Origin of the sequence: Curtobacterium sp. MCPF17_031 (assembly GCF_003234035.1) — a bacterium.
In the GTDB taxonomy this organism is placed as follows: Bacteria; Actinomycetota; Actinomycetes; order Actinomycetales; family Microbacteriaceae; genus Curtobacterium.
Map to the genome: position 1 here is coordinate 55,586 of NZ_QKSG01000011.1, position 54,749 is coordinate 110,334.

General features: G+C 72.2%; 60 protein-coding genes (2 of these 60 running past the window's edge). 25 read left to right on the forward strand and 35 right to left on the reverse strand.

The window, feature by feature from the left end; genetic code table 11:
* Window positions 1-168 carry the 3' end of a xylulokinase gene (xylB, locus tag DEJ31_RS14660; RefSeq protein WP_111122216.1) on the forward strand. Its footprint begins 1,341 nt before the window's first position, so the window shows 168 of its 1,509 coding nt (coding positions 1,342-1,509); its start codon lies off the left edge, out of view; the stop codon is at window positions 166-168.
* Between the two features lie 99 nt (window positions 169-267).
* On the opposite strand, the gene DEJ31_RS14665 is transcribed toward xylB, so the two are convergent.
* Window positions 268-885, reverse strand: coding sequence for a helix-turn-helix domain-containing protein (locus DEJ31_RS14665; protein ID WP_111122217.1), 618 nt, complete (start codon window positions 883-885; stop codon window positions 268-270).
* Window positions 886-952: 67 nt separating this feature from the next.
* On the opposite strand from DEJ31_RS14665, the gene DEJ31_RS14670 reads away from it, so the two are divergent.
* Window positions 953-1,936 (forward strand): NAD(P)/FAD-dependent oxidoreductase, encoded by a 984-nt coding sequence (locus DEJ31_RS14670; RefSeq protein ID WP_111122218.1) that lies wholly within the window; start codon window positions 953-955, stop codon window positions 1,934-1,936.
* Window positions 1,937-1,939: 3 nt separating this feature from the next.
* Here the strand turns inward: DEJ31_RS14670 and DEJ31_RS14675 are convergent, their stop codons facing one another.
* Genes DEJ31_RS14675 through DEJ31_RS14685 form a run of 3 tightly spaced genes read right to left on the reverse strand, consistent with a single transcriptional unit; the run spans window position 1,940 to window position 3,560 of the window.
* A complete protein-coding gene (locus DEJ31_RS14675) occupies window positions 1,940-2,371 on the reverse strand; it encodes a DUF6314 family protein (RefSeq protein ID WP_111122219.1) in 432 nt (143 codons plus the stop codon).
* The gene (locus DEJ31_RS14680; protein WP_111122220.1) at window positions 2,368-3,033 is read right to left on the reverse strand and encodes a pentapeptide repeat-containing protein; all 666 of its coding nucleotides are present in this window, start codon (window positions 3,031-3,033) and stop codon (window positions 2,368-2,370) included. Before DEJ31_RS14680 ends, DEJ31_RS14675 begins: the two co-directional genes overlap by 4 nt.
* Window positions 3,034-3,077: 44 nt before the next feature.
* Complete coding sequence (locus DEJ31_RS14685) at window positions 3,078-3,560, reverse strand: MarR family winged helix-turn-helix transcriptional regulator (protein WP_258366325.1); 483 nt, start codon at window positions 3,558-3,560, stop codon at window positions 3,078-3,080.
* Window positions 3,561-3,675: 115 nt separating this feature from the next.
* Here DEJ31_RS14685 and DEJ31_RS14690 point away from each other — a divergent pair, with 115 nt between their 5' ends.
* Both DEJ31_RS14690 and DEJ31_RS14695 read left to right on the forward strand, forming a co-directional pair.
* Window positions 3,676-4,278, forward strand: coding sequence for a hypothetical protein (locus tag DEJ31_RS14690; RefSeq protein WP_110904799.1), 603 nt, complete (start codon window positions 3,676-3,678; stop codon window positions 4,276-4,278).
* A gap of 41 nt (window positions 4,279-4,319) precedes the next feature.
* Window positions 4,320-5,354 carry a signal peptidase I gene (locus DEJ31_RS14695; protein WP_111122221.1) on the forward strand — a complete coding sequence of 345 codons (1,035 nt, stop codon included), beginning with the start codon at window positions 4,320-4,322 and terminating at the stop codon, window positions 5,352-5,354.
* A 239-nt stretch (window positions 5,355-5,593) separates the two neighbouring features.
* Here DEJ31_RS14695 and DEJ31_RS14700 read toward each other — a convergent pair whose 3' ends face one another.
* From DEJ31_RS14700 to DEJ31_RS14710, 3 genes are all read right to left on the reverse strand, one after another.
* Window positions 5,594-6,445 carry a LamG domain-containing protein gene (locus DEJ31_RS14700; RefSeq protein ID WP_110903831.1) on the reverse strand — a complete coding sequence of 284 codons (852 nt, stop codon included), beginning with the start codon at window positions 6,443-6,445 and terminating at the stop codon, window positions 5,594-5,596.
* Window positions 6,442-7,326 (reverse strand): S26 family signal peptidase, encoded by an 885-nt coding sequence (locus tag DEJ31_RS14705; protein ID WP_110903832.1) that lies wholly within the window; start codon window positions 7,324-7,326, stop codon window positions 6,442-6,444. Before DEJ31_RS14705 ends, DEJ31_RS14700 begins: the two co-directional genes overlap by 4 nt.
* Window positions 7,327-7,421: 95 nt before the next feature.
* Window positions 7,422-8,069, reverse strand: a complete 648-nt coding sequence (locus DEJ31_RS14710; protein ID WP_111122222.1) for a hypothetical protein — start codon at window positions 8,067-8,069, stop codon at window positions 7,422-7,424.
* A gap of 197 nt (window positions 8,070-8,266) precedes the next feature.
* Here DEJ31_RS14710 and DEJ31_RS14715 point away from each other — a divergent pair, with 197 nt between their 5' ends.
* The gene (locus tag DEJ31_RS14715; RefSeq protein ID WP_309146518.1) at window positions 8,267-8,734 is read left to right on the forward strand and encodes a MarR family transcriptional regulator; all 468 of its coding nucleotides are present in this window, start codon (window positions 8,267-8,269) and stop codon (window positions 8,732-8,734) included.
* 50 nt (window positions 8,735-8,784) lie between these two features.
* Here DEJ31_RS14715 and DEJ31_RS14720 read toward each other — a convergent pair whose 3' ends face one another.
* From DEJ31_RS14720 to DEJ31_RS14745, 6 genes are all read right to left on the reverse strand, one after another.
* Window positions 8,785-9,021: a hypothetical protein gene (locus DEJ31_RS14720; protein ID WP_181427392.1), complete on the reverse strand. Its 237-nt coding sequence runs from the start codon at window positions 9,019-9,021 to the stop codon at window positions 8,785-8,787.
* Between the two features lie 7 nt (window positions 9,022-9,028).
* On the reverse strand, window positions 9,029-10,054 hold the full coding sequence (locus DEJ31_RS14725; protein ID WP_111122223.1) for an NAD-dependent epimerase/dehydratase family protein: 1,026 nt from the start codon (window positions 10,052-10,054) through the stop codon (window positions 9,029-9,031).
* Complete coding sequence (locus DEJ31_RS14730; protein WP_111044599.1) at window positions 10,051-11,256, reverse strand: zinc-dependent alcohol dehydrogenase; 1,206 nt, start codon at window positions 11,254-11,256, stop codon at window positions 10,051-10,053. The genes DEJ31_RS14725 and DEJ31_RS14730 overlap by 4 nt, the downstream gene beginning before the upstream one ends.
* Before the next feature lie 101 nt (window positions 11,257-11,357).
* On the reverse strand, window positions 11,358-12,188 hold the full coding sequence (locus DEJ31_RS14735; RefSeq protein WP_181433542.1) for a cytochrome c oxidase assembly protein: 831 nt from the start codon (window positions 12,186-12,188) through the stop codon (window positions 11,358-11,360).
* 79 nt (window positions 12,189-12,267) lie between these two features.
* Window positions 12,268-12,909, reverse strand: a complete 642-nt coding sequence (locus DEJ31_RS14740; RefSeq protein ID WP_146243165.1) for a DNA alkylation repair protein — start codon at window positions 12,907-12,909, stop codon at window positions 12,268-12,270.
* Between the two features lie 42 nt (window positions 12,910-12,951).
* A complete protein-coding gene (locus tag DEJ31_RS14745; RefSeq protein ID WP_110903838.1) occupies window positions 12,952-14,112 on the reverse strand; it encodes a peptidoglycan DD-metalloendopeptidase family protein in 1,161 nt (386 codons plus the stop codon).
* Between the two features lie 201 nt (window positions 14,113-14,313).
* Here DEJ31_RS14745 and DEJ31_RS14750 point away from each other — a divergent pair, with 201 nt between their 5' ends.
* Together DEJ31_RS14750 and DEJ31_RS14755 are read left to right on the forward strand one after the other, a co-directional pair.
* The gene (locus DEJ31_RS14750; protein WP_111122226.1) at window positions 14,314-16,209 is read left to right on the forward strand and encodes a gamma-glutamyltransferase family protein; all 1,896 of its coding nucleotides are present in this window, start codon (window positions 14,314-14,316) and stop codon (window positions 16,207-16,209) included.
* 213 nt (window positions 16,210-16,422) lie between these two features.
* A complete protein-coding gene (locus DEJ31_RS14755) occupies window positions 16,423-16,863 on the forward strand; it encodes an OsmC family peroxiredoxin (protein ID WP_110903839.1) in 441 nt (146 codons plus the stop codon).
* A gap of 181 nt (window positions 16,864-17,044) precedes the next feature.
* Here DEJ31_RS14755 and DEJ31_RS14760 read toward each other — a convergent pair whose 3' ends face one another.
* Both DEJ31_RS14760 and DEJ31_RS14765 read right to left on the reverse strand, forming a co-directional pair.
* Window positions 17,045-17,239: a DUF2795 domain-containing protein gene (locus DEJ31_RS14760; protein WP_110903840.1), complete on the reverse strand. Its 195-nt coding sequence runs from the start codon at window positions 17,237-17,239 to the stop codon at window positions 17,045-17,047.
* A gap of 110 nt (window positions 17,240-17,349) precedes the next feature.
* On the reverse strand, window positions 17,350-18,042 hold the full coding sequence (locus DEJ31_RS14765) for a TetR/AcrR family transcriptional regulator (protein WP_111044495.1): 693 nt from the start codon (window positions 18,040-18,042) through the stop codon (window positions 17,350-17,352).
* 203 nt (window positions 18,043-18,245) lie between these two features.
* On the opposite strand from DEJ31_RS14765, the gene DEJ31_RS14770 reads away from it, so the two are divergent.
* A complete protein-coding gene (locus DEJ31_RS14770; protein WP_111122227.1) occupies window positions 18,246-18,566 on the forward strand; it encodes a hypothetical protein in 321 nt (106 codons plus the stop codon).
* 108 nt (window positions 18,567-18,674) lie between these two features.
* Here the strand turns inward: DEJ31_RS14770 and DEJ31_RS14775 are convergent, their stop codons facing one another.
* Window positions 18,675-19,586 (reverse strand): glucose 1-dehydrogenase, encoded by a 912-nt coding sequence (locus tag DEJ31_RS14775; protein ID WP_110903843.1) that lies wholly within the window; start codon window positions 19,584-19,586, stop codon window positions 18,675-18,677.
* A 99-nt stretch (window positions 19,587-19,685) separates the two neighbouring features.
* Window positions 19,686-19,892 carry a hypothetical protein gene (locus DEJ31_RS16965; RefSeq protein ID WP_111044494.1) on the reverse strand — a complete coding sequence of 69 codons (207 nt, stop codon included), beginning with the start codon at window positions 19,890-19,892 and terminating at the stop codon, window positions 19,686-19,688.
* Window positions 19,893-20,028: 136 nt separating this feature from the next.
* On the opposite strand from DEJ31_RS16965, the gene DEJ31_RS14780 reads away from it, so the two are divergent.
* Window positions 20,029-20,772, forward strand: a complete 744-nt coding sequence (locus tag DEJ31_RS14780) for a hypothetical protein (RefSeq protein WP_146240644.1) — start codon at window positions 20,029-20,031, stop codon at window positions 20,770-20,772.
* A gap of 3 nt (window positions 20,773-20,775) precedes the next feature.
* Here DEJ31_RS14780 and DEJ31_RS14785 read toward each other — a convergent pair whose 3' ends face one another.
* The 3 genes from DEJ31_RS14785 to DEJ31_RS14795 are packed head-to-tail and all read right to left on the reverse strand — an operon-like array spanning window position 20,776 to window position 23,735.
* On the reverse strand, window positions 20,776-21,558 hold the full coding sequence (locus tag DEJ31_RS14785; RefSeq protein WP_111044492.1) for an endonuclease/exonuclease/phosphatase family protein: 783 nt from the start codon (window positions 21,556-21,558) through the stop codon (window positions 20,776-20,778).
* Complete coding sequence (locus DEJ31_RS14790) at window positions 21,555-22,169, reverse strand: sigma-70 family RNA polymerase sigma factor (protein ID WP_181421576.1); 615 nt, start codon at window positions 22,167-22,169, stop codon at window positions 21,555-21,557. The genes DEJ31_RS14785 and DEJ31_RS14790 overlap by 4 nt, the downstream gene beginning before the upstream one ends.
* A 60-nt stretch (window positions 22,170-22,229) precedes the next feature.
* Complete coding sequence (locus tag DEJ31_RS14795; protein ID WP_258366326.1) at window positions 22,230-23,735, reverse strand: LCP family protein; 1,506 nt, start codon at window positions 23,733-23,735, stop codon at window positions 22,230-22,232.
* Window positions 23,736-23,872: 137 nt separating this feature from the next.
* Here DEJ31_RS14795 and DEJ31_RS14800 point away from each other — a divergent pair, with 137 nt between their 5' ends.
* Window positions 23,873-24,709: a YdcF family protein gene (locus tag DEJ31_RS14800; protein ID WP_181421578.1), complete on the forward strand. Its 837-nt coding sequence runs from the start codon at window positions 23,873-23,875 to the stop codon at window positions 24,707-24,709.
* A 12-nt stretch (window positions 24,710-24,721) separates the two neighbouring features.
* Here DEJ31_RS14800 and DEJ31_RS14805 read toward each other — a convergent pair whose 3' ends face one another.
* Both DEJ31_RS14805 and DEJ31_RS14810 read right to left on the reverse strand, forming a co-directional pair.
* The gene (locus DEJ31_RS14805; RefSeq protein WP_110903849.1) at window positions 24,722-25,372 is read right to left on the reverse strand and encodes a GntR family transcriptional regulator; all 651 of its coding nucleotides are present in this window, start codon (window positions 25,370-25,372) and stop codon (window positions 24,722-24,724) included.
* Window positions 25,373-25,384: 12 nt separating this feature from the next.
* On the reverse strand, window positions 25,385-27,520 hold the full coding sequence (locus DEJ31_RS14810; RefSeq protein WP_111122229.1) for an efflux RND transporter permease subunit: 2,136 nt from the start codon (window positions 27,518-27,520) through the stop codon (window positions 25,385-25,387).
* Window positions 27,521-27,606: 86 nt separating this feature from the next.
* On the opposite strand from DEJ31_RS14810, the gene DEJ31_RS14815 reads away from it, so the two are divergent.
* Together DEJ31_RS14815 and DEJ31_RS14820 are read left to right on the forward strand one after the other, a co-directional pair.
* Window positions 27,607-28,026, forward strand: coding sequence for a MarR family winged helix-turn-helix transcriptional regulator (locus tag DEJ31_RS14815; protein ID WP_111122230.1), 420 nt, complete (start codon window positions 27,607-27,609; stop codon window positions 28,024-28,026).
* Window positions 28,027-28,102: 76 nt separating this feature from the next.
* The gene (locus tag DEJ31_RS14820) at window positions 28,103-29,122 is read left to right on the forward strand and encodes an LCP family protein (protein ID WP_111122231.1); all 1,020 of its coding nucleotides are present in this window, start codon (window positions 28,103-28,105) and stop codon (window positions 29,120-29,122) included.
* Between the two features lie 127 nt (window positions 29,123-29,249).
* Here DEJ31_RS14820 and DEJ31_RS14825 read toward each other — a convergent pair whose 3' ends face one another.
* The 5 genes from DEJ31_RS14825 to DEJ31_RS14845 all read right to left on the reverse strand — a co-directional run bounded on the left by DEJ31_RS14825 (window position 29,250) and on the right by DEJ31_RS14845 (window position 33,730).
* Window positions 29,250-29,936: a transglycosylase family protein gene (locus DEJ31_RS14825; protein WP_111044597.1), complete on the reverse strand. Its 687-nt coding sequence runs from the start codon at window positions 29,934-29,936 to the stop codon at window positions 29,250-29,252.
* A gap of 335 nt (window positions 29,937-30,271) precedes the next feature.
* Window positions 30,272-31,423 carry a 23S rRNA (uracil(747)-C(5))-methyltransferase RlmC gene (rlmC, locus tag DEJ31_RS14830; protein WP_111122232.1) on the reverse strand — a complete coding sequence of 384 codons (1,152 nt, stop codon included), beginning with the start codon at window positions 31,421-31,423 and terminating at the stop codon, window positions 30,272-30,274.
* Window positions 31,424-31,440: 17 nt separating this feature from the next.
* On the reverse strand, window positions 31,441-32,343 hold the full coding sequence (locus tag DEJ31_RS14835) for an SMP-30/gluconolactonase/LRE family protein (protein WP_258366327.1): 903 nt from the start codon (window positions 32,341-32,343) through the stop codon (window positions 31,441-31,443).
* A 69-nt stretch (window positions 32,344-32,412) separates the two neighbouring features.
* Window positions 32,413-33,036 (reverse strand): DedA family protein, encoded by a 624-nt coding sequence (locus DEJ31_RS14840; protein WP_111122234.1) that lies wholly within the window; start codon window positions 33,034-33,036, stop codon window positions 32,413-32,415.
* A gap of 73 nt (window positions 33,037-33,109) precedes the next feature.
* Window positions 33,110-33,730 (reverse strand): SDR family oxidoreductase, encoded by a 621-nt coding sequence (locus DEJ31_RS14845; protein WP_111122235.1) that lies wholly within the window; start codon window positions 33,728-33,730, stop codon window positions 33,110-33,112.
* Between the two features lie 52 nt (window positions 33,731-33,782).
* Between DEJ31_RS14845 and DEJ31_RS14850 the strand changes: the two genes are divergently transcribed.
* The 12 genes from DEJ31_RS14850 (at window position 33,783) to DEJ31_RS14905 (ending at window position 46,589) form a co-directional block, all read left to right on the forward strand.
* The gene (locus DEJ31_RS14850) at window positions 33,783-34,586 is read left to right on the forward strand and encodes an SDR family NAD(P)-dependent oxidoreductase (protein ID WP_111122236.1); all 804 of its coding nucleotides are present in this window, start codon (window positions 33,783-33,785) and stop codon (window positions 34,584-34,586) included.
* 164 nt (window positions 34,587-34,750) lie between these two features.
* Window positions 34,751-37,621 carry a Na+/H+ antiporter subunit A gene (locus DEJ31_RS14855; protein ID WP_111122237.1) on the forward strand — a complete coding sequence of 957 codons (2,871 nt, stop codon included), beginning with the start codon at window positions 34,751-34,753 and terminating at the stop codon, window positions 37,619-37,621.
* The gene (locus DEJ31_RS14860; protein ID WP_111122238.1) at window positions 37,618-38,100 is read left to right on the forward strand and encodes a Na(+)/H(+) antiporter subunit C; all 483 of its coding nucleotides are present in this window, start codon (window positions 37,618-37,620) and stop codon (window positions 38,098-38,100) included. The genes DEJ31_RS14855 and DEJ31_RS14860 overlap by 4 nt, the downstream gene beginning before the upstream one ends.
* Window positions 38,097-39,830: a Na+/H+ antiporter subunit D gene (locus DEJ31_RS14865; RefSeq protein WP_111122239.1), complete on the forward strand. Its 1,734-nt coding sequence runs from the start codon at window positions 38,097-38,099 to the stop codon at window positions 39,828-39,830. Before DEJ31_RS14860 ends, DEJ31_RS14865 begins: the two co-directional genes overlap by 4 nt.
* A complete protein-coding gene (locus tag DEJ31_RS14870) occupies window positions 39,827-40,408 on the forward strand; it encodes a Na+/H+ antiporter subunit E (protein ID WP_110903861.1) in 582 nt (193 codons plus the stop codon). The genes DEJ31_RS14865 and DEJ31_RS14870 overlap by 4 nt, the downstream gene beginning before the upstream one ends.
* Window positions 40,405-40,800, forward strand: coding sequence for a sodium:proton antiporter (locus DEJ31_RS14875; RefSeq protein WP_181421579.1), 396 nt, complete (start codon window positions 40,405-40,407; stop codon window positions 40,798-40,800). The genes DEJ31_RS14870 and DEJ31_RS14875 overlap by 4 nt, the downstream gene beginning before the upstream one ends.
* Window positions 40,797-41,162 carry a monovalent cation/H(+) antiporter subunit G gene (gene mnhG / locus DEJ31_RS14880; protein WP_111122240.1) on the forward strand — a complete coding sequence of 122 codons (366 nt, stop codon included), beginning with the start codon at window positions 40,797-40,799 and terminating at the stop codon, window positions 41,160-41,162. The genes DEJ31_RS14875 and mnhG overlap by 4 nt, the downstream gene beginning before the upstream one ends.
* 126 nt (window positions 41,163-41,288) lie before the next feature.
* Window positions 41,289-42,056, forward strand: coding sequence for an ABC transporter ATP-binding protein (locus tag DEJ31_RS14885; RefSeq protein ID WP_220033201.1), 768 nt, complete (start codon window positions 41,289-41,291; stop codon window positions 42,054-42,056).
* Entirely contained in the window at window positions 42,053-43,990 is a 1,938-nt protein-coding gene (locus DEJ31_RS14890; protein WP_111122241.1) for an FtsX-like permease family protein, read from the forward strand. The genes DEJ31_RS14885 and DEJ31_RS14890 overlap by 4 nt, the downstream gene beginning before the upstream one ends.
* A 4-nt stretch (window positions 43,991-43,994) precedes the next feature.
* Window positions 43,995-45,347: a sensor histidine kinase gene (locus DEJ31_RS14895; protein ID WP_110903865.1), complete on the forward strand. Its 1,353-nt coding sequence runs from the start codon at window positions 43,995-43,997 to the stop codon at window positions 45,345-45,347.
* On the forward strand, window positions 45,344-46,024 hold the full coding sequence (locus DEJ31_RS14900; protein WP_258366328.1) for a response regulator transcription factor: 681 nt from the start codon (window positions 45,344-45,346) through the stop codon (window positions 46,022-46,024). The genes DEJ31_RS14895 and DEJ31_RS14900 overlap by 4 nt, the downstream gene beginning before the upstream one ends.
* A 49-nt stretch (window positions 46,025-46,073) precedes the next feature.
* Complete coding sequence (locus tag DEJ31_RS14905) at window positions 46,074-46,589, forward strand: GNAT family N-acetyltransferase (RefSeq protein WP_110903867.1); 516 nt, start codon at window positions 46,074-46,076, stop codon at window positions 46,587-46,589.
* A gap of 92 nt (window positions 46,590-46,681) precedes the next feature.
* On the opposite strand, the gene DEJ31_RS14910 is transcribed toward DEJ31_RS14905, so the two are convergent.
* Entirely contained in the window at window positions 46,682-47,905 is a 1,224-nt protein-coding gene (locus tag DEJ31_RS14910) for an MFS transporter (RefSeq protein ID WP_111122243.1), read from the reverse strand.
* 251 nt (window positions 47,906-48,156) lie between these two features.
* Window positions 48,157-49,200 (reverse strand): L-glyceraldehyde 3-phosphate reductase, encoded by a 1,044-nt coding sequence (gene mgrA, locus DEJ31_RS14915; RefSeq protein WP_111122244.1) that lies wholly within the window; start codon window positions 49,198-49,200, stop codon window positions 48,157-48,159.
* Between the two features lie 53 nt (window positions 49,201-49,253).
* Here mgrA and DEJ31_RS14920 point away from each other — a divergent pair, with 53 nt between their 5' ends.
* Window positions 49,254-49,712 carry an iron chaperone gene (locus DEJ31_RS14920; protein WP_110903870.1) on the forward strand — a complete coding sequence of 153 codons (459 nt, stop codon included), beginning with the start codon at window positions 49,254-49,256 and terminating at the stop codon, window positions 49,710-49,712.
* Here the strand turns inward: DEJ31_RS14920 and DEJ31_RS14925 are convergent.
* The 6 genes from DEJ31_RS14925 to DEJ31_RS14950 all read right to left on the reverse strand — a co-directional run.
* Complete coding sequence (locus DEJ31_RS14925) at window positions 49,690-50,148, reverse strand: MarR family winged helix-turn-helix transcriptional regulator (RefSeq protein ID WP_111122245.1); 459 nt, start codon at window positions 50,146-50,148, stop codon at window positions 49,690-49,692. The two genes, DEJ31_RS14920 and DEJ31_RS14925, sit on opposite strands and share 23 nt — an antisense overlap.
* A gap of 52 nt (window positions 50,149-50,200) precedes the next feature.
* The gene (locus DEJ31_RS14930; protein WP_111044475.1) at window positions 50,201-50,917 is read right to left on the reverse strand and encodes a phosphatase PAP2 family protein; all 717 of its coding nucleotides are present in this window, start codon (window positions 50,915-50,917) and stop codon (window positions 50,201-50,203) included.
* Between the two features lie 56 nt (window positions 50,918-50,973).
* Complete coding sequence (locus DEJ31_RS14935) at window positions 50,974-51,918, reverse strand: ROK family protein (RefSeq protein WP_111044474.1); 945 nt, start codon at window positions 51,916-51,918, stop codon at window positions 50,974-50,976.
* Window positions 51,915-53,630, reverse strand: coding sequence for an ABC transporter ATP-binding protein (locus tag DEJ31_RS14940; RefSeq protein WP_111122246.1), 1,716 nt, complete (start codon window positions 53,628-53,630; stop codon window positions 51,915-51,917). Before DEJ31_RS14940 ends, DEJ31_RS14935 begins: the two co-directional genes overlap by 4 nt.
* The gene (locus DEJ31_RS14945) at window positions 53,627-54,523 is read right to left on the reverse strand and encodes an ABC transporter permease (protein WP_111044472.1); all 897 of its coding nucleotides are present in this window, start codon (window positions 54,521-54,523) and stop codon (window positions 53,627-53,629) included. The genes DEJ31_RS14940 and DEJ31_RS14945 overlap by 4 nt, the downstream gene beginning before the upstream one ends.
* Before the next feature lie 108 nt (window positions 54,524-54,631).
* A protein-coding gene (locus tag DEJ31_RS14950) for an ABC transporter permease (protein WP_110903876.1) crosses the window boundary here: on the reverse strand, window positions 54,632-54,749 show its 3' portion. Its footprint extends 842 nt past the window's final position; the window shows 118 of its 960 coding nt (coding positions 843-960); its start codon lies beyond the right edge, outside the window — the gene reads right to left on this strand; it ends in the stop codon at window positions 54,632-54,634.

The window sequence follows — 54,749 nt, forward strand, 5'->3', positions numbered from 1 at the left end:
CGCGAGGTCCTGGTGCCCGAGCCGGGGGAGTACGTCGCCGCGGGCGCTGCGCGACAGGCGGCGTGGGTCGTCACCGGGGAGCTCCCCGGCTGGTCGATCCCGACGACGTCGATCCCGGCGGACCCGCACCCCGAGGTGCTCGAGCGGTACCGCGCCGCCGTCGGCTGACCGCACCGCGTCGACTGACCGCAAAACGCAACGTCGGCGTCGAGACGCAACGCGATCGCGTTGCGGGACGCCGCCGACGTTGCGTTTTGCGACCGCCGCTCAGTCCGGCCGCGGCGCGGGCTTCGACCGGACGTGGGCCCGCTCCCCCTGCGGCCCGTACAGGCAGAGCACCTCGGTCACCTGCGTCGAGACGTTGCCGACCCAGTGGGGGGTGTGGGTGTCGAACTCCGCGACCTCGCCCGGGCCGAGGTCGAACACCTCGTCGCCGAGCACCAGCCGGAGTCGGCCGGACAGCACGTAGAGCCACTCGTAGCCCTCGTGGGTCTTCAATGTCGTGTCCGAGCCGTGGTCGTTCGGCTCGATGAGCTGCTTGAACGACCGCACTCCCCCGGTCCGCTTCGTCAGCGGGATCACGACACGGCGACCGTGTCGCTCGGGCTTGAGATGCACCCGCGGGTCCCCGGTCGGCGGCGCCCCGACCAGGTCGTCGAGCGGCACCTGGTACGCCCGCGCCAACGGCAGCAGCAGTTCCAGGGTGGGCTTCCGCTGTCCGGACTCCAGCCGCGACAGGGTGCTCACCGAGATGCCGGTCCGCTCCGCGAGTGCTGCGAGCGTGACGTCCTGCCGGGTGCGGAGCGCCCGGAGTCGCGGGCCGACCGCATCGACGACGTCAGCCGTCGTCGGTTCGGTGGGGCGCGCCTCCCGATCGGATGTCATGCCGCCGATCTTGCCACAACGGCAACAGCACTTGCCACTTCGATCCCGGGCGACCGAAGATCGCCGCATGTCTGAACACTTCGACGTCATCGTGGTCGGCGGCGGCCCCGCCGGCCTGTCTGCTGCACTCATCCTGGGGCGCTCGCGCCGCTCCGTCCTGGTCGTCGATGCGGGTGAACCCCGCAACGCCCCTGCCGAAGGCGTCCACAACCTGCTGGGGCAGGAGGGCACCGCACCCCGCGACCTCGTCCGCATCGGCCGACAGGAAGTTGCCCGCTACGGGGTCACCGTCACGGACGGGAGGGTCGTGGCCGCGTCCGCCACGCCCGTCACCGACGACGACGCGCTGGGGTTCCGGCTCACCCTGGACTCCGGCGAGGTCGTCACTGCCCGCCGCGTGGTCGTGGCCGGCGGTGCGGTCGACGTGCTGCCCGACGTCCCCGGCCTCGCGGAGCAGTGGGGCCGCGGAGTCGTGCACTGCCCGTTCTGCCACGGGTGGGAGGTCCGCGACCGACGGATCGGGGTCCTCGTCACGACCGCCGCCGGTGCACATCAGGTGCAGATGTTCCGGGCGCTGAGCGACGACGTCACGGCCTTCGTGACGGATCCCGACCTGCTCGACGACACCGTCCTGGCCGGCTTCGCCGCTCGTGGCATCCGGGTGGTGCGGACCCCGGTCGTCCGCGTGCTCTCCGAGGGGGACGCACTGTCCGGGGTCGAGCTGGCGGACGGGACCGTCGTCGAACTCGATGCCCTGGCCGCAGCGAGCCGGGTCGAGGCCCGGGTCGAGTGGGCCGCGGGACTCGGGCTGACGCCGGTCGACCAGGAGGCCAACGGCGTGCTGTTCGGCCGGGTGCTCGCGGTCGACGGGGCCGGGCAGACCGAGGTCGCCGGTGTCTTCGCCGCCGGCAACGCGGCGAACGCGATGCTCACGGTGGTCGCCTCGGCCGCGGCGGGGTCACAGACCGGGGCCATGGTGCACGGCGACCTGCTGCGGGCGGAGGTCGCGGCAGCCATCAGTGCCGGTACCGGTACCGGTACGGCACGCTGATGCTCAGCGCAGCGGGGTGAGCGTGCTCTCGAGGAGCAGGTCCTTCGCCGGCCCGCGCGCGTGCCAGCGGACGCTCCACCGGTCGGTCGTCCCGACGAGCAGGCCCGTGTAGTCGTCGGGGGCGCAGGCGTGCTCGACCTGCGAGCCCCACACCCAGTCGTGGAACGGACGGCCGTCGGCGAAGAACACCCGCCACGGGCCGTCCGGACCGCAGCCGTCCGGGCCGCGTCGGACCGTCAGCGTCCGCCACACCGGGGTCGTGCGGTCACCGAGGACCATCGTGCCGGTCTCGTGCCAGCGCACCGTGTCGTCGTCGACCGCGGTGAGCTCGGTCGTGCCGGTGACGGTGCCGCGCAGGTCGGCGAGCCGCTCGTGCACCCTCCGCCCGAGCGCCCACCGGCCGAGCAGGTCGGTGGGCGTGAGTGCGTCCGTCACTCGACCCGGTAGCCGGCCTGGGCGGCCAGCAGCGGAGCGAGCGTGAACAACTGCTCGCCGCCGATCGTCGCGCCGCGCATGCCGTCCAGTCGCTCGAGTCGGTCGAGGTCGGCGCCGCGCAGGTCGACGTCCTCGATGCGGGTGTCCGTGCCCGCGAACTCGCGGACGGTGCTGCCCGGGAACGAGACCCGCAGCAGTCGGGCGTCGGCGATGTCGATCTCGTCGACGACGCAGTCGCGGAAGACCACGTCGGTCAGCGTCGAGGCGCGGAGGTTGACGAATCCGAGCTTCATGCCGACGAACTCGACGCTGGCCAACGAGCTGTCGTGCAGTTCAGCCGAGCCGACACGGCCGCCCGCGATCCGGACCTCCCGCCAGGAGCTGCTGACGGCACGGAGCACCGGGGCGTCGAGGACCTCGACGACGCTGTCCCGGATCCGGAAGCCGCGCAGCTCCGCGTCACCGGCACGGAGGGTCTCGATGACGCACTCCTCGACCTCCAGGTCGGGCAGCCGTTCACCGGACAGGTCGAGGACGCCGATGCGCTTGCCCTCGATGCGGTCGCCGGTCAGGACGTCGCTGGGGCCGGGCGTCCAGTCCTCGAGGTCCGTCGGTCCAGTGAGGGTGATGCGGGGCGCCGTGACGCCGGTCTTCCGTGCCATGCGCCCAGTCTGCCGCGGACGGCAGGCCACCGCCGACGGGCCCGTCAGTCTTCGGGCTCGTCCGAGCGTGCGGCTGCACGCAGGGCGTCGGCCATCCGACCGGTGAAGTCGATGAACAGTTCGAAGGACTCGGGTGCCACCGCGCTCTCGAGCACCCCGCGGTAGGCGGCCCGCACGGAACCGAGGACCGCGACCGCGTCGAGCGTGAGCTCGATGCGGACGCTGCGTCGGTCATCGGGGTTCCGGACGCGGTCGAGGAGTCCCTGCCGGGTGAGCCGGTCGAGGAGCGCGGTCACAGCCCCGGTCCCCATCTCGAGGTACCCGCCGAGCTCCTTCGGCGTGCGGTCGTCGTCGACCGCTCCGAGGAACTGCAGCGCGCGGAGGTCGACCGGGTTCAGGCCGTGCCGGACGGCGAGGTGCTGCATGAGGTGCGCGTGCTCGACCTGTGCGCCGTAGAGGGTCGCCACGGCCTCGTCGAGGAGACGGTCGAAGTCGGCGGTCGAGGGGCGCCGAGGAGGTGCGGTCACAAGGCGACCCTAGTCGACATCCGTTCATCACTAAGATTGACAAACTCGAAAATCGAGGCGTACAGTCGCAGATGCCTCGAAAATCGAGGTGACATGATCAGGATGGAACCCGGAAATGCGTCGCCCTACCCGCACCCTCGCTCGCCTCGGCACCCTCGCCGTGATCCCCGCCGCGCTGCTCGCCGCCGGTGTGGCCGTCTCCACGGCGAGCTACTCGGCCTTCTCGGCGACCTCGTCCGACGGTGCCGACAACTGGTCGATGGGCACGGTCGCGCTGACGAACGACGCCTCGAACGGCGCGTTGTTCTCCGCGTCGAACCTCAAGCCCGGGTCCACCGGCACGAACTGCATCGCGGTGACCTCGAGCGGCAGCCTGCCGAGCGCCGTCCGCATGTACGCGAAGGACGTCACCCAGACCAAGGCCCTGGCCTCGTCCGTGACCCTGCAGGTCAAGCAGGGCACCGGCGGCGGCTACGGCACCTGCGACGGGTTCACCGCGGCGACGGGCACCGACGGCACCCTCTACGACGGGTCGCTCGCGACCTTCGCGTCGACCCGGAAGGACTACGCGTCCGGTCTCGGCACCTGGAAGACCGCGGGCACCAAGCCCGAGACGCGGACCTTCCAGATCACCTACACCGTCTCCCCCGACGCGCCGGCGACGCTGATGGGCGCCACCGCCAGCCTCGGCTTCACCTGGGAAGCCCAGAACCTCTAGTCCCCGCCCACACCGCACGCCCACCGGACAGGAGGATCGGGATGCGCTCGTCGTCATGGCTCCGGTTCACGGTCGTGCTCGCCGCTCGTGGCGTCATCGCCGCGCTCGTCGGCGTCGTGTTCTGGGGCATCGCTCCGCTCGCACTCGGATGGCACACCACCACCGTGATGACGGGCTCCATGCAACCCACCCTGCTGCCCGGTGACGTCGTCGTGAGCAAGCCGGTCCCGGCCCACGACGTCCGAGCGGGTCAGGTGCTGCTCTTCCCGGACCCAGACCACACCGGGGTGCTGCGCCTGCACCGGCTCCAGGACGTGGACGCCCACGGCGACCTCGTCACCAAGGGCGACGCCAACCCGGAGCCGGACTCGACCGCCGTCGCGCGGTCCTCGGTCGTCGGGGTCGGGTACCTGCGTGTCCCGCTCGTCGGGCTCCCGGTCGTCTGGGCCGCGGAGCACCGGACCGTGCCCCTCGTCGCGCTGGCCGCCGGCATCGTCGTGCTCGCCGGGTTCGCCGTGGTGCCCGCCGTGCGCACCCGTACCGACTCCCCGACCGACCGGCTCCCACGCCACGGCCGTCACCGCGCCGCACGTCCGCGCCGCGCCCGCACCCGCCCCCGCGCCCGCGCCCGCGCCCGCGCCCGGACCGTCGTGGTCGCGGCGACGGTGTGCGCCGTCGTCGGGGTCGCGCTGCCCGCACCCGCAGCGGCAGCGGCAGCGGCCTTCGCAGCGGCCACGACCACCGGGACCAGCTCGATCACCACCGCGGTCGCCACCCCGGTGACCGGGCTCACCTGCGTGAACGTCGGCAACGCCGCGGCCGACGTGGGGTGGGCCTACTCCGGGGTCGCACCCGAACGCTTCACGGTCCTGGTCGACGGGGCCGCGAGCGGGATCAGCACCGCGGCCCGCGCGCGGGACGTCACGCTCGGCGCATCGGACTTCTTCGTCTGGAAGACTTCGACCATCAGCGTGCGCACCGACCTCACCGACACGTGGACGGCCACGTCGTCGTCCACCGTGCGGATCACCACGATCCGCCTGTTCGGACTCGGCCGCACCTCCTGCGCCCGCTGACCGCACGGACCATCGGCGGTCGGCGACGGCATCCGCCGTGTCCGGCCCACCTCAGGTGCCGGTGCGGTCCTGCGGCGGCCGGGATCCGCGTTCGACGCCACGAGTGCGCCGCCGCCGTCCCGGGGATGCCGGTCGTGGCGGAGGTCATGGGAACGACGCGGTGCCGGTCGGCGTCGTGGCAGCCGGGAGCGCGGGTTCCCAAAGGTCCCGAACACCGGCAGGTGCGTCAGTGAGTCGACTCAGCGCCCGGCGTTGTAGTGGCCCGTGACCTGCGTGGCGGAGAGCACCGAGCTGTACACGGCAGCGAACCGCATCGAGCCGGCGAAGTAGTAGTTGCCGGCACCCGGCCACCCGGTGATCGTGTCGTAGCCGACGCGGAAGTACCCGCTCGCGTTCTCCGGGGCGGTGAAGGCAGCGTTCGAGGCCACCAGGGCCCCGTCGGCGTACAGCCGCATCCCGGTCGTGGCCGACATCGTGGCGACGACGTGGTGCCATGCGCCGTCGCTGTAGGCCTTGGGCGACGTGACGACCTGTGTGGTGTTGTTGTACGAGCCGAAGACGAGCTGCCCGCTGGTGTTGAGGTACACCTGGCGGTCGTGCTGCCCGGAGGCGGCGACCTGGTTGCTGCCGAAGCCGATGAGCAGTCCGCCGGCGACGGTGGTGCGGAACCACACCTCTTCGCTGAAGGTGGTCGGGTTGCGGTACATCGTCGGAGTGGAGACGAAGCTGGTCGACCCGTCCAGGACGTACGCGCCGCCGGCGTCGCGAGGGCAGGCCTTCGGGGTCGCCGTCGTCGAGGCCATCGATCCCTGGTAGGTGCCGTTCGCGCCCTTGCCGGAGTCGTCGACGGCGGTCTTCGCGCCGGCGGCCTCGGCGAGCTGGTAGGTGAACAGGGCGTTGGCGTTCTCCGCGTCGACGGCACTCGCGCAGGTGAAGTAGCTGGCGGTGCCGGCACTGTTGGACCCGTTGGTCACCTTCGCGGTGAACGCGGACCGGGTCGGCGCGAACTGGTTGAGCACGATGACGACGGCCAGGGCGACGACCAGCAGGACGGCGACGACCTTGCCGTCACGGAGTCGGTGCAGGTTCACGCGGCACGCACCGTCTCGACGCGGCCGATCGCCAGGCAGAACAGCAGCGGCAGCAGGCAGGCGGCGATGAGCGCGGCCCAGCCGATCGGGTCGAGGTCGATGTTCGACATGAGCTGGTACTGCCCGTTGTGGGTGAGCTCGTGGATGGTGATGCGGCCCACTTCGCCGTCGACCAGGTGCACGGTGTTGCCGCCGACCGCGTCGATGCGGACGGGGAACATGCCCGAGGACACCACGGTCGCCTCGACGCTGCCCTTCGCCGACGTGTTCGAGATCGTCGTGACGTTGACGAACGGCTTGAGCACGAACGCCGCGTACGAGACGGTGAGGGAGCTGCCGGCGATGCGCAGGCTGCCGCGGGTGACCCGGTCGGTGAAGACGCTGGTCAGGGCCCAGATGAGGAGCGTGCCGACCAGGAGGATCGGGGCGGCCCGGAAGAGCCAGCCCAGGTGCGGGACGAGCAGGACCGGGGCGCCGACCAGGTTCTCCTGCGTGAGCGTCCACGGGTCCTGAGCGCCGTTGACGTCGCCGCGGGCGTGGATGCCGCCGTCGGGGTCGATCGCGACGATGCGGTGCGTGTAGGTGACGTCGGGGTTCGCGGCAGTCCGGTAGGACACGATGTCGCCGACCCGGAGGGACGACGCCTGCACCGGCATGTCGAGGACGAGCGTGCCGACCGGGGCGGCTTCACCCATCGACGGGGTCTCGACGACGAACCAGCGGCCGCCGTTGGTGAGGAACAGGACCGCAGCGGTGAGGAGGAGCGCCGCGATCGCGGCGACCGACCAGGCGAGGACGGTCTCGGAGCGGCTGACCGCACGTCCGCCGAGGAGCGGCCGCGGGAGGGTCCCGCTGAGCGGGATGGCCGAGGTGAGGCTCATGTGCTGCTCCGTCCTGGTCGGTGGTGGTCAAGGGGAATGGCGACGCTCGACCGTAGGGGGGTCAGTCGAGCGTCGCCGGTCTGAGGTTGGTCGGATCAGGCGGTGAAGGTCCAGGTCATCGGCACCGAGGCGGCGAGGCCCTGGTAGGTGTTGCCGGCCGAGGAGTCGAGGGTGACCGCGAAGTTGAAGGGGACGCTCGCACCGGCGGCGGGAGCGGTGGGCAGCGTGATCGCGGCGCCGCCCTTGAAGCTGGCGAGGGTGCCGGAGAAGACGCTGGTGGAGCCGGAGGTGACCACGAGGTTCATCTTCGCGCAGAGGTCGGTCGCGGTGCCGTTCGACGTGCCGTTGGCGCTCTGCGTGCAGGTGGCGCCCGGGGTCAGCGTGAAGGTGCTGGCGGCGGCGGTACCGGTGTTCTTGATGGTGATCGGGGTGTTGACCGTGTTGCCCGGGGTCATCGTCGTGCTGCCACCGAACTTGTTGATGGTCGAGCAGGTCGCGGCGTTGGTCGAGACCGAGCCGCCGTCGGTGCTGAGGCAGGTGACGGACGCGTTGGCGTTCTGCTCCTGCATGATCAACGTGCCGCTGGCGGCGGTGTTGCTGCTGTTGGTGATGCTCGCGGCGAACCCGGAGAGGGTGCCGGTGAGCGAGAGGGAGAGGAGCACGGCGGCGAAGATGCCCGCGAGGAGCGCCACGGGTGCGAAACGGATGCGCTTCAGCGGGGAGGTGCGGAGCTGGTTGGACACGGGGTACCTCGATGTTCGTGGATGGTCTCTTTCGCAATCTCCGTTCGGCCGATTGCTCAATGATTAAGATAGTCATCGGTTCAACAACATGGAACCGCCGCAAGGCCCCCAGAGCGGGGGACACCGCGGACGGGAGGCGCATCGACGCCCGGCGCACCGGTAATCTCCCGCAACGAGAGAGATCTGGAGACCAGCCCGTGAGTGAGCAGGACGAGCACGACGCGACGGACCTGACGGCCGCGTTCGACGCCGTCGTCCGCGCCAACGCGAGCCTGGTCGCGCAGCTCAGCGCCCGCGCCGGCGTGCACGAGAGTGGCCTCCGCGCCCTCGTGCTCATCAGTGACACCGGCTACTCCACCCCCACCGAGGTCGCCGGGTTCCTCGGGTTGACCTCCGGCGCGGTGACGAACATGGTCGACCGGCTGTCCGCCGCAGGGCTGCTCGAGCGCACACCGAACCCGTCCGACCGGCGCGGGTCGCTGCTGCGTCTGCGGCCCGCCGGCGAGGACGTCGTCGCGGACTACCGGGAGCGCTACGCCGCCATGCTGCGCGCGGTCGACTCCGGCCACCGCGGGGACCTGCACGCGGTCCTCAACGACCTGGCGACCGGCCTGTTCCAGCAGGCCGCGACTGCCGACCCGGCGACACCGGCCTCCGCGAGCTGAATGAACGGGCGCCGCTGTCGACCGCGGCGCCCGTTCTCCGTCCGGAACGGTCAGATGCCCGTCGTGCTCCGGATCCACGACGACGCCTGCGCCAGCAGGGCCTGGTTCGACCCCGCGCGGGTGTTCGCGCCCGGGTCGGCGCTGTCGCCGGTGGAGCACGTGGCGACGACCTTGCCGTTGACGATGAGCGGCCCGCCCGAGTCGCCGTGGTTCGAGGCCCCCGAGACGCCCGTCACGTGCTGGGCCCGGCCTCCGAACGCGTCGGTGCTCGCCTCGGTCAGGGACACGGACGCCTCAGCCCCGCAACGGCGGCGACGCCGCCACACCGTGCTCGTCCGCGAACCCGGCCACCAGGTCACGCATCGCGTCCTCGGCACTGTGCCGTGCCTCCCAACCGAGCACCTCGCGCGCCCGGTCGGTGCGCATGATCGGCACGCCGGCCGCGATGTCCACCCAGCCGGCATCGGTGGGCTGCAGGCGCAGCCGCCAGGTCAGCGTGACGAGCCCGCGGACCAGACCGAGTGGCACGCGGACCGCTCCGAGCATCCCGAACACCCGCGCCATCCGCGGCGGCGTGAGCACGGGCGCGGCGGCGATGTTGAACGCCCCCCGGGCCTTCCGGTCGATCGCCCGCCAGTACGCGTCGGCGAGGTCGTCGGCATGGACGGCCTGGAACACGAACGGGTACGGCAGCGGCAACACCGCCCAGCGGATCCAGCGGACGATCCGCATCGGCACGAGGTGCCCGAGGAACAGGCCACGGATCTCGGCGGCGGCGTCACGCTGGAACACCAGGCCGGGGCGCAGTCGGGTCACGACGACGTCCGGGTGCTCGCGCTCGAAGACGTCCATCGCGCGCTCGTTCTCGGCCTTGTGGATCGAGTAGGTGGCGGTCGGGATGCCGTCGGCGGGCCAGGTCTCGTCCACCGGGGTGCGCTTGCCGTCGGCGTCGACCCCGCGGTAGGCACCGACCGAGGACGCGACGACGACCTGCGGCACGCCCGCGGCCGCGACGGCGGCCAGGACGTTCGCGGTGCCGGTCACGTCGGTGCGGTGCTGGGCCGGGATGTCGTGCGTCGGCTGCAGCGCCCACGCCAGGTGGACGACGGCGTCGGCGCCGCGGAAGACCGCCGTCAGCCGGTCGATCGCGTCCGGGGCGCCGACGTCGACGGTGTGCCAGAGCGCGCTGTCGTACGGCTGGGCGCGCAGGTCCGGCCGTCGGCGCGCGACCCCGACGACGTCGGCGCCGGCGTCCCGGAAGCGGCGGAGCAGCGCGGTCCCGACGTTCCCGGTGGCGCCGACGACGACGATCCTGGTCATGCCGCGGCCGGGGTACCTGCGGGCAGTGCGGGATCGAGGACGACCTTGATGCAGTCGTCCTCCTTCTTCTGGAAGACCTCGTACATGTGCGGGGCGTCCTCGAGCGAGACCCGGTGGGTCGTCAGGTCGAGGGTGCCGAGCGGGTCGGACGGGTCCTCGACGAGCGGCATGATGTCGTCGATCCAACGCTTCACGTTGCACTGGCCTTCGCGGATGGTGATCTGCTTGTCGAACAGCGTCATCATCGGCATCGGATCGGCCATGCCGCCGTAGACACCGCTCAGCGAGACGGTGCCGCCGCGACGGACCAGGTCGATCGCGGTGTGCACGGCGTCCAGGCGGTCGACACCGGCGGTCTCGATGGCCTTCTGCGCGAGCTTGTCGGGCAGCAGGCCGGCGGCGCGCTGGGCGAACCCGGCGACGGGGTTGCCGTGCGCCTCCATGCCGACTCCGTCGACGACGGCGTCCGGGCCACGGCCGTCGGTCAGGTCGACGAGCTCGGCGACGAGGTCCTTCGACAGGTCGAACGTCTCAATGTCGTACTTCGCCGCGAGGTCACGACGGACCTGCTCCGGCTCGACGGCGAGCACGCGGTAGCCCAGGTGCTTGCCGATGCGGGCGGCGAACTGCCCCACCGGGCCGAGTCCGAGGACCGCGAGCGTGCCGCCCTCGGGGACGTCGGCGTACTGCACGGCCTGCCACGCGGTCGGCAGGATGTCGCTCAGGAACAGCCACTGGTCGTCGGCACCGGTGTCGGGCACCTTGATGGGACCGTAGTCGGCGTGCGGCACACGCAGGTACTCGGCCTGACCACCGGGGACCTGGCCGTACATCTTGGTGTAGCCGAAGAGGGCGGCTCCGCTGCCGTACGCGGTCACCTGGGTGGTCTCGCACTGGGACTGCAGCCCACGCTGGCACATGTAGCAGTGCCCGCAGGAGATGTTGAAGGGGACGACGACACGGTCGCCGACCTTGAGGTTCGTGACGGCCGAGCCGACCTCCTCCACGATTCCCATCGGCTCGTGGCCGAGGACGTCACCCTTGTCGATGTACGGGCCGAGGACGCGGTACAGGTGCAGGTCGGAGCCGCAGATCGCCGTGGAGGTGATCCGGACGATCGCGTCCGTCGGCTCCTGGATGGTCGGGTCGGGAACGGTCTCGACGGACACCTTCTCGGTGCCCTGCCAGGTCAGTGCGCGCATGCGTGCGCTCCTCTCGTCGCGGTCGCGGCCGGACGGGAGGCCCGGCACGCGTCGTCCCATCGGTACGCCTCCGCCTCACGGAGCCTCCCAGCGTGGGCCGGTCAGCGCACCGGGTCGGAGGCGACGGGTGCGGCGGGCGCGGGGCGCGCCTCCCGGACGTCTGCGGCCACCTGGTCGTCGCGTGCGGTGCGCTCGTCGCGGGCACGCTTCCCGGCGACCACGACACCGAGCGCGACGGCGTACAGCACCGCACCGATCCAGAGTGCTGCCGAGGCGGACGGCACCTGGTCGGCGGGGATGTCCGGCACCCCGGCCGCGGCCATCAGCGCGGACTCGGCGCAGAGCACGGCGGTCGAGAGCACCAGGACGGTCACCCGCAGCCAGCGCGGGCTGCGACGGATGCCGGCCGAGACCCCGACCACGCCCGCGGTCAGGAGCAGTCCGGCGAGCAGGAACCCGATCATCACGACCGAGTGCAGGGCCGGGTCGCGGGTCGAGTCGGCCGCAGTGGTGCCGGTGTAGAGCAGCCAGGACCCGCCGACGGCCAGGACCGCGGCGACCACCGGGAACGCGAGTGCCCGGGTCAGCGGGTTGCCGGCCAGGCGACCGAGGCGCTGCAGCGGGACGGGTTCGAGCGTGCGGCGGGCGAGCGTCACCGGCGAGCCGAGGACCAGCAGCACCGGGGCGACCATGCCGATGACGACGTGGCCGAGGACGTGTGTGGTGAGGTCGTGCCCACCGGCGTGGCCGAGCGGCCCGACGAGCACCGCGGCGACGGCCAGCAGTCCGGCGATCCAGGAGACCGTCCGTGCCGGGGGCCAGGCGGCGTGCCCGCGGCGCCGCTGTCCGGACGCCCCGACGATGTACACCGCACCCGCCACGGTGAGGGCGATGAGGGTGAAGGTCCCGAGCGTGCCGCCGTGAGAGTGCACCGATGAGCTCCTGTCGTCGTCCGACCATCCTGTCGGAGACCGGTACGCGGTGTTCGGCACGACGGGGTCCCGCGACTGGTCAGCCGCGCAATCGGTCCCGTTCCGCCGGCGGCAGGTGTTCGGTCGCGGTCTCGAGGGCCGCGCGGCTGAGGAACCGGCCCTGCCGCTCGAGGAACGCGACGAGCTCGACCTCGGACGCCCGCTTGCCGACCTCGCGCAGCACCCGGCCGAGGGCCGACTGCACGACGTCGCCGCGCTCCCGGACGAGGCGACCGACCACGGCGAGCGGGACCTCGGCGTCGCCCTGCTTCGCGAACGCCAGGGTCGCCACGACCGCGGCCCGACGGACGAGCGCCACGTCGGACTTCGCGAGGGCGAACAGCGGCCCGGTCGAGCCGCCGAGCAGCGGGGTGCCGACCAGGTCCTCGGCGGCCAGGTCGACCAGTACCGGGTCGTCGAGCCGCTCGGCCCGCAGCGCGGACAGGTACTCGTCGGTCAGGTCCGGATCCGGGCCGCGGTGCTCGGCCTGCCGCTCGCGGGCGGCCTGCAGGAGCAGCACCACGGCGACGAGGCGGCCGCCCGGGTCCTCGCTCCAGAGCAGCGCCGACCGCTCCCCCGGGTCCAGGTCCGCGAAGCGTCGGGCGACCCGGCGTGCGGCGCCGACGTCCCCCGGCGTCCGGGCGAACGCGACGAGGACGTCCTCGGCGGTGGGACGTGACATCCCCTCCACCCTACGGCCGGGGTGCGGAACGCCGGCCGGTCGTCAGCGGAACGCGAGGATCGTCAGCGGGTCCTTGAGCGTCCCGTTGACCCGGGTCTCGACGTGCACGTGTGGGCCGGTGGACTGCCCGGTGTTGCCGGACTTGCCGAGCTGTGTGCTCAGCGAGACGACCTGGTCCTTGCTGACCGCGATCGAGCTCATGTGCGCCGTCAGCACCGTGGTCAGGCCGTAGGTCACGACGACGTAGTTGCCGTAGCTGGCGTTGTTGCGGACCACCGTCGTCACCCGCCCGGTCCCCGAGGCGTACACCGGGGTACCGATCTTCACCGGCGAGTCGGTGCCCTGGTGGTAGCGCGGCACGTGGCCTGCGCCGCGGTCGTCGCCGTAGCGACCGGTGATCGTCGTGCCGGCGACCGGCCACTGCAGTCCGGTGACCTTCTTCGTCGACCAGGAACGGGTGTCCGCCTTCCCGTAGAGGACGACGTTGCCGTCGAGCTGCACCAGCAGCGCTCCGCCGCCCTTGCGCGAGGTGTTCGAGGCCCAGAGCGCCGTCCCGCCGCCCTTCGGGTAGACGACGAGGTTGCCGTCGGTCTGCACCGCGGCGGTCGCGCCGGGGTGCCGGAAGGTCTTCGACGACCAGGCCGCGGCGCCGTTCACGTACTGGACGAGGTTGCCGTCGGTCTGCATCGTGAAGGTCTGGTCACGACCGGCACCGGAGCGCAGCACCGTGCCGGGCAGGATCGTCGTCCCGGCCGGCACCCGGTTCTGGAACGTCTGCAGCTTCCAGGTGGTCGCGTTCGCCGTGTTCAGCAGGAGGAGGGTGCCGTCGCCGTTCACGCCCAGGCTCTTCGTCGGGGAGCTCTTCGGGCCCCACTGCGCCAGCAGCTTGCCGTTCTTGATGATCGACAGCGGTCCCTCCTTCTGGACGACCGCGGCGGCGCCGGACTGGTTCGAGGTGTTCGACGCCCAGAGCACCACGTTCCCGATGCCGTACTCGACGAGGTTGCCGTCACCCTGCATGACCAGGCGGAACTGCCCGTTCGGCGAGGTCACCTGGTCGCCGGCCCGGAGCCAGGTGCCCGCCGGGGCGGTGCCGGTGTAGGTGGTCGCTGCGTGCGCCGGTGCGGCGACCGCGACGAGTCCCGCGGCCGCGATCGCGACAGCGGTGACGGCCGCGGCGAAGCGTGCTCGTGCCCTGATCATGTGGTGGTCGTCCCTGCTCGTGGTGAGGCCCACCGCGGGCGGCCGAGCGCCAGCGCGGTGCGTGTCCGGTGTCGAGGCGTCCCTGTACGACTCGACGGTCAAGGTTCGCAGGCGGAACCGATCAGGGCCATCCCCCGGTCCGGGGGCGTTGCGCGACGCGTGTCCGTGTGCTCGCGGCGTTCCGGGGACAGGATGGGACCCATGCCCGCTCAGCCGAACCCCGCCTTCGTCCGTCCGGCCGCGGAACGCACCCGTCCCGACCTGCAGGGCACGTTCGGGATGACGGCCTCGACGCACTGGCTCGCCACGGCGTCCGCCCAGTCGGTCCTGGAGCGCGGCGGCAACGCCTTCGACGCGGTGGTCGCGGGCGCGTTCGTCCTGCACGTGGTCGAGCCACACCTCAACGGCCCGGGCGGGGACCTGACCGCGGTGTACGCGACCGCGGAGGACCCGACCCCCGTGGTCCTCGTCGGCCAGGGTCCGGCTCCGGCCGGGGCGACCCCGGAGCACTTCCGCGCCGAGGGGCTCGACCTGGTCCCCGGCGCCGGCGCCCTCGCCGCGGCCGTGCCGGGAGCGGTCGACGCCTGGCTCCTGCTGCTCCGCGACCACGGCACCTGGGAGCTCGCGGACGTGCTCGCCCCCGCCACCGGCTACGCCCGCGACGGCCACCCGGTGAGCGCCGGCGTGGTCCGCACGATCACGGCGGTCGCGGACCTGTTCCGCGACCACTGGCCCACCTCCGCCGAGCGGTGGCTGACGGGAGGCGCGCCTCCCGTCACCGGGGACCTGGTGCGGAACGAGGCGCTCGCCTCGGTGTTCGACCGGCTGGTCGCGGCCGGCGCGGACACGGACGGCAGCGGGGCGGACGGTGGACGGGCCTCCCGGATCGACGCCGCCCGCCGGGAGTGGGCCGAGGGGTTCGTCGCGACGACGATCGACGCCTTCGTCCGGCAGCCGCACCGGCACTCGTCCGGCACCGACCACGCCGGCGTCCTCCGGGCCGGGGACCTGGCCGCGTTCCGGGCGACCACCGAACCGGCGACGACCGCGGAGTTCCGCGGCCACACCATCGCGAAGACCGGGCCGTGGGGGCAGGGGCCGGCGCTCCTGCAGACCCTGCGGATGCTCGAGCCGCTGGACGACGAGCGCCTGGACCCGTCGACCGAGCTCGGCGCCCACACGGTGGTCGAGGCGTTGAAGCTCGCCCTCGCCGACCGCGAGGCGTTCTACGGCGACGGCACGGTCCCGCTCGACGTCCTGCTCGCCGACGCCACCGTCGCTGCACGTCGGGCGCTCATCGCGGACACCGCCTCCGCCGAGTTCCGCCCGGGCGACTTGCCGGGCGTCGACCCGGTCCTGCCGCCGCTCCGCACCTCGTACGACGTGACCGGCGCGGCCGGGGTCGGGGAGCCCACCGTGCCCGGTGCCCGGCGTGGACCGGTCGACGCGCGCGCGGAGGTCCCGGTCGAGGACCGCGGCGAACCGTTCGTCGCGCCCGACGGCGACACCCGCGGTGACACCTGCCACATCGACGTCGTGGACCGCTGGGGCAACATCGTCAGCGCCACGCCCTCCGGCGGCTGGCTGCAGTCGTCGCCGACGATCCCCGAGCTCGGCTTCTGCCTGGGCACGCGGCTGCAGATGACCTGGCTCGAGGAGGGCACCGCGTCGACCCTGCGCCCCGGCGAGCGCCCGCGCACCACACTCACCCCGACGCTCGTCCTGCGCGACGGCGTGCCGGTCATGGCGCTCGGCTCCCCCGGCGGCGACCAGCAGGACCAGTGGCAGCTGCTGTTCCTGCTCCGCTGGATCGTCGGCGGGTACACGCCGCAGCAGGCCATCGACGCCCCGGCCCTGCACACGACGTCGTTCCCGGGGTCGTTCTGGCCGCGGACGTGGGAGCCGGCGGGCCTGGTCGTCGAGGACCGGCTCGGCGACGCGGTGATCGCCGGACTGGAGGCCCGTGGTCACGTCGTCACGCGCGCGGGCGACTGGAGCCTGGGCCGGCTCACGTGCGTCACCCGGGATCCGGAGACCGGGGTGGTCGGTGCGGCCGCGAACCCGCGAGGCGCGCAGGGGTACGCGGCGGGGCGCTGAGCGCGCTCGCGGTGCCGCCGGTCAGGCGGCCGCGACGGCTTCCGTGTCCGTGTCCGCGATGCGAAAGGGTGACTCCTGGGGCCGCGGTACCGGAGCGGCCGGGACCGCGAGCCTGCGTCTTCCCCGGGAACCGGTTGCGAGAACGATCGTTCTCCGATTGACTCGGCACCGAGGGTCGCACCCGGCCCACACACCCGAACGAAAGGAGCGGCCATGCCCACACGCACCGCACGCACCGCCTGGAACGGCGGCCTCAACGACGGTTCCGGCCAGGTCGAACTCTCCAGCTCGAAGGTCGGCACCTACGACGTGTCCTTCCCGAAGCGCGCCGCTGACGACGCCGGCGGCACGACCAGCCCCGAAGAGCTCATCGCCGCAGCGCACTCGTCCTGCTACGCCATGCAGTTCTCGGCGATCCTCGGCGAGGCCGGCGGCACCGTCGAGTCCCTCGACGTCAAGGCCGACGTCTCGCTCGGTCCGGACTCGGCCGGCGGCTTCAAGCTCACCGGCATCGTCCTCACCGTGCACGGTGAGGTCACCGGCATCGACGAGGCGACCTTCCTCAAGGCCGCCGACGAGGCCAAGGCGACCTGCCCGGTCAGCAAGGCCCTCACCGGTGTCGACATCGAACTGCACGCCACGTTCGAGCAGTAACACCGAGCCACGCGCTGACGGGAGGCTGCCCACCCGACCGGTGGGCGGCCTCCCGTCAGTCGCGCACGGGCACCAGGGCTGCGCATGAGGACGGCGGGCGACCGGCCTGGGCGAACCAGATCGTCACCCGACTCCGGCGGCGACCCGCGCGGCCGCAGCCGCCCCCCGCAGGAGGCGGTTCCTAGCTCGCGTCCGAGACCGCGCTGGAGACGGCGGTCGGGGCGTCGTACTCGCCGTCCGGGATCGCACGGAGCGCCTCGAGCACGTCGTCGGGGGCGTTCTCCTTCTCGGCGGTCGACACGACGTCGTCCTTCGAGGCGGGGTAGTCGATGCCGCTCAGGTACTTCTGGATCTGGATGGGGTTCGGTGCTGCCACGATCGTTCCTTCCGTTGGGCTTCCCGGCCTACCCGGGGTCCCCTCGGCGACGACCCAGCGGATGCGGTCGGCGGCCAGCACGGACGGCACGAGCCGGCCCGCGCCTCCCGTCAGACCGACCAGGTCTCGTCGTCGGACCAGGACACGTCGCCCCAGGTCGACAGACGTCGCTGCGCGGTCGCCTCGTACCGTTCCATCCAGCCGCGCTCGAGACGGGCGACGGCACGGTCGAACGCCGCGACCAGGTCCAGGTCACTGCGCAGGAGGGCCTGCAGCTGCAGCCCCTCGTACAGTGCGATGAGCTGCTCGGCCCCGCGGCGGGGGTCCATGGTGTGCGGGGCGCGGCCGACCGCGATGTCGTGCTCCAACCCGCGCTTCACCTGCGAGAAGAACAGCTGGTACCGCGAGCGCAGGTACGTCGACATGGCGTGCTCGGGGTTGCCGGCGACGCTGAGCAGGGCGACGAGCAGGCGCATCAGGGCCGGGTCGTCCGCGTTCGAGGCGACGATCGCACGGAGCAGCTCGACCGTGCTGCCGTTGCCGACCTCGCGCGTGACCTCGTCCATCCGGGCACCGTTCCAGCGGTCGACCGCGGCCAGGACGAGTCCGTCCCACGACGGGAAGTGCTGCTGGAGCTCGTACGTCGAGATGTCCAGCCGCTCGGCGACGTGCTCGACGCGTGCCTCGTGGAAGGGCACGTCACGGAGCAGGTCGACCGTGGCACCCACGATCCTGATCCGCAGGTGCAGGGTGGCCGCAGCCGCAGCGGCAGCCACCGTGTCGGCGCTGGTGTCCTCGAGCATCGTGCCCTCCGTGTCCGGGACTCGCGGTCAGGTCGTGGCCGTCGCGTCCGGGGGTGCGGACGTCCTGTCCGCATGACGATCCTGGCGTAGATCACGGATGACGCGCATCCCCGGTACGGGGGTCGGCAACATGGGGGACAAGCGACGGCGCTCAGCGGCCGCTGCCTGGGTGTGTCCGATGCCGGGTGTGTGACGATGCCGGGATGTCTCCGAACGACTCCACCGCACAGGGCCTGGCCACCATGGCGTCCGCCGGGTTCGAGTTCGCGAGCACCCCGGAGCAGGTGGCGCACGACGTCCGCACCATGTGGGAGCACCTCGGTCGCCCCGAGGGTGCGTTCGAGGCCGCCGCCCAGGCGATCGCCGTCCTGCCGCAACGGCCCGAGGTCCCGGTTGCCCTGCAGGCCCGACGCCGGGAGTTCGAGCACGCCGTCGGCATCAACCCCGTCGAGGTCGAGTTGGCCGCCGCCCTCGCGGCGCGCGAACTGCTCGAGTCGATGGCGCGCACCTGCGGGACGCGCTGACCGGACCGTACGACGGACGGGAGGCCCGTGGCTGCGCAGCCACGGGCCTCCCGTCCGGTCCGGCGTCACCGCGTGGGTGCGCATCCGGCGTCACCGCCGGTGTGACGACTACGGCGTCGGCATGCCACCGTCGACGTGCAGCGTCTCGCCCACGACGAAGGACGACTCGCCGCTGGCGAGGAACACGTAGGCCGGCGCGAGCTCGGCGGGCTGGCCCCAGCGGCCGAGGTAGGTCTCCTCGCCCACCGACGGCAGGTCCTCGGCGGGCTGTCCGCCTGCCGGCTGCAGCGGCGTCCAGATCGGACCCGGTGCGACGGCGTTGACGCGGATGCCCTTCGGCGCGAGCTGTGCGGCGAGGCCCTTCGCGAGGTTGTTCACGGTCGCCTTCGTCGCGGCGTAGTGCACGAGGTTCGGCGACGGCGCGTAGGCCTGGATCGACGTCGTGTTGATGATCGTCGAGCCCGGCGCGAGGTGCGGTACGGCGGCCTTCGTGATGCGGAACGTCGCGTACACGTTGGTCTTGAAGGTCTCGTCGAACTCCTCGTCGGAGATGTCCGTGATCGCGTCGACGTTCTGCTGCTTGCCGGCATTGTTCACCAGGATGTCGAGCCCGCCGAGCTGCTCCACCGCGGAGGCGACGAGCTCCTCGCAGAACGCGAGCGAGGTGATGTCACCCGGGAGCGCGACGGCCTTGCGACCCGCGGCCTCGATGAGGGCGATGATGCGGTCGGCGTCCTCCTGCTCCTCGGGGAGGTAGCCGATGGCGACGTCGGCACCCTCACGGGCGTAGGCGATGGCGACGGCCGCGCCGATGCCCGAGTCGCCGCCGGTGATGAGCGCCTTACGGCCCTCGAGGCGGCCGGAGCCCCGGTAGGTGTCCTCGCCGTGGTCGGCGGGGACGTTCTCCGCCATCTCGGCGTCGGTGCCGGCACCCTTGAGGTACTGCTCGTCCGGCTTCTTGTCGGCGTAGAGCTTCGTCGGGTCCTGCATGGTGTACTGGTCGATCCGCTGGTCCGTCATGCGTGCGACGCTACGCACCGGGTCACCCGCTGCCGTTCAGGGGGCCGTCCCCCGCCGCGCAGTCCGGCTGATGCTGCGTGGACCGGTCCGGACGACCGCTCAGACCAGTCGGTAGACCGCGATCGGCGGGGCGTCCTCGCCCTGGTCCTCGGCATCGCCGGTGCGGGCCCAGGTCCGGCCGTCGTGGTCGATCGTCGACGGCAGGTCGCCGTGGACGATCATCCGCACAGCCGGTTCGTCGCCGTCGATCAGGTCGACGCCGTGCGCCACGCTGTCTCCGCTACTGTCCACCACGTACTCCGCCATGGGGCCGACGCTACCCGGGGCGACCCCGTACCGGCCCCGGACCCGCGTTCCGGGAATGTCACGGTCCGGTGACGGTGCGGAACCGTTTCGGTAACACCTGTCGCCCGCTGCAGGAGGTGCGGCTACGGTCGAGCGAGTGACTCCCAGGACCGTGTTGACGATCAGCGCCGTGGCGCTCGCCCTCGTGGTGGGCAACGGCGCTGCGGTCGACCACTGGTCCGGCCAGGACGCCGACCGTGCCGCGGCCGCTGAGCCCAGTGCGTCGGCGACCCGCACGGCCGATCCAGTGCCCACGTGGCGCCCGGTGTCCGCCGCTGCCCTGAAGTCCGTCGACGCGGTCGAGCTCCGCGCCGAGTCGATCGTCCTCCGTGCCGACGACCGCACCGTCACCACCGTCTCCATGCGGGACGCCAAGCACACCGTCGGGGTGCTCAACCGCATCCTCGGCACCCCCGCCCGGACGCAGACCGCCGTCGGCGACGCCGGCCGGTGCGTCCCGGCCAGCACGACCTCGACGTGGGGCGGTGCGATCCGCGTCGCCGCCCTGTCCCAGCCCGGCAGGGCCGGCAACCGGGTCGAGGTCCGGGTGCTCCGCGACCACGTCCGGTCCCGTCTCGGCGCCGTCATCGAGCTCTCCGGCCCGCACGGGGTCCGGGTCGGCGACGACGTCTCCCAGCAGATCGACGACGCGTCGAAGAGCGAGCGTGAGTCGCTCGGGTCGGACGACGCCCAGGCGTGGCAGCTGCTGCTCGAGCGCGGCTGGTCCGACGACGACGAACGCTCGGGCCACGGCGCCAACGGGGTCTCGGTCCTGACCGACGAATCCACCGTCACCGTGATCGGCTCGCCGATGCCGATCCGCCCCGCCCGCGGCTGCTGAGTCTCAGACCCGGATCGTCGCGATCACCGGGAAGTGGTCGCTCGCGAACCAGGTCTCCGGCCCGTCGTGGTCGATCTGCACCCGATCGACTCCGGCGACGTCACGCGTGAACACCCAGTCGATGCGCTCCCCGGTCGCCACCGGAGGCTGCCAGTCGTTGTAGGACGCCGTGTGGTCGTCCGGGTCCCCCGCCACCGTCCATGCGTCGGTGTACCCGGCGTCCGCGAACACCTGCGAGGCCGCACCGGACCCCGCCGGCTCGTTGCAGTCCCCCGCGAAGAGCACCGGACCGTCGACCACGGACAGTCGCTGCACGATGAGCGATGCGCTGAGTCGGCGGACCTCGTCGCCGTGCGGGCCCTGCTCGTGGTCCATGTGGGTCGTCAGCAGGGTGAAGGCAGGGCCCTCGGCATCGAGGAACCGCGCGTGGTTCGCGATCCGCGGGTACAGGCTGTCCCAGGTGTTCGAGACGGGCTCGTCGGGGGTGTCCGACAGCCAGAACGAGCCGGACTCGACGGGCCGGAACCGGTCGCGTCGGTAGAACACCGCGGCGTGCTCGCCCGCGGTGCCGCCCTCGCGCCCCTGGCCGACGGCGTCGTGGTCCGGCAGGCCCGCGCGGAGGGCGTCCATCTGGTGGTCGAAGGCCTCCTGCACGCAGAGCAGGTCAGGATCGTGACGGCGGATGACGTCGAGGACCACCGGCAGTCGGGCAGGCCAGTCGTGCACCGGGTCCGGGTTCTTGATGTTGTAGGTCATGAGGGTGATCGGGCGTGCGGTGCTGGTCACCCGTCGAACCTACCCGCGCGGCCCCCGGAGCCTCCGCTGCCTTCGCCTGCCGGACCGACCAGCGTCCGCCGGAGCGTCAGCACGCCGTCGCGGGCCCGGGACTTCGCCGTGCCGGTGGGGACGCCGAGCACCCGACCGAGCTCGGGCCCGGTCAGGTCGGCCAGGTAGCGGAGGGCCACCGCGTGGCGCTGTCGCTCCGGCAGCGCCTCGAGCGCCCGACGCAGGGCCATCCGGTCGAGCACCGACTCGGCGCGGTCGAGAGCACCGTGGTCGACGTCCTCGTGGTCGCGGATCCCCACGCGCCGGTCCCGGTCGCGGTCCGCCTGGGCCTTCCGGACCCGGTCGACCGCCCGCCGGGTCGCGATGGTCCGGATCCAGGCGATCGCCGGGTGTGCCGGGTCGTACCGCGGTGCGAGTCGCCAGACCTCGAGCATCACGTCCTGCGTGACGTCCTCGGCCAGCCAGTCGTCGCGCAGCTGCCGACGGACGACCTGCAGCACGAGCGGTCGGAACCGTTCGTCGATCCGGCGGAAGGCCTCCCGGTCCCCCGCGGCGACCCGCAGCAGCAGCGCGCGTTCCTCGTCCCGTCGTCGGCGCAACTCCTCGTCCACACCGTGCAATGTGACATGCCAGTCTGGACAGCAGCGGGACGACCCGGCACGTCACGCCGCTCAGTTGATGCAGACGCCCTCTTGGCCGTACTCGTGCACGGCGGTCGACGACGGGCTCGGCTCCGTGGCCTCCTTCGTCGGCTTCGGGGCCGTGGCCTCCTTCGACGGCTCGGCGGGGGCAGGTGTCTCGGTACCCGGCTGCGCGGCCGCCTGCGGGGTCTTGCCGTCCGTGCCGAGCACCAGGGTGACCCCCTGCACGGCGGTGCTCTGGACCGGCACCGCGCCGGGCACGACGGCGACCAGTGCCTTGGCCTGCGCCTCCATGCCGGCCGGGTACTGCACCATCGTCGCCGCCGTCGTGGCCGAGGAACCGGGGGCACCGACCTGGAAGCCCCGGCCGGCGAGGACCGTCGAGGCGGCCGCCGCAGCACCGGTGACACCGCTGCCGTTCGAGACCGTCACCGTGACGGAGCCGGCGGCAGCCGCCGTCGCCGTCGTGTACGCCGGCGGTTCCCCGACGAGCCCCTGGACGAACGCGGGCATGCCGGCGGTGTCGACCTCGACGATCGACAGCGCCGAACCGTTCGGGTAGATGGTCGGGGTGCCGAGGATCGGGATGGTCGCCGACTTGATGTTCGACGGGCGCAGGTTGCTCATCTGCCGCGCCAGGGTCAGCATGTCGAGCCCCTGGTCGGTCTCCACCGAGCTGCCGATCGCGTCGATGATGTTCGTGGTCTTCACCGGGTTCAGCAGTGTGCCGGCGGACAGGATCTTCCGCGCCTCCTGCGACAGGAAGTACTGCTGCCGGACCTGACGGTCCAGGTCGCCGTTCGGCAGACCGTGGCGCTGCCGGACGAACGACAGGGCCTGCGAGGCGTCGAGCTCCGAGACACCGGCCGGCAGGTCCACGCCCGAGTAGTCGTCCTGGACGGCCTGGTTCAGGCAGACGTTCACCGGCCCGAGTTGCTTGACGATCTCGTAGAACCCGAGCAGCGAGACACGGACGTAGTGGTCGATCGTCAGCCCGCTGAGGCCCTGGATGGTCGCGATGAGCTTCTTCGCACCGCCGGTGTCGCCGCCGCCGTTCATGGTGCCGTACGAGAACGCGCTGTTGAGCTTGCCCTTGCCGACGCCCGGGATGTCGACGTACGAGTCACGTGGGAACGAGATCATCGTCGCGCTCCGACCGTCCGCGGCGATGTGCAGCACGATCATCGTGTCGGTGTTCGTCGCCCCACCGTCGGACTGGGTGTTGAGCTCCGCCATCTCCTCCGGCGTCGCGTTGTCCGGCCGGTGGTCGTCGCCGACCAGCAGGATGTTCATCGCTCGGCCGTCGACGTCGTCCTTCGCGGGCGGTGCACTGCCGATGGCGTCGACCTTCGTGACGCTGCTGGCCAGGCGGTTGTACGCGTACGCGGCGTACCCGCCGCTCAGCAGCACGGCCATGGTGAGGACCCCGGCGAGCGCGGGGAAGACGACTCCCCAGTGGCGCTTGCGGCGTCCGTGGCGGGGCGGCACGGCGCGATCGGCCCGGCGCGGCCTGGTCTCCTCGGGTGCGTTCGTCACGGGGAGAACCATAACCGTGGAGCGCACGGATGACATGGATTCCGCCTGGACGACCTGTACGCACCGGCCGGGAGGCCCGGAGGCGGGCCGGCGCACCCGCCGCCGTCCACCCATGGATGCCCCGTACTGTCGGTCGGGTGTTCCTGACCGTCGCCGCCGTCTGCTGCGCCGCCGTGGCGGTGCCTCTGCTGGTGAACGGCGTCCGGGCCTTCCGACGGGGTGCGCGGAGCCTGACCCGCCTCCTCGCGCTGGTCGCCGGCCTCGCCGTCCTGGCGCTCGGGGTCCTCGTCGCGGTGCTCGCGGCGGTCGGCACGACGGTGAGCACCGCCCTGCTCGTCCTGGTGCTGGCGCTGGCGGGCTACCTGGCACTGGTGTTCCTCGTCTTCCTCGGCGCCGCCCTGACCTACGGCCACGTCCGGGTCACGGAGGAGGCCGAATCGCTCGTCGTCCTCGGCTGCGGGCTCGTGCACGGCGCGGTCTCGCCGATGCTGCGTTCGCGGTTGGACCGGACGCTCGAGGTGTTCCACCGGTCCGTCGCCGCTGGCCGCACCCCGATCGTGGTGCCCTCCGGCGGACAGGGTGACGACGAGGACCGCACCGAAGCCGACGCGATGGCGGAGTACCTCGTCGCCCACGGTGTGCCGGCGGAGCTCGTGCGCCGCGAGACCCGGTCGACGAACACCCGCGAGAACCTCCGCTTCTCGCACGAGGTCCTGCGCGACGCCGGGGTCGACGGCCGGACGCTCGTCGTCACGAACGACTACCACGTGATGCGCACGGCGATGACGGCGCGTCGTACGGGCTTGGACGCCCGGGTGCTCGGGGCGCCGACCGCGCGGCAGTCGGTGCCGAGCGCGTTCCTCCGCGAGTTCGCGGCCGTGCTCGTGATGCACGGCTGGTGGCACCTCGGAGCGCTGGCCGCGATCGTGGTGCTGTGGGGCGCGGGGCTGGCGACGGGGATGCTGCCGGCCTGACGCGCCAGGGGCTCAGTCGCGTCCGGGCAGCAGGTGCACGGCCTCCATGGCGAGCTCGGCGGCGATCGGGTCACCAGCGCGCACGGCGTCGCGGAGGTCCGCGATGTGGGGCGTGACGGCCTCGACGGGGACGACCTCGGCGATCTCGGGCACGCGGAGCTTGTAGGACAGGCCGTCGGTCGTCGACCGGCACAGCTGCGCGAGCGAGGCGTTGCCGCATGCGTCGGCCCACATCGCGTAGACGTCGGCGCCGTCGTGCGCCAGCGCGGCCTGCTCACCCTCGCCCAGACGGGTGAGCACCTGGTCGAGCGTCGCCACGACCTCGCGGCGCTCGGCGTGGGTGAAGCGCGGGACCGCCAGCCGCACCACGCCGCCGTAGATCACGCCGAGCGTCTGGTACGCGTCGAGTACTTCGGCCGCCGTCGGTGCCGCGACCCGGGTGTACCGGTTCGGCGCCATCTCGATGAGCCCGGCGCGGGCCAGTTCGGCGAGCGCTTCACGGATCGGGGTGCGGGAGACACCGAGCCAGGCGATCAGGTCGTCGTCGTTCAGGCGCTCACCGGGCTCCAGCGTGCCGTCCATGATCGCGTCGCGGATCTTGTCCTGGACGGTGTCGCGGAGGAGCTTGCGCTCGGCGGCGGGCTGCGTGGCGGGAACGGGCATGCGGTCAGCGTGTCACATGTCACGCGGTCGGCGCGAGAGGCGCGACGGCCACCAGGCCCGGCGGCCGAGGTCGAGGACGAGCGCCGGGACGAGCAGCGAGCGGACCACCACGGTGTCGAGCAGCACGCCGAACGCGACGACGAAGGCCATCTGCACGAGGAAGAGGATCGGGATCACGCCGAGGGCCGCGAAGGTGGCCGCGAGCACCACGCCGGCGGACGTGATCACCCCGCCGGTGGCCCCGAGCCCGCGCAGCACGCCCTCGCGGGGACCGTGCCGGAGGGTCTCCTCGCGCACCCGGGTCATGAGGAAGATGTTGTAGTCCACGCCGAGCGCCACCAGGAACACGAACGAGAACAGCGGTACCGACGGGTCCGCGCCGGGGAAGTGGAACAGGTGGTCGAAGACGAGCGCGCCGACGCCGAGCGCGGCCGCGAAGGACACGATGACGCTGCCGATGAGGACGAGCGGCGTGACGATGCTCCGGAGCAGCAGCATGAGGATGAGCAGGATCACCGCGAGCACGACGGGGATGATGAGCGTCCGGTCGCGGATGCCGGTGTCGTCGGTGTCGATCGCCGTCGCGGTCACCCCGCCGACACGGGCGCCCGGGTCGACGCGCTCGACCGCGGTGCGGAGTTCGCGGACGGTCCGCTCGGCCGCGCCGGAGTCCGCCGGGTCGGCGAGGGTCGCCTCGAGGAGCACCTGACCCCGTGACACGGTGGGGTCGGCGGCCGGGGCTCCGGGCGTCGTGCTCGTGGTGGCGCCCGCGCCGACCGTCGTGGTGCCGGAGGGCGAGTCCTCGGCCGCCGCGGTGACGCCGTCGACCCCGTCCACACCCGTGACCGCGTCGGCGAGCTCGTCGATCCGGTCGGCGTCGCCGAGCACGAGGGCGGGGCTGCCGGAACCGCCGGGGAAGTGGTCGGCCAGCACGGTCTGACCATCGCGCGCCTGCGACTGCCCGATCACCAGCTCGCTCTGCGGCACCCCGTCCGCCCGGAGGCCGAGCAGGCCCGTGCCCATCGCCAGGAGGCCCACGGTGCACACGATCCAGACCGTCCGGGAGCGCCGGCCGACGAGCCGGCCGACGCGGGCCCAGAGCCCCCGGGCATCCGGGCCGGTGAGGACCGGGTGGGCGCTGCCGAACGTCGGCCTGAGCGGCCAGAACGCGGCCCGGCGGAAGCAGAGGAGCAGCGCGGGCAGCAGGGTGAGGGCGGCGAGCACGCTGAACGCGATGCCGATCGCGGCCACCGGGCCGAGCGCCTTGTTCGAGTTGAGGTCCGAGAGCAGCAGGCACAGCACGCCGACGATGACCGTGCCGCCCGAGGCGATGACCGGCTCGAGGCTGCCGCGGAGCGCGGCCCTGGTGGCGTCCCATCCGGCCCGGTGGTCGCGGAGGGCCTCGCGGTACCGGGACGTGTAGAGGAGCGCGTAGTCGGTCGCGGCGCCGATCACCAGGATCGAGAGGATGCCCTGCACCTGCCCGTTCACGGTGACGACGCCGGCCTTCGCGAGTGCCCAGACGACGAGGATCGACGCGGTCAGGGCGAACACGGCGGTGGCGAGCACCAGGAACGGCAGCAGCGGCGAGCGGTAGACGACGATCAGGATGACGAGCACCGCGATCAGCGCGACCCCGAGCAGCAGGCCGTCGATGCCGGCGAACGCCTCGGTCAGGTCGGCGGTGAAGCCCGCCGGGCCGGTGACGTACCCCTGCAGCCCGTCCGGCAGGGCGTCGTCCACGTCCGCACGGATGGCGGCGACCGCGTCCCCGGTCTCGGCGGAGGCGGTCAGCGTGGCGACGACCTCGGCGGCGTCGCCGTCCTCGCTCGGGATGACCGGGCTGACCTGGTCGATGTCGTGCCGGTCACCGAGGGCGTCGGCGATGCGGCCGGCAGCGGCGGTGTCGGCCGCCGTCAGGCCGCCGTCCCGCTCGAGCACGATGACGGCCGGCGCCCCGCCGGCGTCCCGGAAGTCGCTGCTGCGGTCCTGCACCGCGGTGGCGTCGGCCGAGGCCGGCAGGAACGAGGTCTGGTCGTTCGTGGAGACCTCGGAGATGCGGCCGAAGAAGGGGCCGCCGACCGAGGCGACGACGAGCCAGACGAGGACGACGAGCGCGGGGACCACGATGCGGAGGGAGCGGGACACGTCGGCGAGCGTACACGGATCGTCAGCATGCTGATCACTTCCGCTCCGCACCAGGCACGTCGTCAGCCCCACCGTAGACTCGGACCATGGAGGACCAGTCCGCGCAGTGGCCGATCGGACGCCTGCTCGCCGCCGCTTCCCGCGCGGTGGAACGGGAGTGGGACGAGCGCCTCCGGGCCATCGGACTGCAGCACGCCGCCCTCATCGCGCTCGACATCGCCCTGCGGAACGGCCCGACCGGCGCCGATGTCATCGCCCGCACCGCCCGGGTGCAGCCGCAGACGATGTCCCGCACCCTCGAGCGACTCGAACGCGACGGGATGATCGAGCGCAGCCCGCACCCGGAGGACGGCCGCCGGCGACTCGTGACCGTCACCGACCACGGGCGGGAGATGTGGGACACCGCCCGGCACATCGAGCGCGAGGTCCTGCCGGACGACCCGGAGCTCCGCGCCCGGCTCGGGGCCATCCTGGCCAACTCGAGGGGTGCGTCTCCCGCACGGTGACACTTGCGTCTGATATGCAGGATGTGACACGCTGGGAGGGTCGGCATCAGGGCCGACCTGATGCCAGGGAGCCCGCATGTCCGGCCGCCGCGCCGCCCGATCCGCCCGTTCCGCACGACGCCGACGGCCGTTCCTCGTCGCCCTCGTCGTGACGGTCGGCTCGCTCACCGCCGTCGCCGCGGTGCTCGCCGTCGTCGCCGCCACGTTCATCGGCGGCCTTGCGCAGCGGTACGACGCCGGCCGGACCGTGCTCGAGGACCCCTTCCCCGGTGGCACACGCCCGTCCGAGCACGGCGACGCGGTCGACGTCCTGCTCATCGGGTCGGACTCGCGGGCACACGAGGACCCTGACGGTGATCGCGTCTCCGGCAGACGATCCGACACACTGATGCTCGCGCACATCCCGGCCGATCGGCAGGACATCACCCTCCTGTCCATCCTCCGCGACACCTGGGTCGACGTCCCGGGCCACGGCGAGGCGAAGATCAACGCCGCCTACGCCTGGGGAGGCGCCCCACTCACCGTGCAGACCGTCGAGCAGCTCCTCGATGTCCGGATCGACCACGTCGCCGAGATCGACTTCGCCGGGTTCGCCGGCATGACCGACGCACTGGGTGGCGTCACCGTCGACTCGTCGACCGCGTTCGACGCGCGGGGGCACCACTTCACGGTCGGCCCGAACCACCTGGACGGCGCCGCGGCCCTCGCCTTCGTCCGGGAGCGCTACGCCTTCGCCGATGCCGACCACACCAGGGTGCGGAACCAGCAGGCGTTCATGCGGGCCCTCGTCCAGCGGGTCCTGTCCGAGGACACCCTGACGAGCCCGGGCAGGATTCGGCAGTTCGTGTCCTCGACCAGCGAGTACCTCTCCGTGGACCCCGGCCTGGACTTCTCGAGACTCGTCGGACTCGGGTGGTCGCTCCGGGACTTCCGCGCGGGTGACCTGGCCACCACGACGCTGCCGTCGGCCGGCGGCGGCACCAGTGACGACGGTCAGTCGTACGTGCGGGTCGACCGTTCCGCCGTCTCCAGCCTGTCGATCGCGCTGCGCTCCGACGACCTCTCGGACTGGCTCGCGACGCACCCGTCCGGATGACCTGCGCCTCCGGAGGTCCCACGACCCACGGAGGGCCCATGACTCCGGGCGCCCCCTCCGCCCGGACGACGGAGCGCCCCACGACCGAGGTCGTGGGGCGCTTCCGATCGGCGCGAGACGCTGAGCGTCAGGCCGGGAGCTGCAGGGTCTGTCCCGCGTAGATGAGGTTCGCGTCGTCCACGGTCGACGTGTTCGCCGCCCACAGCTGCTTCCAGCCACCCTCGACGCCGAGCTTCGTCGCGATGGTGTCGAGCGTGTCGCCCGAGACCACCTTGTACGTCTTGCCGCTGGTCGGCACGGCGGCGGGCTTGGTCGCGGTCGCCGACGGTGCCGGCGTGCTCGCGACGGCCTTCGGGGCCGCCGCCTGCGGTGCCGGCGCAGCCTGACGGGCCGGTGCCGCCGGGGCAGCAGCCTGCGGAGCCGGTGCCGGAGCCGCCTGCTGGGCGACCGGGGCGGGGGCCGCGCCGCTCGTGCCGCTCAGGCCGAGCTTCGCGGAGCACGCGGGCCAGGCGCCCCAGCCCTGCGAGGCGAGGACGTTCTCGGCCACGGCGATCTGCGTCGCGCGGCTCGCACCGGCCGGGCTGCCGGTGCCACCGTTGGCGGCCCAGGTGCTCTGCGAGAACTGCAGTCCGCCGTAGTAGCCGTTGCCGGTGTTCGTGGCCCAGTTGCCACTGGACTCGCAGGCTGCCAGGGCGTCCCAGGTCGAGCCGTCGGCCGCACTGGCCGGTGCAGCTGCGAGACCGACGCCCGTGGCGGCGATGCCGGCGAAGGCGAGTCCGCCGACGAGGGCGCGGGTTCGGGTGTGGTTCTTCATGTCGTTGCTCCACCGGGGTCGCATCGTCGTTCCCGACGCCGGCTGCCCACCCCGACCGATCGCGGTCAGTCTGATGGTGTCACCGGGGGCAGCCTCCGCGCCGGCGTCACGGTGGGCCACCATAGGAAATCCATGCTCGTTATCAAACTGAGACCAACGGTTCTACCCAGTAGTGCTATGTACCCCGCCGCGAACCTGAACGTCTCGATGCCCATGGGCGCGGCGATCGGGCGTACCCGGGTACACGACCTTCCGAATTCCCTGGCAATCGCGGATCCGAGCGACCGAGGACGGACGGGAGGCCCGTGGCGGCACCGCGAGCCGCCTCCCGTCCGTCAGCCCCGCGAGAGCAGCGTGACGGCCTCGAGGTGCCCCGTCTGCGGGAACATGTCGAGCACGCGCACCCGTCGCAGGCGGAACGACGGCATCACCGCGAGGTCGCGTGCGAGCGTCACGGGGTTGCAACTGGAGTACACGACGTGCTGGACCTCGGACGTCTCCAACCACCCGGCGAGCTCTGCGCCGATGCCGCGTCGGGGCGGGTTGACGACGACGAGTTCGGGGGTGGTGCCGGGCCGGGCGCGCAGGGCGTGGGCGGTCGCGTCGTCGGCGGCGAAGCGGACGTCGGTCAGGCCGGCCTCGCGGGCGGACTGCTTGGCGGACACGATCGCCTCACGACTGGTCTCGATGCCGGTGACCGCGCGACCCGGGCGTGCTGCGTGCAGGGCGAACCCGCCGACACCGCAGTACAGGTCCCACATCGAGGCCGGACCGACCTCGTCGATCCACTCCGACGCCTGCGCGTACAGCTGGGTCGCGACGGTGGTGTTCGTCTGGAAGAAGCTCTGCGGGCGCAGGTGCATCGTCACCGGCCCCAGGCGCATCGGCAGGGTCTGCTGCTCGGTGAGGACGACCTCCCGGTCCCCCTCGGTCACGGCCTTGTGCTCGGGCAGCAGGTTCGCGGTGACGACGACGGCCTGCGGCAGGACCCGGTGCAGGTCGCCGAGCCGGTCCCGCAGGCGTGGCAGCTGCCCCTCGCTCCGGAGGACGAACCGGACCATCAGCTCGCCGTCCGGCGACTCGGTGACGAGCACGTACTTCAACTCGCCGCGGCGCTGTCGGACGTCGTACGGCATCAGTCCGGCGGAGGCGATGAAGTCGGCCAGGACCGGGAGCGCCCGCTGGATGCCCGGCGTGCAGATGCCGCAGTGCCGCAGGTCGACCCCGCGCTGCCGCTCGTCGAGGATCCCGACGGTGGGTTGCTGCGCGGTGCCGCCGACGACCATCTTCGCCTTGTTGCGGTAGCCGGACTCGGGGCTGGTGATCGCCGGGAGCCACTCGACCGTCCCCGGGCCACCCGCGGCGTCGACGGCGTCGTGCAGGAGTTCGCGGGTGCGGAGCTCCTTGTCGAGGACCTGGTCTCCGTATGGCTGACCCATCAGGGTGCACGACCGGCAGACCCCGCGGTCGAAGTAGTCGCACTGCATGGCCGAGTCAGGATACGTCAGCGGCGGGCAGCGTCCCGGGTGGTCGTCCGGATACGGTGCACCGAGGTCGTCGCGGTGACGAAGAGGTCGCGGCCGTCGTCGCCGCCGAAGCACAGGTTCGCGACGACCTCGGGCACCGGGACGGTCCCGATCCGGGTGCCGTCCGGCGTGTACACGAACACCCCGACCGCGGCGGAGGTCCAGATCCGGCCGTCCTCATCGACGCGGAGACCGTCCGGCACACCCTCGCCCGGTGCGAAGCGCACCAGGTCGCGGCCGTTCTTCACCCGCACCCCGGGCACCCCGGACGCCGCCGGAGCGTCGGTGACGACGTCGTAGGCGCGGATCACCGGGCGGTCGCCGTCCGAGCTCGCCACGTACAGGACGCGCTCGTCGGGCGAGAACGCGAGCCCGTTCGGTTCGTCGACGTCGAGGACGACCGGGCGCAGGTCCTCGCCGGCCGGGCCGCAGCGGAACACCCAGTGGTCGCCGTACTCCCGCTCCCCGGGGTGGCCTTCGCGCGGCTGCGTGATGCCGTAGGCCGGGTCGGTGAACCAGACGCTGCCGTCGCGGGCGACGACGACGTCGTTCGGGGAGTTGTAGGCGACCGCACCCCACCCCGTCGTGATCGGCGTGACGACGCCGTCCCGGTCACGCTCGACCCGCCGGTGTCCGTGCGAGCACTGCACCACCGAACCGTCGGGGTCGAGGGTCCGGCCGTTGGTGAACTCGACCCCGTCGGCGTACACCGACACCGTGCCGTCCGTGGCGGACCACTGCAGGATGCGGTCTTCGGGGATGTCCGACCACCGGAGCGTCCTGGTGGCCGGGATCCAGCACGGTCCCTCGGCCCAGGTGCTGCCGGTGTGCAGGGTCTCGAGCGCGGTGGGGTCGGGGACGAGGTCGGTGAGGCTCGGCACGGGTTCTCCTTCGAACGGTGCGACCACGCTAGTGCGCGCGCACCCCGGTTCGCCGGCGACCCCGACGGATCAGACCGCCGCGGCGGCCGCCGCGCTCCGTCGCCGCAGGGCCTTCTCGACCGCGGAGATGCCGAACCCGAGCAGGATCGACGCCACCACGGCCAGCACGGTCACGAGGAACGGCTGGTCCCGACTCCAGTGCCCGGTCGCCGCAGCGATCCCGACGCAGTAGGCGGCCCAGACGACGTCGGCGAGCGCGCAGCTGAGCAGGAAGCGCCGGACGTCCAGACCGCTGTCGGCGCCGACGAGGTTCGTGGTGAGGCGGCCCATCGGGATGAACCTCCCGAGGACGGCGATGCGACCGGGGGCGGCGCGGTAGCGCTCGTCGATGGCCTCCCGCGCCTTCCTGATCTTCGGCCGCGCGAACCAGGACCTCGAGCCGAGGTCGACCGACCGGGCCAGCTGGTAGAGCGCGAGGTCGCCGAGCACCATGCCGATCGTGGCCGCGACGATCAGGAGCAGCACGGGCAGGAGTCCGCCGTCACCGCCGACCAGGAGCGTGCCGATCGCGACGACCATCGCCTGGCTGGGCAGGAAGACCGCGATGCTGCCGACGGCGAGCACCAGGCTGACGACCAGGAACGCCCACGGGGTGCCGACGAGCTGCAGCACCACCTGTTCTGCTGCGTCCACCGGTCACCCTCCACGGCACGAGTCGGACGCACCGCTGTCGATCATCCCAGGTCCTGCGCCGGACCGCGCGCGCTCAGCGCTGTGACACCGGGGAGAGCACGAGCTCGTCGATCCGCACGTGCGCCGGGGCGGACAGCACGAACCCGACGGCACGGCTGACGTCCTCCGGCGTGAGCATCACGGCACGTGCCGCGGCGTCCGGCACGCTCGGGCGCTGGTCGAGGAAGTCCGTCGCGACGTCCCCCGGGCAGAGGTGTGTGGCCCGGACGCCGTGATGCGCCGCGTCGACGACCTGCACCACCGCGGTCAGGTTCGTGTCGATCACAGCCCGGAGGTCGGTCATCGACTGGTCGTCCCACCGCCGCCGTGGGGAGTTCAGCCCGGCCGACAGGACGAGCCCGTCGATCCGACCGTGCCGTCCGAGGAGGGTGTCGCGGGCCGTGGTGACGGCGTCCGGGTCGGTGGCGTCGAGGGGCAGGACGTCCGCGGTGCCGCCCGCGGCGCGGATGCCGGCGGCGACCGTGTCGAGACGGTCGGTGCGACGCCCGCTGAGGACAAGCCTCCAGCCCGACCGTGCCGCCACCTGCGCGACCGCGGCCCCCATGCCGCTGCCGCCGCCCGTGACCCACAGGACGCGGTCGTCCGTCGCCGGCTGGTCCGTCGTGCGCTGGTCTGCCGTGCCGTCGTCCGTCATGGGTGGGACAGTAGACGCGTCGGCGTCGACGGACGCCCCGAAGGAGCGACCGATGCACCTCGACCTCAGCGACCGAGTGGTGGTCGTCACCGGCGCCGCCCGCGGGATCGGCCGGACCATCGCGGAGCGGTTCCGCCTCGAGGGCGCGCACGTGGTCGCGCTCGACCTGGCGGTGGCGCTCGCGGACCGCGCGGCGGACGACCAGCCGGGAGGCCCGCCCAGCGTCCCGGACGCCGCCCACCCGCTCGAGGTGCTCGCCTGCGACGTCACCGACCCGGAGTCGGTGCGCGACGCCGTGGACGAGGTGGTGGCCCGGCACGGCACCGTCGACGTCCTCGTCAACAACGCAGGGATCAACGTCGAGGGGCGGGTGGTGGACCTGGAGTGGGACGCCTGGCGACGGTGCATGGACGTGAACCTCGGCGGCACCTTCCTCATGAGCCAGGCGGTGGCGCCCGTCATGCAGCGGGCGGGGCGCGGCCGGATCATCAACGCGGCGTCCTTCGCGGCGATCGTGCCGAGCGTGGGGAGCGCGGCCTACGCGGCGTCGAAGGCGGCGGTCGTGCAGTTCACCCGGGTCCTGGCATCCGAGCTGGGGCCGTGGGGCATCACCGTCAACGCGTACGCGCCGGGGATGGTGCCGACCGCGATGAACGGCTTCGCGACCATGCCGGCCGCCGCACAGGACCGGCTGCTCGACACGCTGTCGATCCGGCGGTGGGAGACGCCGGACGACGTGGCGGACGTGCTGCTCTTCCTGGCGAGCGACCTGGCCGGGTACGTCACGGGGACGCTGCTCGACGTGTCGGGCGGCAAGCTCGCGACCCAGATCCCGTCGCGGGCGTACGAGGGCTGATCCGGACCCGGGCGGTCGCCTCCGCGAGCGGGCGGAGTCGGAGGCAGTCTGGACCATCGCGGCGGACCCTGTCCGCTCGCACAGGATCTGCGCATGCGGCTCTCCGTAGGCTGTGAGGTGCCAAGAGAGCCGGACTGCAGCCCGACCCCCGAGGAGGTGCCCCTGTGTTCACCGTCCTCATCGCGTTCGGCGTCATCGCACTCGTCGTCTCCGCACTCACTCCCCTGCTGGGGCGTCGCGTCTTCTTCGTCGCCGCCCTCGCCCCCACCGCTGCCGCGGTCCTCACCCTGACCCAGACCGCTCCGGCACTCGGCGACGGCGTCACGGAACGCGTGCGCTGGATCCCACAGCTCGCACTCGACCTGGCGTTCCGGGTGGACGCCCTGTCGTGGGTGCTCGCCCTCGTGGTCACCGTGGTCGGCGCGCTCGTGCTCGTCTACTGCGCCTCGTACTTCTCCGACGACGAGCCCGGGCTCGGTCGGTTCGCCGGCGTCCTGACCGCCTTCGCCGGGTCGATGTACGGCCTGGTGATCGCGGACGACGTCATCGTGCTGTTCGTCCTGTGGGAGGCCACGACGGTCTTCTCCTACCTGCTCATCGGGCACGACGCCGTGAAGCGGGCCAGCCGGGCCGCGGCCATGCAGGCCCTCGTCGTCACCACCGCCGGTGGGCTCGCGATGCTCGCCGGGCTCGTCGTGATCTCGGTCGCCGCCGGCACCACGTCGCTGTCCGGGATCATCGCCGCTCCCCCGACCGGCACGGCCGTCTCGGTGTCCGTCATGCTCGTCCTGGTCGGTGCGCTGACGAAGTCTGCGATCGTGCCGTTCCACTTCTGGCTGCCCGCCGCGATGGCCGCGCCGACCCCGGTCAGCGCCTACCTGCACGCCGCCGCGATGGTGAAGGCCGGCATCTACCTGGTCGCCCGGCTGGCCCCGGCCTTCGCGCTGCTCGACGGCTGGCGCGAGACGATCACGGTGCTCGGGGTGCTCGGCATGCTCGTCGGCGGGTACCGGGCCCTGCGGCAGACCGACCTCAAGCTGCTGCTCGCGTACGGCACGGTCGCCCAGCTCGGGTTCCTGGTGCTCGCCGCCGGGTGGGGCGTGCCGGAGATCGCCCTCGGTGGGGTGGTGCTGCTCGTCGCCCACGCCACGTTCAAGTCCACGCTGTTCCTGGTCGTCGGCACGGTCGACCACGTCGCCGGGACCCGGGACCTCTGGAAGCTCAGCGGTGTCGGACGCCGTCTGCCCGGGCTCGCCGCCGTCGCGGTGCTCGCGCTGGCGTCGATGGCCGGCATCCCGCCGTTCATCGGCTTCGTCGCGAAGGAGGTCGTGCTCGGCGGCTTCCTCGAGGAACTGCACGGAACCGACGCCGGGTGGGGCTGGGTCGCACTCGTCGGTGTCACGATCGGTTCGGTCCTGACCGTCGCCTACTCGTGCCGCTTCTTCTGGGGGACCTTCGCCCGCAAGTCCGGGGTCGCCCAGACCGACCCGCACGCGCTGCACGGGCTCTGGGTCGTTCCCACGGTGCTCGGCGTCGCGGGGCTCGTCCTCGGGCTCGCGACCCCGTTCGTCGCGCACGGCTTCGAGTCCGCCGCCACGGCCGCGCGGCACGGTACCGGCGAGGTCCCGCACCTGGCGCTCTGGCACGGGTTCGAGCCGGCACTCGGCATCTCCGCCCTGACCCTGGTCGGCGGTGGCCTCCTGTTCCTGTTCCGCGCCCGGGTCGAGGCCGTGCAACACCGCCTGGCCGGCTCACCCTCGGCGTCCGCGAACTACCGACGGATGATGCGCGGGCTCGACCGGTTCGCGACCTGGCTGACCGCCAGCCTGCAGCGCGGTTCGCTGCCCTACTACCTGACCGTGATCCTGTCGGTGTTCGTCGCCGGTGCCCTCGCCAACCTGGTCGTCGGAGGCCCCTGGGCCTTCCACATCCGGTTCGCCGACACCTGGGGCCAGCTGCCCGTCGTCGTCGTGATGGCGATGGCCGCGATCGCCGTCCTGGCCGCGAAGACCCGGTTCGCCGCAGCCGTCCTGGTCGGCGTGACCGGGTACGGCACCGCGATCCTGTTCCTGCTGCACGGCGCCGTCGACCTCGCGCTCACCCAGCTCGTCGTCGAGACCGTGACCCTGATCGCGTTCGTCCTCGTGCTGCGTCGCCTGCCCCCGCGCATCGGCACCGCCAACCCGTCGCGCTTCCGGGTGCTCCGGGCACTGTTCGCCGCCCTCGCCGGCCTGACCCTGGCGATCGTGGTCGTCGTCGCCGCGTCCGCCCGCACCGCCGAGCCGCTCTGGCCCGACCTGCCGGCGCTGACCAGCTCCTTCGGGCACGGCCTCAACGTCGTCAACGTCGCCCTCGTCGACCTGCGCGGCTGGGACACCCTGGGCGAGCTGACCGTCGTCGTGGCCGCGGCGACCGGTGTCGCGAGCCTGATCTTCGTGCGGTCGCGGGAAGACACCCTGCCGCGACTCCGGGACATGCCGGCCTCGGTCGCGAGCGGTGACGACCGGGCCGACGGCGAGCCGCGGGCCTGGCTGCCGACGAGCGCCGCGATCCCGACCGGACGCTCGGCACTGCTCGACATCGTCGTCCGCCTGCTGTTCCACGGGCTCGTCGTGCTGTCGGTCTACCTGCTCTTCGCCGGACACAACTCGGCCGGTGGTGGCTTCGCGGGCGGTCTCGTCGCCGGTGTCGCCCTCGCCGCCCGGTACCTGGCCGGGGGCCCGGCGGAACTCGGGGCCGCGGCACCGATCCGTGCCGGGCGACTGCTCGGCCTCGGGGTCGCCACGGCCGGCATCACCGCGATCACGCCGATGTTCTTCGGCAAGGACGCCCTGTACTCCGAGTTCTTCGAGGCCACCGTCCCGCTCCTCGGCCACGTCGAGTTCGTCACCGCCACGTTCTTCGACATCGGCGTGTACCTGGTCGTCGTCGGACTCGTGCTCGACGTGCTCCGCTCGCTCGGGGCCGAGGTCGACCGACAGCGTCTCGAGGACCGCCGCGTCCCCACCGCCGACACCCAGGAGGGACCCGCATGACCGTCACCCTCGTCCTCGTCATCGCGATGGCCGTGCTGTTCTCGTGCGGCGTCTACCTGCTCCTCGAACGCTCCCTGACCCGGATGCTGCTCGGGTTCCTGCTCCTCGGCAACTCCCTGAACCTGCTGCTGCTGACGATGTCCGGCGCGGCCGGTGACCCGCCGATCGGCAAGTCCGCCGAGGGGATCACGGACCCGCTGCCCCAGGCGTTCGCCCTCACCGCGATCGTCATCACCTTCGCGGTCAGCGCGTTCCTGCTGGCCCTCATCCACCGCTCCTGGCGGCTGTCGCGTGCGGACGAGGTCGAGGTGGACGAGGCCGACGTCGCGATCCGCACCGACCGCGCCGACCCCGCCGACGACGACCCCGAGCTCGCCGAGGACGACAGCCCCCGACGGTACGACCCGAAGTCCCCCGAGGACGCGGACGACCCGCACGAAACGGCCCCACACCCGACCGAGAGCAGGCCCGCACCGTGACCTCCCTCGTCCCGCTCCTGGTCCTCGTCCCGCTCCTCGGCGCCGCCGTCGCCCTCGGACTCCTCCGCCACCAGCAGCTGCAGCGCGCCATCACGGTCGCGGTGCTCGTCATCGCGGTCGCGGTCGCCGTCACGCTCATGGTCCTGGTCGACCGGCACGGCACCATCGTCGTGCAGGTCGGCGGCTGGCAGGCCCCGTACGGCATCTCACTGGTCGTCGACCGGCTGAGCGCCCTGCTCCTGACGGTGTCGAGTTCGGTGCTGCTCGTCGTCCTGCTGTTCTCCATCGGGCAGGGCCTGGCCGACGACGACGAGGACGCCCCGGTCACGATCTTCTACCCGACCTACCTGGTGCTGGCGGCGGGCGTGCTCGACTCGTTCATCGCCGGCGACCTGTTCAACCTGTACGTGGCGTTCGAGATGCTCCTGGTGGCGAGCTACGTGCTCATCACCGTCGGCGGCAGTGTGCAGCGGGTCCGCGCCGGAACCACCTACATCGTGACGAGCCTGATCGCGTCGTCGATCTTCCTCGCCGCCATCGGCCTGGTCTACGGCGCGACCGGCACCGTGAACATCGCTCAGATCAGCGAGCGGATGGCCGACCTGCCGGAGCACGTGCAACTGCTGCTGCACACGATGCTGCTCATCGGGTTCGGCATCAAGGCGGCCGTGTTCCCACTGGCGTTCTGGCTGCCGGATTCGTACCCGACCGCCCCCGCACCGGTCACCGCGGTGTTCGCGGGTCTGCTCACGAAGGTCGGCATCTACGCGATCATCCGACTCGAGACGATCATCTTCCCGAGACCCCAACTGAACTCGGTCCTGCTCGTGGTGGCGGTGCTGACGATGGTGGTCGGGGTGCTCGGCGCGGTGTCGCAGACCGACGTGAAACGACTGCTGTCCTTCACGCTCATCAGCCACATCGGCTTCATGGTGATGGGCATCGGCCTCGGGTCGGTGGCCGGCACCGCCGCGGCGGTCTTCTACACGGTGCACCACATCGTCGTGCAGACCACCCTGTTCCTCGTCTCCGGCCTCATGGAGCGGGTCGGCGGCACGACCTCGACGCGCTCCCTCGGCGGCCTCCTCAAGGCGGCGCCCCTGCTCGCCGCGCTGTACCTGATCCCGGCGTTCAACCTCGGCGGCATCCCGCCGTTCTCCGGCTTCATCGGCAAGCTCGGCCTGTTCCGGGCCGCGGCCGAGGACGGCTCGCCACTCGCGTACGTGACGATCGGCGCCGGGGTCGTGACGAGCCTCCTGACCCTGTACGCGCTGATGCGCGTCTGGGATGCGGCCTTCTGGCGCCCCGAGCCCGCCGCCGAGGCCGCCGCCCCGCACGCCAGTGTCGCCGAGCCGCACGAGCACCTGCGTTCGCCGGAACCCGCGCCGGTCACGGTCCCCGAGACGGAGACCGAGGGCCGGACAGGAGGCCCGTCCGACACCGGTGCGTCGGCTGCGGTCGTCCGCGCCCCGGCCGGCGACGGCTCGGTCGCGACGCTCGACGACCCGACGCGGTCGGACGCCCACGACCACGGCGACGCACCGTCGACCGAGCACGCCCGGGCGAAGCTGCCACCGATGCTCGTCGTCGTGACCACCATCGCCGTCCTCGGGTCGGTCGCCCTCACCGTCCTCGCCGGGCCGCTCTACGGGTACGCGACCCGCGCCGCCGAGTCCCTCGAGTCGCCCGACCGCTACGTGCAGGCCGTGCTCGGGGGTGAGGCGCGATGACCGACGCCCGACGCTTCACGAACGCCCGCCGGATGGCGCTGGCGTGGCGCTACGACGTGCCGCTCGTCACCGGGCTCACGGTGCTGTGGGCGCTGCTCTGGGGGAACTGGACACCGCTCACGTTGCTCTGCGGCGTCGTCGTCGCGCTGCTCGTCACCCAGTCGCTGCCGCTGCCGCCGGTCCCGCTGTCGGCACGGTTCTCGATCGTGCACGTCGTCTGGTTCCTGCTCGTCTGGGCGGGGTACGTCGTGCTCGCGTCGTTCCGGGTCGCCTGGGTCGCGGTCCGGCCACGAGGGGTCCGGACGAGCTCGATCGTCCTCGTCCAACTGCACACCACGTCGGAGATGACCTTCACGCTGTCCACCATCGCGATCTCACTCGTCCCCGGCTCCTACGTCATCGACGAGGACCTGCGCCGCCGACGCCTGCTCCTCCACGTGCTCGACACCGAGCGCATCGAGCAGGTGGACGCCGCCCGACGCGAAGCGCACCGGATCGAGGCGCTCGTGATCCGTGCGATCGGCTCAGCGCAGGACGTCTCCGAGCTGTCCGAACCGCTGCCCGAGGTGGTCCGGTGAGCGCCGCCGTCGTCGTCATGGCGGTCGGGATCGCCCTGGTCCTGGCGTTGCTCGGCGCGACCCTGGTCCTCGCGGTCGGCCGGATCGTCCGCGGCCCCACCATCCTCGACCGGATGATCGGGTCCGACATGGTGCTCACCACCGTCCTGCTCGTGATCGCCGCGTCGATCGTCGTCCGCCAGGACGCGAGTGCCGTGCCGGTGCTCGTCGTGATCGCCGCGACGAGCGTCTTCGCGACCGTCGCCGTCGCGCGCGCGGTCACCCCGTCGACCGACCCGGACGACGAGGGCATGGACGCGACCACCCCGGAGCACGCCGTGCAGGCAGCAGACGGAGAGGCCGCGGTCGGCGGTCAGGACGAGCCCGATCACAGCGCGGGAGGGCAGCGATGACCGAGATGACGGACATTCTCCAGGCATTCCTCGACGACGCCGGCATCCGGGCGTGGATCGCCCTCGCGCTGCTGCTCGTCGGGGCTGCGCTGTCGCTCGGCGCGGCGATCGGCATCGTCCGGTTCCCCGACCCGCTGGTCCGACTGCACGCGATGTCGAAGCCGCAGGTCCTCGGTCTCGCCTGCTGCCTGGCGGCTGTCGTCGTCGCGGTGTGGACCTGGTCCGTGCTGTGGATGGTGATCCCGGCGATGGTGTTCCAGCTCGCACTCGTGCCGGTGTCGACGCACATGATCGCCCGCGCTGGACTGCGCTCGGGCGACTACCGGCACGAGGACCTGCTGGTCGACGACACCGAGACGTGACAGATCACGTCGAAGGCCTCCCGGCTCCCACTCGACGCGGTCCGTCCCACCCCCCCGGATGGCCAGGGGGTCGATGCCCAGCCCGCACGCTGTTCCAGGACCCTCGCGATGAGTGTGATGAGGGGCATGACAACCACCACGGCAACCGCCCCTCCCCAGGTCGACAGCGACACCGCCCTCGCGCTGCTCGACGTCACACGCACACACGGCACCGGTGAAGCCAGTGTCACCGCACTGCGGAACGTCACCCTCGAACTGCCGAAGGGCACGTGGACCGCGATCATGGGCCCTTCCGGCTCGGGGAAGTCCACGCTCCTGCAGATCGCCGCCGGCCTCGACCGGGCCGATTCCGGTCGGGTGGTCCTCGGCGGGACGGACATCACCGAGGCAGACGACCACGAGCGCACGCTGTTGCGCCGGAACCGCATCGGCTTCGTGTTCCAGACGTTCAACCTCATCGCATCACTCACAGCCGAACAGAACGTCGCCCTGCCTCTGGAGTTGGCGGGACGACGCCCGTCGCGGCAGATGATCCGCGACGCTCTCACACGGGTCGGCCTCGGCGAGCGAGCGGGTCACCGGCCACGGGAGTTGTCCGGAGGTCAGCAGCAGCGTGTCGCGATCGCCCGTGCGATGATCACCGCACCCGAGGTCCTGTTCGCGGATGAGCCGACCGGTGCTCTCGACTCCGGTGCCGCGCGGGTGGTCCTCGCCATGATGCGTGAGATGACCGACGCGGGACAGACCATCCTGATGGTCACCCACGATCCTGCCGCTGCCGCTGCCGCTGACTCGACGGTGTTCCTCCGTGACGGGCGCTTGGTCGACTCCCTCGTGGGCGCCGACGCATCGGCGATCGCGAGCCGCCTCGTGTCCCTGGAGACGGGACGATGAACGGGATCGCGTTGCGAGGCTTCCGCGAGCGCTGGCAGACCTACGTCGGCGCGGTCGTGACCGTTGCGCTCGGTGTCGGACTCGTCCAGGCGTCCTTGCTGCTCCTGCTGTCCGTCCTCGGCATGCAGCCTCCTGCTGGCGCTGACGCGCTGACCCAGGCACGGTTCGACGGCAGCACCATCGTCGCGGTGACCGTGGTCTCGGTCACCCTGGGCTTCGCCGCATTCCTGGCTGTCTTCATCATCGCCTCCACGTTCGCCTTCTCGGTGGACGAGCGACGACGAGACCTCGCTCTCCTGCGGATCGTCGGTGCCGAGGTCGGGCAAGTGCGACGGATGCTCCGGGGCGAGGCACTCATCCTCGGTCTCCTGGGAGCCGCCATCGGTGTCCCGGCCGGCGTCGGGCTGATGCAGATCGAGACGCGCATGCTCGTCGATGCCGGGTTCGTGCCGCAGGGGTTCGCCCCGGTCTGGCAGGTGTGGATCGTCCCCGCGTCCTTGGCGTTCGGTGTCGGTCTCGCGTTCGCAGGAGTCACCGTCGCTGCACGCCGCGCCGCCCGTATCGAACCCTTGGACGCCGTCCGGGCGGTGGGTGCAGCAGCACGACCGATGACGAGAGCACGATGGACCGCAGGACTCGGGTTCTCCGCGGCGACCGTCGCCCTGGTGGTGCTGGCACCCGCCGGCGGCCTCGCAGGAGGGCAGGCGATGGCCATGTCCGCCGGCATCACCGCCGCCCTCGCGATCACGATGACGGCTCCCGCGCTCGTGCCGGTCGTGGCCACGATCCTCCCCCGCCCTCGCTCGGCCGTCGGTGTCCTCGCCTTCGCGAACCTCCGGGACGCCCGGAGCAGGTCAGCGTCCACGGCCACACCTCTCATCGTCCTGCTGGCGCTGGTCCTGAGCCAGCCGATCGCGATGTCGTCCTTCACCGACGCGGCGACCGCGCAGATCGCGCGCGGCACGCACGCCGACCTGGTGCTGGAGAGCAGCGGCTCGCTCGCGACAGACCCGGGGACGATCCCGGGGGTGGTGAGCGCGTCCACCGAGTGGACGGTGCCGGTGCGGATCCAGCCGTCCGGGTCATCGATCTCGGGCATGCCGGAAGACCTGGCGGGCACCGCCCTGCCGATCACGACCGAAGCCCTCGTGATGGACCCCGGGACGTTCGCCACCGCACATCCCGGAGCTCGGGAGGCACTCCAGGACCTCGGCCGTACCGCTGCTGCACCCGGACCTGGTGCCGCGGGGCTGGGACTGGGAGATGCAGGAACGGTCAGCATCGGCGACCGTCACCTCGGGTCGGTCCGGTTCGGCACTCCGGTTCCAAAAGGCAGCGCTGGGCAGGTCGGGATCGTCGTACGACGGGACTTCGTGCCGGCGGACATCCTCGAGGCCAGCCCGGCCACCACCTTCGTGGAGATCCGGTCCGGAGCGGATCGTCGTGCAGTCAGTGCTGCGCTCGCTGACCTCGGCTCGGTGACCGACATGCGCACGTGGGTCACGGAAACCGGCTCCGCTGGTCAGGACCAGAACGCGCAGGTCCTGGTCGTCGTCATGGCCGTCGGTGCCCTGTACGCGGTCATCGGCATCCTCAACGCAGTCGCCATCGCCGCGTCAGGCCGACGCCAGGAGTTCGCGGTTGCGCGAGCGAGCGGCATGACCCGAGCCCAGGTCCTGACAGCGGCAGCTCTCGAGACGCTCCTGGTCGCCGGATCGGCCGTGGGCTTGGCCCTCACTGCGAGCGTGATGACGGTGTTCGCCGTGCTCATGGGAACAGCGCAGGCCACCGGAGCAGCGACGCTGGACATCCCGTGGCCACTCGTGATCGCGGCGGGTGCGGGAGGTCTCGTCCTGACCGGAGTCGCTGGGCTGGTCGCCGCGGCCGTCGCAACCCGGCAGCAGCCCGCCGCACTCCTGTCGGCGCGAGGATGAGTGCATGACGAACCGACCACAGCCGTACGTCAGCGAATGGCAGAGTGCACCCCGACGCGCCTGGTACCTCATCACGGCGCTCCCGGTCGACCTCGTCGGCTTCGTTGTCGTGGTACCGCTGCTGTGCCTGGGACTCGGACTGAGCATCGTGTGGGTCGGGCTGCCGCTGCTCGCGCAGACGGTCCGGCTCGGCGGGCTCCTGGGGACCGTCGCGCGCCGCCGCGCCGCACAGGTCGGCTCCGTTCCGAGTCCCCCGGACTGGACGATCGGCACCGCTTCCCCGCGGGGAGGAACCGCGACGGGGCCGTGGCTGCGCATCACCGCACCGCTCGGCGACACCCGGAACTGGGCGTACACGGCTCACACGCTGGCGACCTTCCCGCTGGCCGTCGCCACATGGGTGGCGACGGTCGCGTGGGGCGCCACCGCCATCGGTGCTGTCACGTTCCCCGCGTGGGGCGGGCTGGTCACCCAGCAGGACGACGTCTGGCTCGCACGGGTGGCTGCCGGCATCGGCGACAGCGGTCAGTGGACGGGGCTCGTCGTGCGCCCGGTCGTCATGGTCCTCTGGGGGCTCGCCCTCGTCGTGACGTTCCCCCTCGTCCTGCACGTCCTGACGGCGGCGCACCTACGCCTCGCCGCGCTCCTGCTCGGCGAACGGGAGAACGCCCGGCTCCTGCGCGGCGCCCAACGCGCCGAATCCGGTCGTCGTGCTGCCCTCCTGGCCGAGGACGCCTCACTCCGTCGACTGGAACGGGACATCCACGACGGCCCGCAGCAGCAACTCCTCCGACTGCAGTACGACCTCGCCATCGCCCTCCGCCGCCTCCCGGACGACACCCCTGCAGCGGAACGACTGGTCGCCGAGTCGCTCGAACGCGCGAAAGCGGTGCTCGAGACGATCCGGAACCTCTCGCGCGGACTCGCCCCACCGATCCTCCAAGACCGTGGTCTCGCAGCCGCGATCCGGTCCCTCGCGGACGACAGCGTGGTACCGACGACAGCCGAGGTCCGCCTCGACGACGCGGGCCCCGGTCTCGGGGCAATCGAGAGGAGCGCGTACGCGATCCTCTCCGAACTCGTCACCAACGTCGCCAAGCACGCCGATGCCAGGGCCGTGGAGCTCCGAGCAGTTGCAGGGTCGGACGGGAACCTCGAGCTCGAGGTCCGTGACGACGGCCACGGCGGCGCGCTGATGGACGAGGGGCACGGGCTCAGCGGCCTGCGTGCTCGCGTCGAAGGCCTGCAGGGAGCCCTCTCCATCAGCAGCCCTCCGGGAGGCCCGACCAAGGTCCTCGTCACGATCCCGATCCCGCAGGATGCCGACCCGGACGAGACCCCTACCCTGGCGTCGTGACCCTCGGACAAGAACCACCTCCCCACCAGTTGCGCCTCGTCCTCGCGGAAGACTCGCTCCTGCTCCGGGAAGGCACCGTCCGTCTGTTCGAAGAGGCCGGGTTCGCCGTTGCCGGCTCGTACGGGGACGCGGACAGCCTCCTCGCCGATCTCGGGACGGTCCGGCCCGACGTTGCCGTCCTCGACGTCCGGATGCCACCCACGTTCCGCGATGAAGGTCTCCGGGCTGCGGTACGGATCCGGACCGAGCACCCCGAGGTGGCCGTGTTGCTGCTCAGCCAGTACGCAGAACTGGATTACGCCCGGGAACTCCTCGCCACCGGAGAACACCACATCGGGTACCTCCTGAAGGACCGCATCTCCTCGATCGACGAACTCAAGGCGGACGTCGTCCGGGTCACCCGTGGCGGTCTGGTCCTCGACCCACAGATCGTCCAGCGCCTCTTCACCCGACGCACCGATCCGATCGAACGCCTGACTCCGCGCGAACGGGACGTCCTCCGCCTCATCGCGGAGGGGCACACCAACCAGGCGATCGCGCATCGGCTCGGGCTCGCGATCGCCTCCGTCGAGAAGCACATCGGCTCCATCTTCGCCAAGCTGGATCTCGAGCCGACCCCCGACGGGCATCGTCGGGTGCTCGCCGTCCTCGCGTGGCTCCGAGCAGGAGGAGTGTGAACGAGGACGCCTCGAACGAGGTCACAGCGCTGCCCGAAGGGAATCCCGGATGACTCCACCGACCGAACGCTTCACGATCGTCCGCAGCAGCCGCAGCGACTGGCAGCAGTTCCGTGACCTACGCCTCCGGATGCTCGCGGACACGCCGCTCGCCTTCCTCGAGACCCTCGAGGGAGCTCAGCAGGTCGGTGACGACGAGTGGCGTCGACGTGCCGGCGGTGGAGCCGACAACGGAACGGCGTGGTTCGTCGCCGTCGACACGTCGACCGGCACGTGGGCCGGGATCATGGGCGGTCGCATCGAGAACGAAGCGCCCCTCCTGATCGGCGTCTTCGTGGATCCCGACTCACGAGGCCGGGACGTCGGCGTCACGGACGCGCTCCTCGACGCGGTGGAGGACTGGGCACGTGAGCGGGGCCAGCAGCTCTTCCTGCACGTGCACGAGGACAACCCGCGAGCCATCGGCTTCTACCGCCGTCGGGGATTCACGCCGACCGGTCGGCGATTGCCCTACCCGTTGCCGCCCGCCGGCGAGGAACTGGAGCTCGTGAAGAGTCTGCAGTGAACCGTGATGGACGGTCTCCGCGCCGATGCACATCGGACGGCCACCGGAGGCGTCGACCCTGAGCCGCACGTCCGACGATGGCGCCGCGGTCGTCAGCGCACCGCTTCCCGGCGGGACAGCACCAGGTTGGCGAAGCCCGCCAGCACGACGATCGCGGCCGAGATCGCCGGGAACGCCATCGCGGCCGGGGTGCCGGCACGCTCGGCGACCTCACCGACGACCGCACTCGCGATCGACTGCCCGACGATGACCGCCGAGCCGAGGATCGTCATGGTCGTCGCCGAACGGCCCACCGGCGACCGATCCGAGCCCAGGCTGTACTGGGTGACGAGGGTGGGGCCGATGCCGATCCCCATCACGGCGAGGACGATCCCGACCGCCAGCACGGAGTCCGCGGTGGCGAAGACGATCGCCGACCCGAGCAGCAGGACGCCGAAGAGCAGCCACCGCCAACCGAGCCGGAAGGCCCGCGGGAACGCCGCCGAGCCGAGCGCGAGCCCGGCCGAGCCGATGCCCATCAGGCCGTAGAGCAACCCGGCTCGCGACGACCCGCCGTGGCCGGCCATGAACGCGGTCAGCGCGGTCAGCGTCGACCCGAAGAAGAACCCGATGCCGAGGATGCCGACGACGACCACCACCAGTCGGGGCCGCAGGAGCTGCCGGGCCGGCGCCGGACGCGGGTCGGACGCATGCCCGAGGGTCAGGCGACCGGTCGGGTGCAGGGCGAACGCGGTGACGAACACGAACGTCAGGACCGAGGCACCGGCGACGGCGACCCACGGCGCGATGGCGCTCGCGAGGACGCCGACCAGGAACGGTCCGACGATGAAGACGGTCTCGTCCGCGGCGGACTCGTACGCCATGGTGCCGCTGAGGACCCGCTCGTGCCGCTTCGGTTCCATCCGGTTCCGGATGATGGCGACGAGCCGGGTGCGGGACATCGGCGCGACCTGCGGGGCGCTCGCGCCGATGAGGAACGACATCGCCAGGACGGCCAGGTCCGGGGCGCTGCTCTGGACGACGAACGGCAGCGCGCCGAGCAGGACCGCGTTGGCCAGGCCGACGGGCACGAGCACGGCGCGCTGCCCGTACTTGTCCGCGGCGGCGCCGACGAGCGGCCCGAACAACGCCGAGCCGATGCCGACCGAGGCCGAGTTGATGCCACCGAGGGCGACCGAGTCGCGCGCGGCGACGACGAGCGTCAGCACGCCGACGACCATCATCGCGAACGGCAGTCGCGCCACGAAGGCGATGGGGAAGTAGGACCGCCCGGCGAGGGCGATCAGGGAAGCGCCGGAGGAACGCGCCTGGAGCATGGTGGGGGTGTGCCTTCTCGGCCCACGTGTGGAGCGGACCCATCGGGTGCCGCCGCTGTCCGCCGGGGTGCCGGCGTCCGGTAGATACACGGTTGCTACTGGTTTGCCCGTCCACTGTACCTGCCGGACGGGAGGCTCACCCAGGGTCCGGCACCGAGCCTCCCGTCCGCCGAGTTCGACACTTACGGTCGCAAGTGTCGAACTCGGTGCTCGCTGGTGACACTTCGCACCGGACGCGGGATGGCCCGCGGTCAGGAGACCTCGCCGGAGCGGGCCCCCGCCCAGAGGTCGACGTCGGTGATGCCGACCGTGTGCTCGTCGATGGTGCGGAGCTCGTCGTCCGAGAACGTCGTGTTCGCGAGCGCGGCGACGTTGTCCTCGAGCTGCTCCACGCGGGAGGCACCCATCACGAGCGAGGTGACCCGCTCGTCCCGCAGGGCCCAGGCCAGGGCGAGCTGCGCCATCGTCTGGCCGCGCGACTCGGCGACGGCGTTGAGCGCACGGAGGTGTTCGACGACCTCGGGCGTGATCGACGAGGGGTCGAGCGACTTCCCGGCCGCGGCACGCGAGCCCTCGGGCACGCCGTCGAGGTACTTGCCGGTGAGCAGCCCCTGCGCCAGGGCGGTGAACCCGATCACGCCGAACCCGAGCTCGCCGGCCGCGTCGAGCAGCCCCTCGGTCTCGATCCAGCGGTTCAGCATCGAGTAGGACGGCTGGTGGATGAGGAGCGGCGTGCCGAGGTCGCGGAGGATCGCGGCGGCCTGACGGGTGCGCTCGGCGTCGTACGACGAGATGCCGACGTAGAGCGCCTTGCCCTGCTGGACGGCGGTGTGCAGCGCTCCCACCGTCTCTTCGAGCGGCGTCGACGAATCGAGGCGGTGCGAGTAGAAGACGTCGACGTAGTCGAGCCCGGTGCGGCGGAGGGACTGGTCGAGCGAGGCGAGGACGTACTTGCGGGAGCCGCCGCCCTGGCCGTAGGGGCCGGGCCACATGTCCCAGCCGGCCTTCGTCGAGACCACCATCTCGTCACGGTACGGCGCGAAGTCCTCGCGCATGAGCTTGCCGAAGTTCAGCTCCGCGGCACCGTAGGGCGGGCCGTAGTTGTTCGCCAGGTCGTGGTGGGTGATGCCGAGGTCGAACGCCCGGCGACTGACCGCTCGCTGGGTCTCGAACGGGACGTCGTCGCCGAAGTTGTGCCAGTAGCCCAGCGAGAGCAGCGGCAGGTCGAGGCCCGAGTGCCCGGTCCGCCGGTAGGTCATCGAGTCGTAGCGGTCGTCGGCAGCGATGTAGGTCATGGACCCGAGCCTGCCACGGCGCTACCGTGGGCTGCACCGACGAGGGAGCACCCATGGCAGCACGCGACGACGCGCCCGAGACCACCTTCACCGCCGAGGAGCGTGCTGCGATGCGCGAGCACGCGGCCGAGGTGAAGGCCAGCCGGAAACGCGGGACGACGAAGGCCGAGAAGGCGGCGCTGGACGCCCAGGCCGTGGTCGACAAGATCGCCGCGATGCCCGAGCCCGACCGGGGTCTGGCCGAACGGATCCACCGGATCGCGCTCGAGGCTGCTCCCGACCTGGCACCGAAGCTCTGGTACGGCATGCCCGCGTACGCGAAGGACGGCGCCGTCGTGTTCTTCTTCCAGGACGCAGGGAAGTTCAAGGCGCGCTACTCGACGCTCGGGTTCCAGGACCCGGCGACGCTGGACGACGGGTCGTTCTGGCCGACCTCGTTCGCGGTGACGCCGGAGTTCTCCGGCGCCGACGAGCAGGCCGTCGCCGAGCTCATCCGTCGCGCGACGGCCTGAGCCCCGCCTCGATCCGCTCGAGCAGGCCGACGGCGGACACCACGGCGGCAGCGTCGATGCCCTGCGCCCCGAGCGCTGTCCGGAGCGCGTCCGCCCACCGGGCCCGCAGCACACCGATGTTCTCGGCCGCGAGCGCCGTCGGGAACAGCTGTGTGGTCCGGGCGTCGTCCGGGTGCCTACGGCGTTCGACCATGCCCTTCGCGACGAGCGACCCGAGCGCGACGCTGAGGTTGCTCCGCCGGAGCGCGGTCGCGTCCGCCGTGGCACTCGGCGTCGTCCCGGGGTTCGTGTCGACCCAGCGCATCACCAGGACCTCGGTACCGGTCAGTGGCACGACGTCGACCGCGCGCGGCCCGGTCGGGTCGAGCTCCCGCGCGACGCTGAGGACGACGTCCGCAAGCCGGGCCAACGCGTCGTCGGAGGTCGGGGAGGTCATCCCCGCACCGTAACCCGCGCCGACGGACAGCCTGCTGGGCGACGGACGGCGCTCAGTGCCGTGCGGTGAGCGCCGGGCGCCGCAGCACGGGGATGCGCGGCATCGCCCAGTCCACCCAGACGAGCCGGGCGGCCGGCGCGACGGCGAGCGCCCACACCACCGACGCGACGGTGTCGGTCGGGTAGTGCACGGCGTCGATGGTGAGCGACAGCACGACCACCACGACGACCACGGTGCCGAGCGTCACCGCGAGGGTGTGCCATCGGGTGTCGCGGAGCACCCACGTCAGGGCGATGACGATGGCGACGATGAAGACGGTGTGCCCGCTCGGGTACGAGGGGTCGGGCTGCGTGGCGAACGGGTGCGGCAGCAGCGACGTGTCCGGGCGGGGGCGCTGGACGAGTTCCTTGACGAGGTCCGATGGCACCCAGGTGATCGCGACCGTCCCGGCGAACGCGGCCGCCGGGCGGACGTCGCGCTGCACGGCCCAGACCACCCCGGTGACGATGATCGTGACGCCGATCGCCGGGGCGGGGCTGATCACGTGGTAGACCGCAGACGTGAACGCCCCGAACCCCCCGGTGTGCAGGGTGTTCAGCGCGTGCGCGAGACCGAAGTCGACGTCGCCGAGGACGAACCCGACGATCGTGATGACGATCACGGTGCCGAGGGCGATCGCGAGCGTCGCGAGCGGGTACGGCGTGCGCACGAGGATGCCGGTCGACGTGCGCTCCCGGCGGGCAGGCGTCAGGGCGGGCGCGTCGGTCATCCGCTCATCCTCCAGCCGGCGCACTGCTGCCGTGCCGAGAGTCCGGCCCCGGCAGATCAGAGAGCGCTCAGCCCCGCCTCGACCGCCCCTCTGACGACGAGCCGCCGCACCTGCGCCGCCGCCCCCAGCGCCACAGCGTCCGACCCGAGCGCCGACTGCTCGACCCGGATAGCCGCCCCGCTGACCGGCGGCTCGTCCGCCAGTGCCACGGCGACGGCCGGCGCGAGCAGGTCCCACGACCGTGCGACACCACCGCCGATGACGACCGTCGTCACGTCGAGGATCCCCGCCGTGAGCAGGACGGCACGGGCGACGCCCCACCCCGCGGTCGCGAAGACGGCCTGCGCGTCCGGGTCCCCGGCTCGTGCGGCCTCGGCGACCTGGTGTGTGCCCAGTCGTCGGCCGGTGCTGGCGGCGTAGCGGTCCGCCATCCCGCGGGCGCCCGCGACGGTCTCGAGGTGTCCGCGCTGCCCGCAGGTGCAGGGGGTGTCGCCGAAGCCGGGCACGTGGCCGATCTCCCCCGCGGCACCGTGCGGTCCGCCGAACAGCGAGCCACCCAGGACGAGCGCACCGCCCACGCCGGTCCCGAGCGTCATGCCGAGCACGTCCGACTCGCCCGCGACGGCGCCGGTGGCGACCTCGCCGAGCAGGAACGCGTTGACGTCGTTGTCGAGCGTCGCCGGCACCCCGAGCCGTGCGGTGACGGCGTCGGTGACGCCGTACCCGGCCCAGCCGGTGAACGAGTTCGCGGTGACGAGCACCGTGCCCGTGGTCGCGTCGACGACACCGGCAGCCCCGACCCCGACACCCGCCAGGGAGGCCCGGTGCCGGTCGAGCAGGGACCGCACCGCCGCCTCGGCCGCGTCGAGGATCGCGTCGCCGCCGTCGTGCGCAGGCGTCGGCAGGTCGATGCGGTCGAGGACCTCGAGGTCGGTGGTGGCGAGGAGGACCTTCGTGTTCGTCCCGCCGACGTCGATGCCGGCGACGACCTCCGCGGTCACGGGGTCACCGCGGCGAGGGAGGCCAGGCGCTCGGTCCGACGCTGTCGTTGCACCACCGGGTCCGGGACCGGCACGGCGGCGAGCAGCCGTCGGGTGTAGTCCGTGGTGGGGTGCAGGAGCGTCGAGCCGGTCGGGCCCTGCTCCTCGACCGCGCCGGCACGCATCACGACGACCCGTTCGGCGAACTGCTGCACGACGGCGAGGTCGTGCGAGACGAACAGGCACGCGAAGCCCAGGTCGGCCTGCAGGTCGGTGAGGACCTCGAGCACGGCCTCCTGCACGCTGACGTCGAGCGCGCTGGTCGGTTCGTCGGCGACGAGCAGCCGCGGGTCGAGCACGAGCGCCCGGGCCAGGCTGACCCGCTGGCGTTGCCCGCCGGAGAGTTCCCGGGGAGCCCGAGTGGCCAGGGTGCGGGGCAGGCGGACGGCGTCCAGGACCTCGTCCACGCGGCGACGACGGTCGGCGGCCGAGGTCCGCCGCCGGTGGATGGCGAGCGGTTCGGCGATGCACTCGCCGACGGACATCCGCGGGTCGAGGGACGCCACCGGGTCCTGCAGCACCACGCCGATGCCGGAACGGAGCGCCAGGCGGTCCCGTCCACGGGTACGGCGGAGGTCCGAGCCGAAGAGCCGGACGCTGCCGGCGGTGGGGCGGACGAGTCCGAGGGCGACGCGGGCGGCGGTGGACTTCCCCGAGCCGGACTCGCCGACCAGGCCGACGGTCTCCCCCGCGTGCACGGTGACGTCGATGCCGCGCAGGGCGTGCACCGCGCGGGCGCCGCGACCGAAGGTGACCGAGACGTCGCGCAGGTCGACCACCGGGGGCGTGCCGGGCCTCCCGTCCGCATCGTCGGCGGACGTTGGCCGGTCCACGATGGCCGGGCGTGCGTCGGCCGAGCCGTCGGCGACCGACGCGGCGGTGTGGAGGCGCGGCACCGCGGCCAGCAGCCGCTCGGTGTACTCGTGCTGCGGCCGGAGCAGGACGTCCTCGACGCCGCCGGTCTCCACGATGGAACCCTGCAGCATCACGGCGACCCGGTCGGCGAAGTCCGCGACGACGCCCATGTTGTGGGTGACGAGCAGTACCCCGGTACCGGTGTCGACGGCGAGCGCCCGGAGCAGCTCGAGGATCTCGGCCTGCACGGTGACGTCGAGCGCGGTGGTCGGTTCGTCGGCGATGAGGAGCGCCGGCTCGTTGGCGATCGCCATCGCGATGACGACGCGCTGTCGCTGCCCGCCGGAGAGCTGGAACGGGAACGCCTTGGCACGCTCCTCCGGAGCGGGGATGCCGACGCGGCGGAGCAGGTCGACGGCCTCGGTCGCGGCGGCTGCGGCGGACACCTGCCGGTGGTTGCGGATGACCTCGGCGATCTGCGCCCCGACGCGGGTGAGTGGGTCGAGGGCGGTGGCGGGCTCCTGGAACACCATCGAGACCGTTCGTCCACGGAGCCGTCGGAGCTCGGGTTCCGGCGCACCGACGACCTGGCGGCCGTCGACGACCGCGCTGCCGGTGACGGTCGCGTTGCCGGAGAGCAGCCCCATCGCGGCCAGCGCGACAGTGGACTTTCCGGAGCCGGACTCGCCGACGAGGGCGAGGGTCTCGCCGGGGGCCACGGCCAGGGAGACGCCCTGGACGGCGTGCACGTCGCCGGACTCGGTGCTGAAGTGCACCCCCAGGTCGTCGACGGCGAGGATCGGTTCGGTGGCGGTCATCCGCGGCCCTTCACGTCGAATGCGTCCCGGAGTCCGTCGCCGACGGCGTTGAGCGCACAGACGACGAGGATCACGGCGAGTCCCGGCGGCACGATCAGCCACCAGCGACCGGAGTAGGCGGCGGTGAGTCCCGCCGAGAGCATGCCGCCCCAGTCCGTGGCCGGCGGCTGCACGCCGAGGCCCAGGTACGAGACGTAGGCGACGAGGAGGATCGCGTCGGCGACCTGGAACGTCGCGGCCACGACGATGGTCGACACCGAGTTCGGCAGCAGGTGCCGGCCGACGGCACGGGCGTGCGAGCCGCCGATGGCGCGGAGGGTGAGCACGAAGTCGCGGTTCTTCAGCGTCAGGGTCTCGGCGCGGATGAGCCGGGAGGGCACGAGCCAGGACACGAACCCGAGGATCACGATGAGGCCCCAGACGCCCGGGGTGGTGATCGCCGAGATGACGAGCAGGATGAACAGCGCCGGGATCGCGATGCCGGCGTCGACGACGCGCATCATCACGGCGTCGACCCAACCGCCGACGTACCCGGCGACGGAGCCCCACAGTGTGCCGACGACGGTGGCCAGGATCCCGGCTGCGATGCCGACCATCAGCGACACCTTGCCGCCGTACATCAGGCGGCCGAGGACGTCGTGGCCGACGGCGTCGGTGCCGAGCAGGTGGGGACCGCTCGGGCGCTGGTTCGCCTGCTCGAGCAGGGTGTGGGTCTGGTCGGTCGGGTACAGGAACGGTCCGACGAAGCAGAACAGCACGATGAGGACGAGCACGGCCAGGCCGATCACGGCGAGGGTGTTGTGCCGGAACCGGCGGGCGGCGAGCCGGAAGCCGGTCGCGGCGACCGTGATCGGTGCACCGGGGGTCTCGGGGGCGAGTTGGACGGTGGTCATGCGCGGCCTGCCTTCACGGCGCTCGTCCGGTACGTGTCGATCAGGGACTGGACGGTGGTCATGCGCGGCCTGCCTTCACTCGCGGGTCGATCAGGGACTGGACGGTGGTCATGCGCGGCCTGCCTTCACTCGCGGGTCGATCAGGGACTGTGCGACGTCGGCGAGGAGTGTGCCGATCACCGTCGCGATGGAGATCACGAGCACGCAGCCGAGCAGCGTCGGGTAG

Bases quoted from the DNA above. Each gene is read 5' to 3' on its own strand.
- DEJ31_RS14665 (WP_111122217.1), bottom strand. From the start codon at position 885: ATGACATCCGATCGGGAGGCGCGCCCCACCGAACCGACGACGGCTGAC.
- DEJ31_RS14670 (WP_111122218.1), top strand. From the start codon at position 953: ATGTCTGAACACTTCGACGTCATCGTGGTCGGCGGCGGCCCCGCCGGC.
- DEJ31_RS14680 (WP_111122220.1), bottom strand. From the start codon at position 3,033: ATGGCACGGAAGACCGGCGTCACGGCGCCCCGCATCACCCTCACTGGA.
- DEJ31_RS14690 (WP_110904799.1), top strand. From the start codon at position 3,676: ATGCGTCGCCCTACCCGCACCCTCGCTCGCCTCGGCACCCTCGCCGTG.
- DEJ31_RS14695 (WP_111122221.1), top strand. From the start codon at position 4,320: ATGCGCTCGTCGTCATGGCTCCGGTTCACGGTCGTGCTCGCCGCTCGT.
- DEJ31_RS14705 (WP_110903832.1), bottom strand. From the start codon at position 7,326: ATGAGCCTCACCTCGGCCATCCCGCTCAGCGGGACCCTCCCGCGGCCG.
- DEJ31_RS14725 (WP_111122223.1), bottom strand. From the start codon at position 10,054: ATGACCAGGATCGTCGTCGTCGGCGCCACCGGGAACGTCGGGACCGCG.
- DEJ31_RS14730 (WP_111044599.1), bottom strand. From the start codon at position 11,256: ATGCGCGCACTGACCTGGCAGGGCACCGAGAAGGTGTCCGTCGAGACC.
- DEJ31_RS14740 (WP_146243165.1), bottom strand. From the start codon at position 12,909: ATGTCACGTCCCACCGCCGAGGACGTCCTCGTCGCGTTCGCCCGGACG.
- DEJ31_RS14745 (WP_110903838.1), bottom strand. From the start codon at position 14,112: ATGATCAGGGCACGAGCACGCTTCGCCGCGGCCGTCACCGCTGTCGCG.
- DEJ31_RS14750 (WP_111122226.1), top strand. From the start codon at position 14,314: ATGCCCGCTCAGCCGAACCCCGCCTTCGTCCGTCCGGCCGCGGAACGC.
- DEJ31_RS14755 (WP_110903839.1), top strand. From the start codon at position 16,423: ATGCCCACACGCACCGCACGCACCGCCTGGAACGGCGGCCTCAACGAC.
- DEJ31_RS14765 (WP_111044495.1), bottom strand. From the start codon at position 18,042: ATGCTCGAGGACACCAGCGCCGACACGGTGGCTGCCGCTGCGGCTGCG.
- DEJ31_RS14770 (WP_111122227.1), top strand. From the start codon at position 18,246: ATGTCTCCGAACGACTCCACCGCACAGGGCCTGGCCACCATGGCGTCC.
- DEJ31_RS14775 (WP_110903843.1), bottom strand. From the start codon at position 19,586: ATGACGGACCAGCGGATCGACCAGTACACCATGCAGGACCCGACGAAG.
- DEJ31_RS16965 (WP_111044494.1), bottom strand. From the start codon at position 19,892: ATGGCGGAGTACGTGGTGGACAGTAGCGGAGACAGCGTGGCGCACGGC.
- DEJ31_RS14805 (WP_110903849.1), bottom strand. From the start codon at position 25,372: ATGCCCGTTCCCGCCACGCAGCCCGCCGCCGAGCGCAAGCTCCTCCGC.
- DEJ31_RS14815 (WP_111122230.1), top strand. From the start codon at position 27,607: ATGGAGGACCAGTCCGCGCAGTGGCCGATCGGACGCCTGCTCGCCGCC.
- DEJ31_RS14820 (WP_111122231.1), top strand. From the start codon at position 28,103: ATGTCCGGCCGCCGCGCCGCCCGATCCGCCCGTTCCGCACGACGCCGA.
- DEJ31_RS14825 (WP_111044597.1), bottom strand. From the start codon at position 29,936: ATGAAGAACCACACCCGAACCCGCGCCCTCGTCGGCGGACTCGCCTTC.
- rlmC (WP_111122232.1), bottom strand. From the start codon at position 31,423: ATGCAGTGCGACTACTTCGACCGCGGGGTCTGCCGGTCGTGCACCCTG.
- DEJ31_RS14845 (WP_111122235.1), bottom strand. From the start codon at position 33,730: ATGACGGACGACGGCACGGCAGACCAGCGCACGACGGACCAGCCGGCG.
- DEJ31_RS14850 (WP_111122236.1), top strand. From the start codon at position 33,783: ATGCACCTCGACCTCAGCGACCGAGTGGTGGTCGTCACCGGCGCCGCC.
- DEJ31_RS14860 (WP_111122238.1), top strand. From the start codon at position 37,618: ATGACCGTCACCCTCGTCCTCGTCATCGCGATGGCCGTGCTGTTCTCG.
- DEJ31_RS14870 (WP_110903861.1), top strand. From the start codon at position 39,827: ATGACCGACGCCCGACGCTTCACGAACGCCCGCCGGATGGCGCTGGCG.
- mnhG (WP_111122240.1), top strand. From the start codon at position 40,797: ATGACCGAGATGACGGACATTCTCCAGGCATTCCTCGACGACGCCGGC.
- DEJ31_RS14885 (WP_220033201.1), top strand. From the start codon at position 41,289: ATGACAACCACCACGGCAACCGCCCCTCCCCAGGTCGACAGCGACACC.
- DEJ31_RS14890 (WP_111122241.1), top strand. From the start codon at position 42,053: ATGAACGGGATCGCGTTGCGAGGCTTCCGCGAGCGCTGGCAGACCTAC.
- DEJ31_RS14895 (WP_110903865.1), top strand. From the start codon at position 43,995: ATGACGAACCGACCACAGCCGTACGTCAGCGAATGGCAGAGTGCACCC.
- DEJ31_RS14905 (WP_110903867.1), top strand. From the start codon at position 46,074: ATGACTCCACCGACCGAACGCTTCACGATCGTCCGCAGCAGCCGCAGC.
- DEJ31_RS14910 (WP_111122243.1), bottom strand. From the start codon at position 47,905: ATGCTCCAGGCGCGTTCCTCCGGCGCTTCCCTGATCGCCCTCGCCGGG.
- mgrA (WP_111122244.1), bottom strand. From the start codon at position 49,200: ATGACCTACATCGCTGCCGACGACCGCTACGACTCGATGACCTACCGG.
- DEJ31_RS14920 (WP_110903870.1), top strand. From the start codon at position 49,254: ATGGCAGCACGCGACGACGCGCCCGAGACCACCTTCACCGCCGAGGAG.
- DEJ31_RS14925 (WP_111122245.1), bottom strand. From the start codon at position 50,148: ATGACCTCCCCGACCTCCGACGACGCGTTGGCCCGGCTTGCGGACGTC.
- DEJ31_RS14930 (WP_111044475.1), bottom strand. From the start codon at position 50,917: ATGACCGACGCGCCCGCCCTGACGCCTGCCCGCCGGGAGCGCACGTCG.
- DEJ31_RS14940 (WP_111122246.1), bottom strand. From the start codon at position 53,630: ATGACCGCCACCGAACCGATCCTCGCCGTCGACGACCTGGGGGTGCAC.
- DEJ31_RS14945 (WP_111044472.1), bottom strand. From the start codon at position 54,523: ATGACCACCGTCCAACTCGCCCCCGAGACCCCCGGTGCACCGATCACG.